This window comes from Rhizobium sp. BK251, assembly GCF_004345245.1.
In the GTDB taxonomy this organism is placed as follows: Bacteria; Pseudomonadota; Alphaproteobacteria; order Rhizobiales; family Rhizobiaceae; genus Rhizobium.
The window spans coordinates 1-57,671 of sequence record NZ_SLUQ01000004.1 but is presented as its reverse complement, the minus strand read 5'-3'; the positions used below and the strand labels follow the sequence as shown (position 1 = coordinate 57,671).

The window sequence follows — 57,671 nt, the reverse complement described above, 5'->3', positions numbered from 1 at the left end:
GAGCTTCCCGCGGTCCTTTTCCGCAATGACCGTCGAGAAGCGCGGGCCGGCTGCCGCCTTCACCGAGAAATTGACGAAATGGACGAGCGCCATCGTCTTCGCCGCCGCGAAATAGATCGCCACCTGTTCGGGCGCGAGGAAGATCCCCACCACAATGACATCGGAATTGGTGAGCAGGAAGCCGATGCCCTCGATGAGGAAGATCGGAAAGGCGACGCCGAGCCAGTGAAAGAAATCGACTGTCTGCGGGCCGCTGGAATAGTGCCGGCGCATGCGGAAGGTGACGGCAAGATAGGTTCCGGCCGTCGTCGTGAAGGTAGCGCCGATTGCCGCCTGCATCGCCGTCGTCGCCGTCGCCGGCGCGCCGAGCAGCACGGCGACGAGCATATAGGCGATGATGAGGAGCGGCCGTACCAGATAGGAGGGCGAGAGCGCCATGATCGGCCAGTGGCTGGCGCGCGAGGTGCCTTCAAGCACGTCGCCGAGCGCGATCATCGGCATGGCGAGCAGGCCGAGGAAGGCGGGGATGAGATAGTAGCTCTCGATCAGATGGCCGAAGAAATGCAGCCCGATCAGGCCGGTCACGAGCATGCCACCGGCCGAGGCGAGTGCGAAGATGCGCGCCGTGCCTGTCAGCCCACGGATCTCCTCGATGGCGCCGGCAGCGCGGTATTGGGGCAGGAAGCGGATGATGGCCGTCTGGAAGCCGAGGCAGGACAGGTCGCCGAAGAGGACCGCCAGCACCCAGACGAAGACGAAGACGCCATACTCGAATTCGCCCATGACGCGGGCAAGCAGGATCTGCGAGACGAAGGCGAAGGCGGCGCTGACGATGCGGATCGCGAAGGCGACAAGCGCCATGCGCTGCGCGGCGGCTTTCTCGCCGTTGTCCGTCAGCACCGACGCCAGGCGACGCAATACCGGCGACAACGCCGCGCGCAAGCCGGACGGCAGCATCCGCTCCGCTGTTTCAATGACCGCCATGACAGACACGCACAACTCGATAAACAGGCCTATTCCGCCTGCAGTCTTGACAGAGCACGGTTAAGAAACGGTTTGGGAAGGGCGCTTTCGCCGGGCCGATCAGGCCTTTCCACAGCCGATCGGCTGCGGCAAAAAAACAATCGCCGCGCTGGGGGCGCGGCGATTGGAATTCCTGGCGAAAGCAGATGGTCGTCGCCCGTTCAGTGCGGCGTGACCGGCGAAGCGTGCCTCAGACCTGCTCGAAGGCGCCGTGGCAGTGCTTGTATTTTTTGCCCGAACCGCAGGGGCAGGCCTCGTTGCGACCGACCTTGCCCCAGGAGAGCGGGTTGCGCGGATCGCGGTCTTCGGGCGCTACCGCCGGCAGATTGTCTGCGAACTCGTCTTCGCCAGTGGTGGCGTCCACGTGATGGGCCTGCATGATCAGGGGTTCAGGCTCGGGTGCCGGCTGCTGGTCGCGCACGAGTTCGACGCGCATCAGCTGTGCGGTCACCGTCTGGCGCAGGTTGGTCAGCAGCGACTGGAAGAGCTCGAAGGCTTCGGACTTGTATTCCTGCAGCGGATCACGCTGCGCGTAGCCGCGGAAGCCGATGACCGAGCGCAGGTGCTCGAGATTGACGATATGTTCGCGCCAGAGCGCATCGAGCGTCTGCAGGATGATCGAGCGCTGGACGTAATGCATGATTTCCGGCCCGAAGCGCTCTGCCTTGTCAGCTACGATCTTCTCGGAAGCCTCGTTGATGCGCTCGCGGATGTCGTCCTCGCCAATGCCTTCCTCCTTGACCCAGTCCTCGACCGGAAGCTCGAGGTTGAGGAAATTGGTAGTGTCTTCGCGCAGGCCCGCGGCATCCCACTTTTCGGCATAGGCGCGCTCGGGAATGTGCTTGGAAACCAGATCGTCGATGACCTCACGGCGCATGTCGGCCGCAGTCTCGGAAAGGTTCTCGGCCTCCATCAGTTCGACGCGCTGCTCGAAGACGACCTTGCGCTGGTCGTTGAGCACGTCGTCGTACTTCAGGAGGTTCTTGCGGATGTCGAAGTTGCGGGCCTCGACCTTCTTCTGGGCGCGTTCGAGCGCCTTGTTGATCCAGGGATGGACGATCGCTTCGCCTTCCTTGAGGCCGAGCTTCTGCAGCATGCCGTCCATGCGGTCGGAGCCGAAGATGCGCATCAGGTCGTCCTGGAGCGACAGGTAGAATTTGGAGCGACCGGGGTCGCCCTGACGGCCCGAGCGGCCGCGCAGCTGGTTGTCGATGCGGCGGCTCTCGTGGCGTTCCGTCGCGATGACGTAGAGCCCGCCCGCGTTGAGCGCCTGCTCCTTGAGCTGCTTGATCTCCTCGATGATCGCCTCGATCCTGGCGTCGCGCTCGGGGCCGGTCTCGACCTCGCCCAACTCACGCTCGATGCGCATTTCGAGGTTGCCGCCGAGCTGGATGTCGGTGCCGCGGCCTGCCATGTTGGTGGCGATCGTCACCGACCCCGGAACACCGGCCTGCGCGACGATATAGGCTTCCTGCTCGTGGTAGCGGGCGTTCAGAACCTGGAAGCTCGAGAAGCCTTGCTTGCGCATCATTTCTGCGAGCAGTTCCGACTTCTCGATCGAGGTCGTACCGACCAGCACCGGCTGGCCGCGCTTGTGGGCGTCGAGGATCTCGGCGATGATCGCCTTGTACTTCTCCTCGACGGTACGATAGACCTCGTCGTCCTCGTCGATACGCTTGATCGGCAGGTTGGTCGGTACTTCCACGACCTCGAGACCGTAGATGTTGCCGAATTCCTCGGCTTCCGTCTGCGCCGTACCGGTCATGCCGGCAAGCTTCCCGTACATGCGGAAGTAGTTCTGGAAGGTGATCTGCGCGAGCGTCTGGTTCTCGGGCTGGATCTGCACCTTTTCCTTGGCTTCAAGGGCCTGGTGCTGGCCATCCGAATAGCGCCGCCCCGGCATCATGCGGCCGGTGAACTCGTCGATGATGACGACTTCATCGTTGCGGACGATGTAGTCCTTGTCGCGCTGAAACAGCTTGTGGGCCTTCAGCGCATTGTTGATGTGGTGGACGATCGCGACGTTTTCGATGTCGTAGAGCGAGTGGCCCTTCAGGAGGCCCGCCTGCTTCAGCAGGTCCTCGAGCTTTTCCGTGCCTTCCTCGGAGAAGTTGGCAGAGCGCTGCTTCTCGTCGATCTCGTAGTCTTCCGGCGAAAGCTGCGGAATGAAGGCGTCGATCGCGTTATAGAGTTCCGAACGGTCGTCCAGCGGACCGGAAATGATCAGCGGCGTGCGCGCCTCGTCGACCAGGATCGAGTCCACTTCGTCGACGATCGCGAAATTGTGACCGCGCTGGACCATCTGCGCGCGCTCGTATTTCATATTGTCGCGCAGGTAATCGAAGCCGAGCTCGTTGTTCGTCGCATAGGTGATGTCGCAGCCATACGCATCGTGGCGCTGCTCGTCCGACAGTCCGTGGATGATGACGCCGGTCGTAAGCCCGAGGAAGCCATAGAGGCGGCCCATGGTGCCCGCGTCGCGTTGGGCCAGGTAGTCGTTGACGGTGACGACGTGCACGCCCTTGCTGGCAAGCGCGTTCAGGTAGACCGGCAGGGTCGCGACCAGCGTCTTGCCTTCACCGGTCTTCATTTCCGAGATGTCGCCCGAATGCAGGATCATGCCGCCGACGAGCTGTACGTCAAAAGGTCGCAGCCCCAGAACGCGTCGTGATGCTTCGCGAACCACGGCGAAAGCCGGCACGAGCAGATCGTCGAGCGTCTTGCCCTCCGCCAACTGCTGGCGGAATTCCGCCGTCTTGGCTGTCAGTGCTTCGTCGGACAAAGCCTTCATGCTGGGTTCGAGCGCATTGATGGCGTCGACCTTCGACTGGAAGGAACGGACGCGGCGATCGTTGGCCGAGCCAAACAACTTGCGGGCTATTCCGCCGATACTGACCATTGAATGGCCCTTTCGTAAATTTTCCCCGGCATTTACATGCGGTGTCCGTTGCCGAAATTCCGGCGGTTTGGCATGAAACGCCCGGAAACTGTTCTGGACGCGAGGTTGCGTGACAGATAAGAGGGGGGTCGAATGATGTCAACGGGATTGGCTGATACAGAAAGGCCACATTCTGATGTTGATGGCTGTTTTTGGCGGGATTCATCTGTGCCGAAGCCGGTGGTGTAGCTCCGAAAGGTTTTATTGAATGTCGAAGTACAACAGACTTGCTGCGGCTGTGTTTGCAGCCGCCGTCGCGTTCCAGGCCCCGGCCTTTGCCGAGGACAAGCCTGACGCGGTCATTGCCAAGGTCGGGGATCTGGAGATCCACCAGTCCGAACTCGATCTGGCCGTCGCCAATCTCGACCCGCAGCTTGCCCAGCTTTCGGATGAGCAGAAGAAGGTCGCAGCACTTTCCGCCGCAATCGACGTCAAGCTTCTGGCGCAGGGCGCGCTTACCGAAAAGCTGAACGACAGCGAAGACTACAAGAAGCGGATGCAGTATCTCGCCGACCGCGAGCTGCACAACGCCTATTTCAAGAAGCATGTCGTCGACACCGTGACCCCGGAAGAGGTCAAGGCGCGCTACGACAAGGAAATCGCCGCCCTGCCGAAGCAGGAGGAAGTTCACGCCCGCCATATCCTCGTAAAGACCGAGGACGAGGCGAAGGAAGTCATCAAGGAGCTTGATGCCGGCAAGAACTTCGCCGATCTCGCCAAGGAAAAGTCCACCGATCCGAACAAGTCGGAAGGTGGCGATCTCGGCTATTTCGGCCACGGCCGCATGGTCAAGGAATTCGAAGACGCTGCATTCGCGCTGGACAAGGGCACCTATTCGAAGACTCCGGTCAAGACGGACTTCGGCTATCATGTGATCCTCGTCGAGGACAAGCGCGTCGCCCCGCCCCCGCCCTTCGAGCAGGTCCAGGACCAGGTTCGCCAGCTTGTCATGCGCGACAAGTATCTTGAGTTGCTCGCCCAGGCGAAGCAGTCCTCCAAGGTCGACGTCATGGACGAGACCCTCCGCAAGGGGTATGAGGAGGCGAACAAGCAGCCGGCGCCGGGTGACCAGCCAGCAGCGCAGCCGCAGCAGTAACAATCTTTCCCAGGGCCCGGTTCTTCCGGGCCCTTCACTATCAGCCAGGTCCATCACGATGTCCGGTTCCGTTTCACCTCTCGCCCCGAAGACCTTCGCCGAAATCCCCGCGCTCGGCGGCGTGCGCATGGCGACCGCGTCGGCGGGCATCAAGTACAAGAACCGCACGGACGTGCTGCTGATGGTCTTCGACAAGCCGGCGGCCGTCGCAGGCGTCTTCACGCGCTCGAAATGCCCCTCGGCTCCCGTGGACTTCTGCCGGGGCAACCTGCCGCACGGGATGGCGCGCGCCGTTGTCGTCAACTCCGGCAACGCCAATGCCTTCACCGGCCTGAAGGGACGGCAGGCGACCGCGCTTACGGCAAAGTCGGCAGCGGCTGCCGTGGGCTGTGGTGAAAACGAAGTCTATCTCGCTTCGACCGGCGTGATCGGCGAGCCGCTCGATGCCACCAAGTTTGCCGGCGTGCTCGACAAGATGCGTGACGAGGCGGTCGGCGATTTCTGGTTCGAGGCCGCCAAGGCGATCATGACGACCGACACCTATCCGAAGGTCGCGACCCGTACGGCCGAGATCGGCGGCGCCACGGTTACGATCAACGGCATCGCCAAGGGTGCGGGCATGATCGCGCCCGACATGGCGACCATGCTCTCCTTCGTTGCCACCGATGCGGACATCGCACCGTCGGTGCTGCAGGCGCTTCTTTCTGCCGGCGTCGAGCCCACGTTCAATTCCATGACCGTCGACAGCGACACGTCGACTTCCGATACGCTACTTCTGTTTGCGACCGGCGCGGCCGCAGCCAGCGGACAGCCGCGCATCGACCGTGCTGACGATCCGCGCATCGCGGGCTTCCGCGCCGCGCTGAACGAGGTGCTGAAGGATCTTTCCCTGCAGGTGGTGCGTGATGGCGAAGGCGCAACCAAGATGCTGGAAATCACCGTCACCGGTGCCGAAAGCGATGCCGCCGCCAAGCGTATCGCGCTTTCGATCGCCAATTCCCCGCTGGTCAAGACGGCTGCCGCCGGCGAGGACGCCAATTGGGGCCGCATCGTCATGGCCGTCGGCAAGGCCGGCGAAATGGCGGACCGCGACCGGCTCGCCATCTGGTTCGGCGACGTGCGCGTGGCAGTCAACGGCGAGCGCGACCCGGGCTATTCCGAAGAAGCCGCCAGCAATGTCATGAAGCGCCAGGACATTCCGGTGAAGGTCGATATCGGCCTCGGCAGCGGAACCGCCACCGTGTGGACCTGCGACCTCACCAAGGAATATGTCGCAATCAATGGCGACTACCGGAGCTGATATCCTGTTGAAGCAAATGAAAATATCGACAAGCAACCTGCCGCTCGTGCGGCGGCTGGAGGCTGTGGGCTTCCGGGCCTGGCCGGCGGCATCCGTGCAGTATGACGGAAGCTGGCAGGTGCGGCTCACCGCCGGTCATCCTTCGAAGCGCCTGAACAGCGTCGTGCCGCTTGATCCTTCCGACCATCGCGACATCCGGATCCGGCTGGAGAAGGCGCGCAAGAAATTCGCGGCCTATGGCCGGCCGCTCGTCGTACGCGAGACGCCGCTTGCGCCGCAGGCGCTCGTCCAGGAACTCGAGCTCCACGGCTGGACGCGCTTCGACGAAACCGTCGTCATGACCTGCGATCTCGCGAACCTCGAACTGCCCGATACCCTCGACCATCTGCCGAGCCATGACGTCGGCCGTTTTGTCGATGCCAGCATCGCGATCGACAAGGCTGAATCGATCCTGAAGCCGGCGCTTGCCGAGATTGTCAGCGGCATCAAGCCGCCGTGCGGTCTCTTTGTCATCGAGAGGCCCGAGGAGGGGCCGGCCGCGACCGTGCTCTGCGTGCAGGACAATGATCTTGCCGGCGTCATGTCGCTTGCCGTGGCACAGGCCTACCGCCGCGAAGGGCTGGGAACCGAGATACTCGCTTCGGCATTGCGCTGGGCAAGAATGCGCAGCGCCCGCACCGCCTGGCTGCAGGTCGGCGTCGACAATGCCGCAGCCCTTTCGCTCTATGACCGATTCGGTTTCAGCGAAGCCTATCGCTACGCCTACTGGCGCCAGGATTTGGCGGAATGAGCGAGGCCGGCAAGAAGATCCTGCTCGTGGCTGCCTGCGCGCTGATCGATGCCGATGGACGTATCCTTCTGGCACAGCGGCCCGAGGGAAAGTCGCTTGCCGGGCTCTGGGAGTTTCCAGGCGGCAAGGTCGAGCCGGGCGAAACGCCGGAAGAGACGCTCGTGCGGGAACTGCAGGAGGAACTCGGCGTCACGACGCGCATTCCCTGCCTCGCGCCGCTGACTTTTGCCAGCCACAGCTACGAGAATTTCCACCTGCTGATGCCGCTTTATATCTGCCGCCGTTTCGAGGGCACTGCCCATGGGCGCGAGGGGCAGGTGGTCAAATGGGTGCGCCCGAAGGCGCTTCGTGATTATCCGATGCCTCCGGCCGACGAGCCGCTCATCCCATTCCTGCAGGATCTGCTGTAAAGCGCCCGTTTCGGCTGTGGATATTAAGGGATCGTTCAACACCTTCTGCCAAAGATCGCTTTCACTCTAACGACGGGTTCGTGTGAAGAGGCGCGGCATTATGGACGACGATTTCTGGAAGGCTGTTCGGGAGAAGGAACAGGTCTCGGCCGCCTCGCGCCGGACCGGTGTCTTGAACATCGCGCTGCTCTTCGGAACGGCCATCGTGGCACTGACCCTCATCCTCACGCCCATGCTCTCCGACAGGTCGAGAACGAGCGTTCTCGCCAGCGCCCCTGATGAGTTCGACACGATCACGACGGGCTCGATCCCGAAATCGGAGGGCGGCAAGCGCTATACGATCCGGCGGAGTATCCTGCAGGACTCACCGGGCCAGATCTGCGTCTTCCAGGGATATGGAACAGGCGCCGGTTGCTGAAAATGACCTCGTGAATGGGATTGTTCGCCAGGCTTGAGCCGGCACAAACCGAAGGGAGCATGCTGATGGGCCGGGCAAAATCGTTTCTCGCAGACACGGAAGGCGCCACCGCCGTCGAATACGGGCTCATCGCAGCCATCATTTCCGTTGCTCTCATCGGCGGTTTCGGCGCTCTCGCCAGCGCCCTGCGGGACGTGTTCAACACGATCGCGGGCTATTTCGGCGGCTGACGCCGTCCTACTGGCGCAGCTTGTGCTCGTCCACCTTCAGCGCATCCGCGAGCCTGGCCTTGGCCGAGCCGGGCTTTAGTGGTTTCTGCTGGCTCTCGTGCGGCGCCCAACCCGATGCATAGATGATCGAAAAGGTTGCTCTTATCCTGCCATCCGGATCGGAATAGCGCTCGGCATAGATTTCGGCTGCACGCAGGAAAAAGCGGCGGGTCAGCGGCTTGCGGCTTCGGGCGAGGAGCGGGTTCGCCATGCCCATGGACCGCAGGTCGCGCATCAGGGGAAAGATGGAGTCGTAGCGGACGGTGTAGTTTTCGGCATCGATCACCGGCAGCGCAAAGCCGGCGCGTTGCATCAGCCCGCCGACATCGCGGACATCGGGAAAGGGGATGACGCGCGGGCTCGCTCCGCCGCTCAGCTCGATCTCGGTCGCCAGCAGCACGTCACGCAGCTCCTGCAGCGTGCCGCTGCCGGGGATTGCGGCGAGGAAGAGCCCGTCGGGCTTCAGCGCTCGGCGGATCTGGATGAAGACGCCCGGCGTGTCGTTGGTCAGGTGCAGGCTGAGCGGGGCGAGGACGAGGTTCACCGAGCCCGGCGCAAGCGGCACCTCCTCGAACGGCGCCACGATGATCTCCTCGCCGGCGCCCGCGAAATCCTTCGAGCTTTCGATGCGGCTGATCTCGCCGATCTTTCCGGTCGCAAGGGCGCTTCGGGCGACGGCACCGGTCGCGCCGTGCAGTTCGGCCGCCGTATCGAAGCGGCGCTCAACGACTGCAAGCCTTTCGGCCAATTCGGTGGCGGCGATATCGAGCAGGAAGGCTGCGTTCTGGTCGGCTGCGGCGAGCGCCCGGCGGCGATGTGTGGCGATCAGATTCTGGTCGAAGAGAATATCCATGGGATTTCCGCGGTGTTCTCGGCGCTTCCGTGCCGTGGCAGGCAGCGCAGGTTTCCCTTCGCAATGGCGCCATGAACGCGGTAATGTCAACCGCATGGGGCTCACGAAATCGGGAAAGATGGCATCGGATTGGTGGCGCGGCCTGCTGGCGCCGCTGGCCGCTGTCGTCGATCTCGTCTATCCGCCCGCCTGCCCGAGCTGCGAGGTCTCGACCGGCACGCATCGCAGCCTCTGCCCCGCCTGCTGGTCGCGGATCCGCTTCATCGAGCGGCCCTATTGCGAAGTGCTGGGGCTTCCTTTTTCCCACGATCTCGGCCGCGGCATCCTGAGTGCGGATGCCATCGCCAATCCGCCGCCTTTCGATCGGCTGCGCTCAGTTGCCGTCCATGACGGCGTCGTGCGCGACCTCGTCCACGGACTGAAGTATCGCGACCGCACCGATCTCGCGCCGATGATGGCGGGGTGGATGCTGCGTGCCGACGACGGCTGCGTTACCGGGTGCGACGGCATCATTGCGGTGCCGCTCCATCGCATGCGCCTGCTGTCACGCAAGTACAACCAGGCGGCCGAGCTTGCCCGACATTTGAGCCACCTTTCCGGCAAGCCGCTCCTGCCGGCGACGCTCATGCGCGTGAAGAGAACGACGCGGCAGGTGGGTCTTGGCGCAAAGGCGCGCGAGGATAACGTGCGTGGCGCCTTTGCCATCCGCAAGGGCGGGGAGGGCGAAGTGTTCGGCAAGCGTCTCGTGCTGGTCGACGATGTCTACACGACCGGCGCGACGGTTGCAGCTGCGACACGCGCGCTCAAGAAGGCAGGTGCTGCCGAGGTCAGTGTTTTGACCTTTGCAAGGGCTTTGTCCACGCCTATATGACAAGAATGCTGTCATGTCCCTCCGGAGACGATAATGGTACCCGTTGTCATTTATACGCGTCAGTTTTGTGGCTACTGCGCCCGCGCCAAATCACTGCTGGAATCGAAGGGCGTGGAATATGTAGAGCATGACGCCACCTTCTCGCCCGAGTTGCGCAAGGAAATGGTGTCGAAGTCCAACGGCGGCTCGACATTCCCGCAGATCTTCATCAACGGCACGCATGTCGGCGGCTGCGACGACTTGTACGCGCTCGACCGGGCCGGCAAGCTCGACTCCATGCTGGCGAGCGAAGGGGTATAACGATGGCCTTCAGGGCTGCAGCAGTCCAGATGTGCTCCACCGTCGATCCCGTCAGGAACGCGGCCGATATGGCCCGCCTTGTCCGGCACGCTGCGTCTGAGGGCGCCGTCTACGTGCAGACGCCGGAGATGACCGGCGCGATACAGAAGAACCGCACCGGCATGCGCGCCGTCCTCAAGGACGAGGCAGGCGACATCATCGTCAAGACCGCCTCCGAACTCGCGTCCGAGCTTGGCATCCACTTGCATATCGGCTCGACGGCGATCGCGCTTGACGACGGCAAGATCGCAAACCGCGGTTTCCTCTTTGGTCCTGATGGCAAGATCGTCTCTCGCTATGACAAGATCCACATGTTCGATGTCGATCTCGACAATGGCGAAAGCTGGCGTGAAAGCGCCGTCTACCGCCCCGGCAACGAGGCGCGGGTCGTTTCGCTCCCCTTCGCCGAAATGGGCTTCACCATCTGCTACGATGTGCGTTTCCCGGCGCTCTTCCGTGCCCAGGCGATTGCCGGCGCCGAGGTGATGACCGTGCCGGCTGCCTTCACCCGGCAGACGGGCGAGGCCCACTGGGAAATCCTGCTGCGTGCCCGCGCAATCGAGAACGGCGTGTTCGTCATCGCCGCAGCGCAGGCCGGGCTGCACGAGGATGGCCGGGAGACGTTCGGTCACTCGATGATCGTCGATCCCTGGGGCCGTGTACTTGCATCTGCAGGCGGCACCGGCGAGGCCGTCATTCTCGCCGATATCGATGTCACGGCCGTCAAGGCCGCGCATGACAAGATTCCCAATCTGAAGAATGGCCGCGAGTTTTCGATCGAGAAGGTTTCCGATGCTGCGGCCGGAGGTGTCGCCCCTTGATCCGTTATTCGCTGAGTTGTGACAATACCCATGAGTTCGAGGGCTGGTTCTCGAGCAGCGAGGACTTTGATCGTCAGGTGGCAAGTGGCTTCCTGACCTGCCCCGTCTGCAATTCCCCTGCCGTCTCCAAGCTCCTGATGGCGCCATCCGTTTCCACGGCGCGCAAGAAGGAGGAGATCAAGACGCTCGCAATGAATGTCGTGCAGAAGGAAGCGATGGCGAAGCTGAGGGAAGCCGTCGCGGCCGTAAAGGCCAATGCCGAAGATGTCGGCACCCAGTTTCCCGAAGAAGCCCGCAAGATCCACTATGGCGAGGCGGATGCGCGCGGCATCATCGGCCAGGCAACGCCGAGCGAGGCGCAGGCGCTCGTCGAAGAGGGAATCGAGATCGCGGCGTTGCCTATCCTTCCGGACGACGTGAACTAGTTGTGCGACACGTCCGTCCGGCTCTCCTGAATGATCAGAGGCGGATGGCCGGCTAGGCCGGGCGCTTCGCGACGATCATGTAGTTTACGTCCATATCTTTCGACAGGTTCCACTCGTTGAAGAGCGGGTTGAAGAAGACGCCTGTCCGGTCTGTAACCTCAAGGCCTTCGGTGGAGAGCGGCTTTTCGATTTCCTCCGGGCGCACGAGTTTCTCATATTGGTGCGTGCCGCGCGGCAGCCAGCGCAGGATGTTCTCGGCCGCGAAGATCGCAAGAGCCGCGGCCTTCATGGTGCGATTGATTGTCGCAATGAAGATCAGGCCGCCCGGACGCACCATCTTGGCGCAGGTCGTCAGGAAGAGATCGACGTCGGCGACATGCTCCACCACCTCCATGTTGAGCACGATATCGAAGGTCTCCCCCGCCTCGGCCAGTTGCTCGGCGGTGACGGCCCGATAGTCGACGGGTACGCCGGTCTGGCGCGCATGGGTGGAGGCAATTCCAATATTCTTCTCGGAGGGGTCGGCGCCGACGACGGATGCGCCCATCCGTGCGACCGGCTCCGAAAGCAGGCCGCCGCCGCATCCGATATCGAGGACGCGCAAGCCCTCGAGCGGCCGCGAAGCCCTCGGATCGCGGCCGAAATTTTCTGCTGCCCGATCGCGGATAAAGGCAAGGCGAACCGGATTGAATTTGTGCAGCGGCTTGAACTTGCCTGTCGGGTTCCACCACTCCGCCGCCATGGCCGAAAAACGATCGACTTCACTCTGGTCGACCGTGCTCTTTGACGCTTCGCTCATGGGAAGTTCCCTCCTTTGCTTGCCCGCTGGAGTCGGACGATCGGTGGGCGAAGTCAAGCACTGTCTTCACCTCGCTCACTCTCCGCCAGCAGGAGCGCGTGTTGTACCCGGATCGCAGCCCCGCGAAATTACTTTTCGCCGCGGCCCCGCCGCCCGCATTTATCTTTTTGCCAGTGGCAAGGTTGCGGAAGGATTTGCGGGACATATAGATAAGAAAGAGTTAAATTAGATATCCGTATGATTGTGTGATTTTCCGGGGGCCGCTTGGAACGCAGACTGACTGCCATTCTTGCCGCCGATGTCGTCGGTTACAGCCGTCTCATGAGTGCCGACGAGGCCGGGACCTTGGCTGCGGTGAAGAAGCACCGCGCCGAATTCCTGGATCCGACGGTTCGCGACCATAAGGGTCGAATCGTCAAGTTGACCGGCGACGGCGTGCTGATCGAATTCTCCAGCGTCGTGAACGCCGTTGCCTGCGCGGCGGCGATCCAGCAGGGCATGCTCCAGCGCAACGTCGACGTCGCGCGCGAGAGGCGGGTCGAGTTGCGCATCGGCATCCACCTCGGCGACGTGATCGTTGAGGATGGCGATATCTTCGGCGATGGCGTGAACGTTGCCGCTCGCCTGGAAGGCATCGCCGAGACCGGGGGAATCGCGGTTTCCGCCTCGGTGCGCGACCATGTCGGCTCGCGGCTGGATCTCGTATTCGAGGACCGGGGCGAGCATTTCCTCAAGAACATCGAGCAGAGCATCCGGGTCTACGAGATCTCGTTCGGGCGTGGAAAGGACGACGCGGGTAAGACAATGACCGAGCGCCCGTCACGCCGCCAGTCGATCGCCGTGCTTCCCTTCACCAACATGAGCAACGATCCGGGACAGGAATACTTCTCCGACGGCATCACCGAGGACATCATCACCGACCTTTCGAAGATCTCCGGCCTGCACGTCGTCGCCCGCAACACGGTGTTCACCTACAAGGGCCACTCGGTCAAGGTGAAGCAGGTCGCTCAGGAACTCGGGGTCAACTTCATCCTCGAAGGCAGCGTGCGCAAGGTGGGCGAGCGTGTCCGTATCACGGGCCAGCTGATCGACGCGAAGAACGGCGGCCACCTCTGGGCCGACCGCTACGATCGCGACCTGACCGACATCTTTGCCATCCAGGACGAGATCACGCACGCAATCGTCAACCAGCTGAAGATCAAGCTCCTGCCGGAAGAGAAGAAGGCAATCGAGAGCGACCCGACCACGAATGTCGAAGCCTATACCTATTATCTTCGTGGCCGGCAGTTCCTGCATTCCTGGACCCGGCCCTACATGCTTCTTGCGAGGCGGATGTTTTCAAAGGCCGTGGAACTCGATCCCAGCTATGCGCGTGCCTATGCCGGCATTGCCGATTGCGAATCCGCCTTGCGCGACTGGCACCCTGACGAGTTTTCGGTCGAAAGCATCCTGGTCGCCAGCGCCAAGGCAATCGCACTCGATCCGAACCTCGCGGAGGCGCATGCCTCGCGGGGGCTCGCTTTGCACCAGGACGGACACGACGCGGAAGCGGCCATGGAGCTGGAGCAGGCGCTTGCGCTCGACCCCGACCTCTACGAGGCGAACTTCCACTATGGCCGGTTCCTCTTCATGCAGGGAAACTACGAGGGCGCTATCGTTTATTTCAAGCGCGCTGCCGAGCTCAGGCCGGACGACTATCTCTCGCCAATCCACATCATGAGTTCATCGCGTGCGCTCGGCAGGACGGCTGACCTCGAGCATTGGGCGCGCATCGGTATCGAACGGGCGGAGCGGGCACTCAACCTCAATCCCGAGAATTCCGGGCCGGCGCATCGTGGTGCGTTGGCACTCGCCCACCTCGGTGACGCCGACCGGGCGCGCAAATGGGCGGCGCGGGCGCTCGCGATCCAGCCGGACGACATCGTCGCCCGCTACAACACGGCCTGCGTCTATTCGTTGCTGGGCGATCACAACGAGGCACTGGACACTCTCGAGGCGCTGATGCCTTTCAGCTCCCGCTACCAGATCCTGTGGTTCCAGCACGATTCGGACCTCGATCCGATCCGCAACTACCCGCGTTTCAAGAAGATGGTCGAGGCGATTGCGGCCACCGCTGCGGCGGAAAAGGTCGCGGACGTCTAAACGCCCGCCCGTCCCTGGTCGCAGCCGCCAAGCCAGAGGCCTTCGGATCCGCATAATCACAACGGATAGTGTCCGGGCTTTCAGCCCGGCTTCGGCGCTTTGCGCCTGCCTTGGGCATCCTGCGAAAAGTGTATGCAGTAGCCTCAAATGATGATGGGACAGCCTTCCTTTTCATATGTTAGCATCCGTTAATTTATGAGGGGTCTGCGATGCATCGCCTGCGTATTGTCGCATTCGTCGCGCTCATTGCCGTTTTCTATAGTCAAGAACCTGTTCCGGCCGCCCAGGCGGTCGGTGAGGCTGTGCGTATCAAGACAGACGTCACGGGCCAGAGCGGGCCTATCGTCGTCAATGGCCCGGTTCATCGGGACGAGCAGATCCGGACATCGAAATCCGGGCTGGGGCAGTTCGTCTTTCGCGATGGCACGAAGCTCGCGGTGGGGTGGGGCTCCTCGGTCGTCATAGACAAGTTCGTCTACGACGATTCCAACCAGCTGAAGCAACTCACCGTCAAGGCCGCCAAGGGAACATTCCGCTGGGTCAGCGGCAACTCGAAATCCTCGGCCTACAAGATACTGACGCCTGCAGGCACGATCGGGGTGCGCGGCACGGCCTTCGACTTCTATGTCGGCGCCAACGGGACGACTGCGGTCGTGCTGCTCAACGGACAGGCGCAATTCTGCGGTCCGGGTGGCTGCCGTCAGCTGACACGGCGCTGCGACTGCGTGGTGGCAACGCCAGGTGGTGCAATGACCGATGCGAAGCGGGTGAATCGCGGCGTCTTGCGAACGCTCGGAGAACCCAGGGCGCTGCCCTTCCTCTCGGGAAGCCAGCCGCTCTCGCTTGGAATGGGTGTGGTCGGCGGTGGCGGCTGCGGCCTCGACACGGCGTTCCAGGACCGGCAGGACAACAACGGCGACCCAACCGAGCAGCCGCAAAGGGCAGCGCCGCAGCGAAGCGATCCGGCACCGAGCGCCCCGGCTCCCCGGGAGGCGCCGAGCGTACCTGACCGGCCGTCTCCGCCCAATCCGCCGGACGATCCTGATCCGCCGAGCGAGCCCGAAAAGCCGCATAAGCCCCACAAGCCCGGGAAGGACTGGGGCGGCTGGCATGGCCATCACCATAAGGGCGACCGCGACCGAGACCGGAACCGCGATGGCTGGTCCGGCAGAGACCGTCATCGCGACGGCGGATGGGACCGCACTAGAGATTAGCGTGGCAAAGAGGGCCATGCCCCGACTGCGGAGATCCTGGCGCATCAGCCGGCGACATCCTCGCTCTTCCCCGTCGCCTCCTCGCGGAAGTGGTGGGAGCGCCGCGAGATCCGCTCGTAGAATTCCAGCAGGCCGGCAGCAATCATCGGCGCGCGCAACCTTGCGGCATTGAGGAGCCGGCGCGTTGCGGGTGAACGGGAGCCGAGGGCTTCGACGAGCCGCCCGTGGATTTCCTGCAGCTCGGCGAATTCGGGCGAGGCCGCAACCTGCTCGTCACCGACGACCACAAAAAGGCGGGTGCGGGTGCTCTTGCCTTTGAGCGGAAGCATCCCTGCCTCAAGCAACGCAAATCCCGAAAGCAGCTGCGCCGTGTCCTCGGACACAAGAATGTCGAATCCGACGTCCTTGCACGAGGACTCGATCCGCGCGGCGACATTCACCGCATCTCCGATGGCCGAGTAGTTGAAGCGGGCCTCGGCGCCCATGTTGCCCACACAGGCAATGCCCGTATGGAAGCCGACGCCGATGCCGACCTTCTGCGCCTCGCCGAAGCCGAAGGCATTGTCGGCGTTGAGCTGCGTGAGCGTCTCGCGCATTGCAAGGGCGGTGCGGGCCGACTTCTTGGCGTGATCGGCCACATCAACGGGAGCGTTCCAGAACGCCATGATCGAATCGCCGATGAACTTGTCCAGCGTGCCCTCGTTGGAAAGGACGTGGCGGCTCAGCGCGTCGAGGAGCGTATTGAGGAAACCGACGACCTCGGTGGGCGTCAGCCGCTCGCTGATCTCGGTGAAGTTCCTGACGTCGACGAACATGACCGTCAGCTCGCGGTCGTCGCCCCCGAGCCTGAGGGCGTCGCGCGTGTGCTCGATGCGGTAGAGCAATGACGGCGAAAGATAGTGGCCGAAGGCGCGCCTGACCTCGCGGCGCTCGCGGTCCGTCACCAGGAAGCGGAAGGCGGTCACGACGAAGTGGGTGATCGATCCGCTGACGATGGGGGCCAGGGGATCGAAGAGCATGCCCGCCAGATAGAAGGCGAGCCAGGAAGCAACCAGCGCCAGCGCGGTGATCATGAGACCGAAGGCGAGGGCGACGGCCGGGCTGACGAAGGTCGTCACCAGGACGAGGAGGGTACCGGCAACGGCGATGGAGAGGATCTCAACGCCATCAGCCCAGTCCGGCCGGGAGAGGAAGCGGCCGGACAGGATCTGCTCGACGATCTGCGCATGCAGCGAGACGCCGGGGACATTCTGGCCAAGCGCGGTGACGCGGATGTCCTGGAGGCCGGCGGCGGAGGTGCCGACGAAGACGATGCTGCCCTCTATTGCTGCCGCCACCTCGGGAGAAGGGCCATCCGGCGCGAGGATCTTGCCGGCGGAAACGTATCGCGCAGCCATGTCTGGCGTCACGTAGAGCCAGAGTTCGCCGGTTGCGGTGACCGGTGCGACGAACTCGCCGTTCTTGACCAGGGTCATGATGTCGGGGGCATCGGGTGCTCCGGCGATGACATAGGTCGAGGCGCCCTGGGCGACGCGCAGGGCCTCCATGGCGAGATTGGGGTAGAGCTGCTCGCCGTCGGTCAGGAAAAGCGGAACGGCGCGCACGACCGCCGAGGAGCTGCCGGGATTGAGGCTGATATGGCCGAGCCCGGAGGCATTGGCCTCGAGCTGCGGGCGCAGCGGCGTGGCGGCGGCAATATGCGGCGGCGCGTTGACGGGGCTCTCCCCGGTAAAGGCGAAGCCGGCCATGACGGGTGGGCGATAATTTCCCTCGTTCGACAGTCCGAAGCCGAGGACGACGGGCTTTCCGGCAATCGCCTGCGCCAGGATCTCGTCATTGTCAGGCAGTTTTTCGATGAGGGCACTGTCGAAGCCCTCGATTTCCTTGACGACGTTGCGGGGCGAAAGCCGGTCAGGCTCGGCGAAGAGGATGTCGAAGGCGATGGCCGAGGCGCCCATGGCGGAAAGCCGCTCGACGAGTTCGGCGATGCGGTTGCGCGGCCATGGCCACTGGCCGAATTCCCTGAGCGAGGCCTCGTCGATATCGACGACCCGCACCGGCATGTTCTCGTAGGCCCTCGGCGCGATGCGCTGGTACTCGTCGAAGGTGACGTCGCGGGCCTGCCTCAGGAGCGGCGGGTCGCTGGCGCGCAGGAGGGTCAGCGCCGCGACGACCGCGAGACCGATGATGACGCCAACCTGCTGCGCGCGTGTCATGAGTGCGGTGCCGGTCCCTTCGTGACGAGAGGCTTGCGACGCATGGCCGCCTCGGATGCCGCGCAGGATATGCTGCTTTTTGTGCCGGGGCTATTCAATCGTGCGGATGATGCCGCGTGGTATCGTGCCGGATCCGATGTCACTCTGTATGACAAATGACACAGCTTCAGCTTCGGACCAAATCGCAGGTTAACACTGCGCCGGCATCAAGAGATCATGACCAAGAAAACATCCGCCATGACCTATGTGGAGCGCCTGAACAGCTCTCCCGCATTCCTGACCGAAGGGGCCGTCGTCACCAGGCTCGTCTACGACTACGGCCTGCCCACCCCCGAAAGTGCCGCCTTCGTGCATCTCTTCAGCGATGCCGGGCGCAAGGCGCTGTCGGCGATCTACCGCAGCTATCTCGAGGTCGCCGCCGCCTATGACCTGCCGATGCAGGTCGGCACGCCGACCTGGCGGGCGCACCGCGATTGCCTCTTCCGGCTCGGCTACACCGCGCCGAGCGACCTTCACCGGGCGAATGCCGAATCGGTGGCACTCCTGCAGGACCTGCGCCGCGAGCTCGGGCTCGAGGGCACCGTCTTCATCGCCGGCGTCGTCGGGCCCCGGGTCGACGGCTACAGCCCGGACGGCGCGCCGGACGCGGACGAGGCGGAAGACTATGTCCGCGACCAGGTCCATGCGCTCGCCGGCGCCGGTGCCGACCTCCTCTACGCGCCGACCTTCCCCGATGTCGAGGAACTCGTCGGCGTCTCCCGGGTGTTTGCCGAAACCGGGCTGCCCTATATCCTGGCGCCGGTCATCGATGCGGCCGGCCGTCTTCCTGACGGCACGGCGCTTGCGGATGCGGTGGCCCGCATCGACGCCGCGGCCGGCCGCCCGCCGCTCTACTACATGGGCGGCTGCGTCCATCCCTCGCATTTCGAGACGGCGGCATCGAAGGAGCCGTGGCCGGCGACGGACCGGATATTCGGCCTGCAGGCCAATGCCTCCAGCCTGACGCCGGAGGAGCTGGAAGGGCTCGACCACGCCGACGGCAGCGATCCCGGCGAATTCGCCGAGATGATGGTCGGCCTGCACCGGCGGGGCATGAAGATCCTCGGCGGCTGCTGCGGCACCAACGACATGCACATGCGCGCTCTGGCAGGCCGGCTGAAGGCCTCGCTGGTCGCCTCTTGAACCGAGGGCAAGACGCATGTTCGCCGCAGGTCAAGGCCCGGTCCTGTCCGCAAGTTCGGCCGGGCGCCGGCTGAGGCTGGCAAGCGCCGAGCGGAAGCGTTCGAAGAGGTCTTCCCAGCAGCTTGCCGCGCAGAGCGGCAGGTCGGCGACGGCGGCACCCGAAAGGCCGAGCGCCCGCTGGGCGGCGACGGCGCCCTTCTGCCGGGCCGACGCCACCATGGGACCGCTGCAGCGGCGCCTGCGCCGGCAGGCGCGGCGGCGGCAGGCAATGAGCGGCAAGAGGGCAAGGGTGGCGGCGCGGCGGCAGCTCGCCTCGTGCTGGACGGCGCGGCCCGCCTCGTAGGCCCGGCGATCGATCGCGTCGCGCGCCGGCGCGGTTGCCTCCTTCAGCGCGGCGCGAAGACGCGCCATCTCTTCGTCTCCCATCTCTTCGTCTCGGGGCATTTCGTCACGCTTTTTCTCGGGCATGGGTTCTCCTTCACGCGGCCCCATCCGGCCCGTGGCTTGAAGCTTTTCCTGGCGCATGTCGCGATTCCGAAGCCGGTTCCGGCCCGGGGGACATGCGGCCCGCTGCCTACTCGGACGGGGCGCTGGAAAATGCCTCGTGGGAGTAAGGGTATATGGCACCTTCCAGCGCCCCGTTCGGCGGTTTATGCCCGCAACTGCGGGTCCCTCTGCGCGGATGATCGGCACCTTTTCCAGGGCGACGCTCGACGGATTTTCCCGCGGCGCCGCGAAAGGCGAGAAGCCCGAAGGCCCTTGCCAGTCGCCGGTCCATTCATGTGTGCCGCACAGGCACGCCCCGCCATGTTGCAGGCGAGAGGGGGACCATTTTCTGCGAACCCCTTGGCGGCCGGTCTGCGTCAGGACCAACCGCAAGGCGCCGGCCCCGCCTCGCCGGTGACGCTCACCGGTGTATCCGAGGGCGGGGCGGGGAAAGTATAGGCATGGTTGTGAGGGGTGGGGAAAATAGGAGGGTGATTTTTTGTGGGGTCGAACCTAGGCCAGTGCTGCAATCGTGGTCCAAGCGGCCCCAAGGCCGTCGAGACATAGGGTCTCAGCTACCCAGTGGTTTCCCAAGCTCGACTTTTTCTAGCGTGATGCGCAGTATCGGGTCGTAATCGAAGCCCCGCCATCTCTCTGAATAGCCTAGATGTAGATAAAGGCCGAGCGCTCGCCTGTTCCCCGCAGATACGCGGATCGTAGCCTCGCTAAAACCCCGGTGACGGAATTGCTCTTCCAACGCGCTAAGCCAGACGATCCTCGACCTAGTCCCACACGAAGGCCGCCAGCGCCGCCCAGACCAGCAGAAATGCCACCCCGACGATCTTCAATCTTGAGATTGGAGGGATCGTCGCCCTGATTCCATGACGCTCGAACAGCGGCTGTAACGAAAGGACAAAGCGCGTCGACAGGTTTCCCCACTCTCCCAGGTCCCGCAGCGTGCCGCGACGCAACCGCAGCGGGCGCGGCACCCAGCCATCTTCGAACATCACCAGGCCTTTGACCGAACCGATGTTCTTTCCACGACAACTGACTTTGGCGCTCGGCTGACCCAGGTGATTCGCGATCACTTCCAGAAGCCCACGCAGCTCCTTGCGATTGTCGACGATGACCAGCAACTTCTCCGGCGACAACGTGGACAAGGCGCGGCCCACTTCCCAGTGGAAACCCGCGCTCGAACCCGTGCGCAGCACAACCAGCGCGGCACCCTCCATCAGTTCGATGATGCGCGCCTGCCAGGCGTCGTCCGTCAGGTAGACGCGCTGCGCACCCACCTGCGGCAATCTCTCGCCGGGGCGGCCCACCGCCACCATTGGGCCTATCCACGCCAACGCGCGTGCCAGATGTTCTTCCTCCGTGAGTGCGCCGTGACGCGTCCCCGCCTGGTCATCGTCCGTGAACGAACGTAGCTAGAGCACCGGCCCCATGACCTGATGCCGGGCCTGCGCCAAATCCGCCGCGTGCTGCGCTGCCATGTCCTTCTGCATCGACTCCGCTAAGGCCGTCTGCAGCGAGCCCCGCCAGTGATCGCGGACCACGATGAAGAGGGCGGCGCCGAGCCCGACGAGAAACGTCAGCAGGGTGACGTGGGTCGCTACGTCGAAAATCACGAGGATCAATGAACCGACGCCTATGGCAAGCGCCACCCCGCTGCCCCGCCGGTTGCGCCGATGTTGCGTCTTAAGGCGCGACGTTTCGGGTGAGTCCTTGGGGCGGGACTTATAAACGAGCGGCTCGACCGGCGCGACCGTCAGCCGGTCCGAACGTCGTTCCGAGGCGCGATCCCGGCGCTCGGCCAGCGCGAGGGCCCACTGGAAGCGAGCCAGGACGTGTTCGCGCATGACGATGAAGATGGCGGCGCCGAATCCCACGAGAAACGTCATCCCGGTGACCTGGGTCGCGAAGTCCAAAATCGCGAGGATCAATGAAACGACGCCTATGGCGAGTGCCACCCAGCCGCCGCGCACGTTGCGACGATGTTGCGCTTTAAGGCGCAACGTTTCGGGGGAGTCCTCGGGGCGGGGCTCACAAACGAGCGTCTCGACCGGCTCGACCGTCAGCTCGTCCAAACGTCCTTGCGAGGCGAGATCCCGGCGCTCGGCCAACGCGAGGGACCGCTTGAAGGGATGCAGGACGTAATAATTGAAGAGGAGCAGCGGACTCGCGGCCAGCAATATCCAGAGTATCTGGTAGCGCTGGATCAGGTCGTCGCGATCTAGCATGTTGAGCACGTTGCCCGCCAGCCCGGTCACGACGAAGACCGTGCCATTCGCCCAGACGATCCCTCTGGCCCACCGGTAGCGGGTCCTTCGCCGCGCGGTCTCCGGCGAGTCGACCGGCGCCGTGCTATCGGTGGTGGTCCGTTGTGAGTTCACCATCATGTCAGATTACGTCAAACAATGGGGATTTGAACGTCCGCTTCATAAGAACCGAGACCAAAAGCTGCCAGTCCGCTGACGGCCCCGAGCCTGTCATCTATCGCGGGCAAGTAGACGACCGCTCTTGGCGCGTTGTGGCCATGGTCAAGTGGCTGCTAGCGGTCGAAGGTGGTCGTTGCGACTCGCTGGCGACCGCCATTTCTCATGGCGCCGCTCCTTGCCCTGCGGCGGAACTGGCCCGGCGCCAGCATGTTCTGAGCTACATTAATAATACTATTTACTAATTAAGATTCTTGTATACCGTCAGGGAGCGATCGGAACCTATGCCATACGTCGCTTCGCGACGGCCCCGGGGAGGGGGCGTGCATCCGGCCGGCCGTAGAGTAGCGAACGGGCCCTCGCCAATGCGGCCCTCGGGAGGTGTGTTATGAAACAGCTGAAACGCAATGCAGCCTTGTTCCTGGCCGGGCTGATGCTGAGCGCGGCACCGATGGCTGCAGCCTATGCCGACGACAAGCCGACGCTCGCATTCGTCGTCAACGGGGCGTCCGACTTCTGGAAAGCCGCCGAGGCGGGGGTGAAGAAGGCGCAGGGCGAAATGCCTGATTACAACATGGAGCTGAAGTATCCTGAGCAGGCGGCTGTCGCCATTCAGCAGCGCCTCATGGAAGATCTCGTCACCGCCGGCGTCAAGGGGATCATGGTCTCGGCCGTCGACCCCAAGACCCAGACGGATGGCCTCAACAAGATCGGCTCGCAGACGGCTCTCTTCACGACTGACAGCGACGCGCCGAAGACCAACCGTGTCGCCTATATCGGTTCTTCGAACGTCGATGCCGGCAAGCAGGCCGCCGAAATCGCCAAGAAGGCGATGCCGGACGGCGGCAAGTGCCTCGGTTTCGTCGGTCTTCTCGGCGCTGATAATGCCCGCGAGCGCATCGAAGGCATGAAGGAGGGGCTCAAGGGCACCAAGATCGAGCTTATCGATGTTCGCGGTGACGACATCGACCAGACGCGTGCCAAGAAGAACGTCGAGGATGCGTTGGTGGCCAGCCCCGACGTGACCTGCATGGTCGGCTTCTACTCCTACAATACGCCGCGCATCTACGAGGCGCTCCGCGAGGCGGGCAAGCTCGGCCAGATCACCGTCGTCGGCTTTGACGACGATCCGATCACGCTCGGCGGTGTCAAGGAAGGCACGATCGCCGCGACTGTCGTGCAGCAGCCGTTCGAATGGGCCTACCAGGGCATGAAACTGATGGCCGCCTACCTCAAGGGCGACAAGTCCGGCGTTCCCGCCGACGGCCTGATCATCATCCCGACGGTGATCATCGGCAAGGATGATGTCGACAAGTATGCCGCCAACCTGAAGGCCATGGCTGGAAAATAACCTCCTTCGCGGCGGCGGCCTTCGCCGCCGCCGCGGAAAGGCATTTCATTCCGACAGCAGCCATGGACAGGCGATGAATCATACCTCCGACCTCCCGTCACCGGGCGCGCCCGCAACGCCGTTCCTTTCGCTTTCAGGCGTTGGCAAGACCTATCCGGGCGTCGTCGCGCTCGAGGGCCTGTCGATGGACGTCGTGCCTGGCGAGGTCATCGGCCTCGTCGGCGAAAACGGGGCCGGAAAATCGACGCTGATGAAGATTCTCGGCGGCGTGATCGCACCCGACCGGGGGACGATCCTGCTCGACGGGACGGAGCTTCGCTTCCTCACGGTGGAATCGAGCATCTCGTCCGGCATCGCCTTCGTGCACCAGGAACTCAATCTCTTCGAGAATCTCGACGTCGCCGCCAATATCTTCCTCGGCCGTGAACCGCTGAAGGCGGGACCTTTCAAGCTCGTCGATCGCGATCGCCTGAGAGACATGGTGAAGCCGCTCCTGAAGCGCGTGGGGGCGCATTTTTCCGCCGACACGCCCGTGGCGTCGCTTTCGCTTGCCGAGCAGCAGATGGTGGAAATCGCCAAGGCGCTGTCCATCAACGCAAGGCTCGTCATCTTCGACGAACCCACCTCCAGCCTTCCGCTGGCCGAAACCGAGCGGCTGCTCAGCATCATCAAACTGCTGAAGGCGGATGGCATCAGCGTCATTTTCATCTCCCACCGGCTCCACGAGGTCGAGCGCGTCGCCGACCGGGTCGTCGTGCTGCGCGACGGCGCGCTTGTCGGCACGCTCGCCAAGAAGGACATCGGCCACGACCAGATGGTCAAGCTGATGATCGGGCGGGTGCTTGCCGCCCGTACCGCAAAGCCGCAGCGCTCGCCCGGCTCGGTTGCGCTGAAGGCAAGCGGCGTACGCACCGAGGCCTATCCCCGCCGCCCGGTTGATCTCGAAATCAGGTATGGCGAAATCCTGGGGCTCGCCGGGCTCGTCGGGTCCGGCCGCACCGAGCTTGCAAGGGTGCTCTTCGGCATCGACCGGAGTTACGGCGGCGCCATCTTCCAGGACGGGCAGCAGATTGTGGTCGGTTCCGCGCGGGACGCGGTCGCCCGCGGCATTTTCCTGGTGCCGGAGGATCGCAAGCGCAACGGCATTCTGCTCGATTTCCCGATCGTCCAGAACATCACCCTTGCCGATCTTCCGAAGCTCGCCAGCCGCTTCATGCTGTCTGCCGAGCGGGAGACGGCGGCGGCCGAAAAGCAGCGCGTTCGCCTCGGCATCAAGGCGCCCTCGGTTTCGATCCGGACCAGCACGCTGTCGGGCGGCAACCAGCAGAAGGTGGTGCTTGCCAAATGGCTGTCGATGAGCCCGAAGGTGATGATCTTCGACGAGCCGACGCGCGGCATCGATATCGGCGCGAAGAACGAGATCTATGGCCTGATGCGGGCGCTTGCCGATGCCGGTGTCGCGATCCTGATGATCTCCAGCGACATGGAAGAGGTGATCGGCGTTTCCGACCGCATTGCCGTCATGCATGAGGGCCAGATCGCCGGCATTCTGGAAGAGGACGAATTCAGCCAGGAAAGCGTCCTTTTGCTTGCCGTCGGCAAAGGCGTAAAATAGCCGCTGCGGCAATCTCACTGGGTATCGGGGAATGGATCTCGAATGATCAAGAAAGATCTTGGACTGCTGCTTCTGATCGTCGTCGTCGGCATTGTCGTCGCCATCATCAATCCGCGCTTCCTGCTGCCGATCAACCTGGCGAACACGGCCAACCTGATCGGCCTGTTCGGCATCCTGTCGATTGGCCAGGCTTTCGTCATCATTACGGGCGGTATCGAGCTTTCCGTCGGCTCGCTGGTGGCGCTTCTCGGCGTGCTGTTCATCGATTTCGTTGCGGTCCAGGACATGTCCTGGATGCTGGCGCTGCCGCTCATTCTCGTGCTCGGCGCGGTCATCGGTGCGGTTCATGGCTGGCTGATCACCCGGCTGAACCTGCAACCCTTCGTCGTCACCCTCTGCGGCCTCCTGATTTATCGCGGGGCGGCGCGCTTTTACACGGCCGACGGAACGGCGGGTTTTGCCTTTGGCCAGAATTTCCCGGACCTCGAATTCCTGACCGCAGGACGGTTCTACGGTGTGCCCAACACCTTCATCGCGCTTGTCATCATCGGCGTGGTCACGTGGATCGTGCTGCACCGCTCCGTCTTCGGGCGCTATCTTTACGCGATCGGCAAGAACGAGGAGGCGGCCCGCTATTCCGGTATCCGCACCGGCCGCATGGTGATGTCGGCCTATGTCATCTGCGGGTTGCTGACCGCGCTTTCGGCGATCCTTTTCGCCATGTACACGCGCTCGATCTCGCCGGCGAGCCATGGCCAATTCTACGAACTCTACGCGATTGCCGCAGCCGTGCTCGGAGGCTTTTCGCTGCGCGGCGGCGAGGGATCGATCGTCGGCGTCGTGCTCGGCACGGTCCTGCTCCAGGAGTTGCAGAACCTCGTCAACCTGCTCGGCATCCCCTCGTCGCTGAATTTCGCCGTCATGGGCGGCGTTATCCTCATCGGCGTGCTGATCGACCAGCAATGGAATGCAATCCGCGCACAGCGCCGCGTCGTCGCTGCCGCCCGGCAGACCGAAGCCCGTGTTGCGGACGAAGCGACGGTGCCGGTGGTTGCCAGTCAGGACCAGGTCGGCAGATGAGGCCACGACGATCCGAATAGCGGATGCGTTAGCGGACCGCGATGTCAGTTCCTGAACTGGTAGACACTGCCGAAGCGATTGGGCATCTGGTATATATGTTCGGCATGGGCGAAACCGGCTTCACGGCCCATCGACTTCCATGTGTCGGCTGATTCCGGGAAGTCGGCCAGCCTCATGTGAGAGTCCATCGTTTCGAATTCTTCGTCGGTCAGTGCGGCCCATACGCTGCGATATGAGGTGAACCGATCAAGCCATTCGGTGCGGTTCTCTCCCTCGAGAAGGGTGGGTTCCCAGATCAGGAACAGGCCACCACGGCCTAATGCATCGTGCACATCTTTCATCAGCCGGACCTTTCCCTCCGGCTGCAGATGATGCAGCGACATTCCAATCCACACTAGGTCCACGGTCTCGGACCAGTCGGCCATCGCTTCGGCGAAGTCGCAACAGCGCAGGTCGATAGGACACCGCAGGTCCTTCAGCGATTGCCTTGCGAGTTCCAGGGACTGCGCGGAGAGGTCGATCCCGTAATAGTGGCCGATGGCGCTCCCCTTAAGCGCGGCCGCCGAGGCGGACGCATCCCCGCAAGCGATATCGAGAAACTTGAACGGCTTCGGCATCTCCTCGGAAAGCAGGCTATGAAGCAAGCAGTAGACCTCACGATGAAACATCAGGTTTTCGCCGACAACCTTCCGGTAGGTTGCCAGGTGCCTGTTGAACATGGCTTGCGCTTCGTCGGTGCCAGTCGACGACGTGCTCTCGGCCCAGTTTTCGGTCTCCACTCGTTTCCCTCCCCCCAGCGGCGCCGTCTTGAGTCAAGGTTCGGCGCCTTTTGCATATAGATGCAGCGCGCGATAGACCGCGGTATGTGCCGGCGTCGGCACGCCGAGTTCGTTGCCGAGCGCGTGCATGCGGCCTGACAGCCACGCAAGTTCCAGGCGCTTTCCCAGCAAGAGATCGTTGGCCATGGATGAGCGCGTATCGGGCGGCAGGTTTTGCCACCGCGATCGAGCGTCCGCCTCGTATCCGTCGCGCATCGGATGACCCGCTGCCTTCGCCACCGCCATGCCCTCGTCCCGCAACTGGCCGAGGAATATCCGGGCTTCAGGATCGGCCAGGACCGGTCCAATTCCAGAGCGCATCAAGCTGGTAGCACCCGCAAACGCGCAGAGCGTCACAAACTTGGTCCAGAGCACCTGATCGATATCTTCGACCGCCTCCAGGCCAATGTTCCCGGCCCGGGTGCAGGCAGTCTGCAGCGCGCCGATCACCGGGTCATTGTGCCCACCGACATAGAACTGCGTGGCACCACCCGCATGCACGATCACGCCGGGCTCCTTGATATATCCCGAAATATAGGCGACACCGCCGACGACCTGCGAAGGCGGCACCCATCGGGCAAGCGTCTCGACGCTGTCGATGCCGTTCTGCAGCGTCACCACCCGCGTTTCCGGGCCGACCATCGGCACGATTGCCGCAGCCGCCTCTTCGTTGTCATAGAGCTTGACGGCGAAGAACACGATGTCGACATGGCCGACATCGGAAGGCATCTCGGTGGCCGTTACCTGAGGCAGGCTGACATTGCCGCGCGGACTTTCCAGCTGCAATCCATGGCGTCGCATTGCTTCAAGGTGAGCGCCACGCGCGATGAAGGTGACATCCTGGCCGGCTCCGGCGAGCCGCGCACCAAGATAGCCGCCGATGGCGCCCGAACCCATGATCGCGATCCGCATGGCCGTCCCCCCGACGACAAACCCGTGGCTGCAAGAAATCAATATAGCAGTTCTGCCCGCACTGCCAATTCCCGCGCCCGAGCCACGGCGACCTGCTCCCGCCTGCAACCAGGAGTACCCGACTGCCTCTTCGCAGTTGTGGCGGATGCAATCACTCCTGCGAAATCCATACGCCGGTCGATCTGGACAAGCCGGTGCCCTTCGGGCGTATTGGAAGGCGGAAGCAGTGGCACAGGGGGTGGCAATGGAGATCGATCCGAAGCGGATGACAATCGGGTTCGTCGGGACGGGCACGATTACGGAGGCCGTCGTCACCGGGCTGGGCAAGACGGGGTTTCGCGACACCCAGATCGTGCTGTCGCCTCGCAACGAAAGCGTCGCCGCCCGCCTCGCAGCGGCGAACGGGAACGTGTCGATCGCTTCTGGCAACCAGGATGTGCTCGACCGGTCCGATCTCGTATTCGTGGCGGTGAGGCCGCAGATTGCCGAGGAGGTCGTCCGCGCGCTCCGGTTTCGGCCGGACCACCATGTCATCAGCTTTGTCGCCGCCACGCCGCTCGATCGGCTGCTCGAATGGATCGACCAGCCTGTCCGGCTGAGCCAGGCAATTCCGCTGCCGTTCGTCGCCGATCTCCAGGGTGCCACTGCAATCCATCCGCCGGACGAGGTCTCGCATGCCGTCTTCTCGGTGCTCGGAGCGGCGATCGAGGTCGAAAGCGAACGCGAGTTCGATCTTCTCGCGGCGGCGAGCTCGATGATGGGCACCTATTTCGGCATCCTCGACGCGGCGTCGGCCTGGCTGGAGAGCCAGGGTCTTGCGAGGGCCGCCGGCGACGCCTACCTCCGCCAGCTGTTTTCCGGCCTCGCCCATGCCGCCCGTTCAAGACCCGCCGCGAGCTTCGACGAACTCGTCGGCGAGCATTCGACCAAGGGCGGGCTGAACGAGCAGGTACTCGAGGACTTCCGCGATTTCGGAGGGACCGCGGCGCTGCAGAAGGCTCTCGCTCGGGTTCTTGCCCGCATTCGTCCCGGAGACGGCAAGCTCTCCTGAAGTCAGCTACGAGATAGATCGACCAGGTTCATCCGTTGCGCGACCCGCAGTTTCTCTTTGCAGCTTCGTCGGAGTGGCCAGCCTGGCATGCACTGGAGCAATGCCGAACTGTGCTTTGAAGGCCCTGCTGAACGCCGCGTCGGAATCGTAGCCCACCTGTCGCGCCACGTCGCTGACCCTTGAATCGGCCTGGCGCAACATACCGAACGCGAGGGTCAACCGCCACCGGCTCTGATAGGAAAGCGGCGCTTCCTTGACCAATGCGGAGAAGCGTTCGGCAAAGCTCGAGCGCGACATGCCCGCCACATGCGCAAGCTCGACCACGCTCCAACGTCGGAACGGCTCATCGTGAATGGCTTTCAGGGCGCGACTGATGCGCGGATCGGCCAGCGCCCCCAGCCAGCCGGAATTGCCGGCCTTTTCCGTCTGCGCCCAGGTACGCAGGATGCGGATGACCAGCACGTCGATGAGCCGCGAGATCATGATCGACGAGCCGGGATGGACCTCCTGCGCCTCGACCATCATGAAATGGGCAAGACCCTCCACCCACCTTGCCGTCTGGCCTCCCGCCTTTGGAATGTGGATCACGGCCGGCAGCGATGAGACGACCCAGGGCATAGACTCGTTCTCGAAATGAAAAGCTCCCGCGATAAGTCTGGTTCGTGTGCCTTCGCCGCCGTGCCGCAGGCTCAGCTGCTCGGTCGTGAACTGCTCGCTCATCAGTTGGCTCACCGCCGCCGCGGCTGAACCGCCGCCGTCGCTCAGGAGATGCCCCACGCCGCGCGGCAGCATGACCAGATCGCCGGTGACGGCGCGTACCGGCGGTCCATCGGCGGCCAGAACTGTCAGCTCGCCCTCGAGAACAACAAAAAAATAGGCCGATCCGGGCCCGAAGCGCAACGCCCAGGGTTGTGTCAGCTCCGCCGCGAACACCAGCTCGCCCTCAAGTCTGATTAGCGCCAGCATTTGCGACAGGAGATCGACCCGGGCCGCAAGCATGCCCGCATTTCCGGACGATGGAGCATGACTTACGGGGTTCGGGTCATGGCGTTTCATCGCCTTAAATCCTATGTTTTGGGTGTGTTCAGCGAATAAAATGCTGACTGTATAGATACTTATAAGAAATGGCCGGATGGTTTTGTCAAAGCGACCGATAGTGATTGATATTGCAGATTGTCCGAGCCGAAATCAACCCCGCAGCAATGCGACCCAATGGAGCCTCAGATGAAAGACCTCTTCTTCTCCGCCCTCATGCTGTCCACGGCCGCTTTCGGTGCCGCGCCCGCTTCCGCCCAGCCGACGCTTCCCGCCGGCGTCGTCAAGAACATCGTGCTGGTTCATGGCGCGTTCGTCGACGAGACCAGCTGGAACGGCGTCGCCGCCATTCTGACAGCCAAGGGCTATAAGGTGACCGCCGTCAAGAATCCGCTGACTTCGCTTGCCGACGATGTGGCCGCCACGAATGCCGCACTTGATGCGCAGGATGGACCGACCGTTCTGGTTGGTCATTCCTGGGGTGGCGTAGTGATCGGCGAAGCTGGCATCAATGCCAACGTGTCGTCGCTTGTTTATGTTTCGGCCTTCGCTCCTGACAAGGGTGAAACGGTTTCGGCTTTGGCGGCAAGCGGACCGGCGACCCCGGGCGTCAAGGCCATCCGGGCCGACGACAAGGGCTATCTAACCATCGACCCTGCAGCCTTCCCGGCAGCCGTGGCGGCCGACCTGCCCAAGGATGTCGGAGAGTATCTCGCAGCCCATCAAATGCCCCTCAATCACACCGCCTTCGACGAGGTCACCAAGATCGCCGCATGGCATGTCAAGCCGAGCTGGTACGTTCTCAGTGCACAGGACCAGCTTCTTGATCCGCACGCTCAGGCCTTCTTTGCCGAACGGATGAAAGCCAAGGTCACGACCGTCGATGGCAGCCATGCCTCGCTGGCGTCGCACGCCGAAGAGGTGGCTGCGGTCATCGAATCCGCTGCGGGCGCGAAATAGGCCAACCGTGCTGCGACGCTATCGGTTGCCGAATGGTGACCGATAGCGTCGTCTGCGTTCCGGCTAGCCACGACGAACCACCAAACTCTGTTTTTGTAGAAACATGGAGATTGCGTCGTTTGCCAGCCCAGGCTCAGTGGTCGGCCGGTAGACCAGACTCGCCATTGTGCTACGGTGCCGCCGGAATATTGATCGCGGAATCTCAAATGCAATACCGTGGAACGCTGTTTGAACCGCTGCAACTGCCTTGTGGGTTAGTCCTGAAGAATCGCATTGCGAAGTCAGCGATGTCCGATTCGTTGGGCGATGGAACCGGCCATCCTACCGCCGAACAGTTCAGGTTGTATCAGCGCTGGGCCGCGGGTGGGCTGGCGGTATCCATTATCGGCGAGGTGCAACTCACCTCCGGCTACGCCGAGAACCCCGGCAATCTGGTCCTCAACGAAGCCTCTGACCTCGACCGATTCCGGGAACTTGCCCGACATGGCGGCGAAAATGGCACCGCGCTCTGGCTGCAACTCGGTCACGCCGGGGCGCTCGCCTACGCGCCGACCAGTAACCCCAAGGGGCCGAGCGCTCTTGATCTGCCCGGTTTGCGCTGCGCGGAAATTCGATTGGACGAATTGCACCAACTGCCCTCGGAGTTTGCGAGAACAGCTCGATTGGCGCAGCAGGCCGGTTTTGGCGGGGTGCAGATTCACGCGGCGCACGGATTTTTGCTTAGCCAGTTCCTTTCACCACTCTTCAACAGGCGCAGCGACGAATACGGCGGGACAATCGCCAATCGCATGCGACCTCTGCTGCAAGCTATCGAAGCAACACGCACTGCTGTGGGTGCCGATTTCCCGATCGCTGTGAAACTCAATTCTTCGGACCAGCTTGAGGGCGGGTTCGACGCGGAAGACGCGCTGAGTGTGGTGGCGGCGCTGGACCGATCTTCGGTCGACCTTATCGACATCAGCGGCGGAACCTACTTCCCCGGAGCCAAATCCGCTTCCGACGGAGCAGGACACGGACCGTACTTCCTCGCATTTGCAAAGCGCGCTCGCGCTGTGACGACCAAGCCCCTTATGCTGACAGGCGGCTTCAAGACACGCGCGCAGGCCGAAGACGCCGTGGCAAGCGGCGCAGTTGATATTGTCGGTCTTGCGCGTGCGTTCGTACTCGAGCCATCACTTCCCGGCCTCTGGAAAGCTGATCGGAAAGCTGAGCCGCTTTTTCCCAGATTTTCCGATGCGCCGGAGGGCGGGATCACGGCGTGGTATACGATGCGGCTGACCGAGCTCGGCGCAGACAGGGAAACACCTGTTTTCGGCGACCTTGGGCAGGCAATCCAGGACTACGCGGCGCGCGACAAATCTCGAACAGGTGTCTGGTTACGTCATTTCGCAAATGATGCCGGATAGTGATCCGCCGCTATGTCCGCAGTTCGCGCGAAGCCGGCGTCTGTCGATGACCGCTTTCGGCCCAAAGGCGCCTGAGCACGTCCCGACCGGCCGGGAAGGCGGGCTCTGCGAGTGCTTCGATTGACAGGAGCAATTATCTGACTTAAGTCAGATAATATGGCTTATGATCCTGTCTCTCGCGTTCGTCGCTTCAACCGTGCCGTCACCTCCGCGGTCGGCGCTCTCGATACATCTTTCCTTGGGCGGGGGCGTCCGCTGGGCGCGGCGCGCGTTCTCAATTCGATCGGCCAGGGGCAATCGGATGTTGCGGTGATCCGCGACTATCTCGGTCTTGATTCCGGCTTGATGAGTCGTCTTCTGCGCAGCCTGGAAGAGGAGGGTCTTATCGAGACGACACCGAACCCGCAGGACGCGCGTCGCCGCGTTGCCAGATTGACCGAAGCGGGCCGTTCCGAGTTTCAGGCCTATGAAGGGCTTTCCAATGCGCAGGCGGAGGCATTCCTGGCCCGCCATAGCCGCCCGGAAGAACTCCTGCGTGCCATGGATATTGTCGCTTCAGCGCTTAAGCGCAATCAGATCCTGCTTGAGGAGAAGGATGCCCGGAGCGAGGACGCCAGATACTGTCTCGGCGAATACTATGCGGAACTCGCACGCCGCTTCGAGAAGGGTTTCGATGTGTCTCTGTCTCGGGATCCCGACGCCGAGGATATGATCCGTCCGCGCGGCGCGTTCCTGGTGGCCATGTCGGATGGCCTGCCGATAGGCTGTGTCGGGTTGAAGGGCAGCGGCGGCGACGTCGCGGAGATCAAAAGGCTCTGGGTCGCGCCATCTGCGCGTGGCCTTGGGCTTGCAAAACGCCTGATGACGGCCGCCGAGGACATCGCCCGCGAACTATCCGTCAAGGTCCTCCGCCTTGACACGAATAGCGCGCTGCCCGAGGCAACGCAGCTTTATCGAGGAACCGGATGGAACGAGATCGCCCGTTTCAACGACGACCCATACCCGGACACGTTCTTCGAAAAACGCCTTTAGGCGAGAAGGGCGCTGGAGAGGCGTCGTGCCGATGCCACCGCCACTCTCGACAATGTTTTGAGGAGCGACGTGAATGACGGGTCGCGCGGATCGTCTGCCTTCATCAGCACGATGCGCTTTGGCCACGAAGCCTAGGGCACATGTTCCATGATGATTTGCGTGTGCAGCATCGGTGCTTCGGCTCCGAAATAGGTCTCGAGCAGCGGCAGAAAATCGTCTGACAGATAGAAATCCGTCAGCGCACGATCCGCGAGAAGGCGGAAGTCGGCGTCGTCACGGCGCAGGGCGATCGCATAGGGTTCGTGCGTGAACAGGCGATCGCCGACCTCGAGCGAGGACGGATCGCGCGCCCGCGTGGCCAGGTTGAAGAGCAGCACCTGGTCGGCGATATAGGCATCGATCTCATGATTCTCCAGCGCCTTCAGCCCATCCTCGTGCGTTTCGAAATCGGCGATCCGCGTCTTCGACACCTGGGTTGCCAGTGCCTCGCGCAGCGTCGCTGCCGTTGTCGTGCTCGCACGCGCACCGATCACGTTCGTGGATGTGACGCGCTGGCTGACCGGGCGAATAGCGGGTTCGTCGAGAAAGAGGGTCTGGAGATAGTTGGGCGAATCCTTGCGGAGCAGCGCGCTCGCACCGGTTAGGAAGATCGGCTGTGAGAAGTCGACGATTTCCCGCCTCACCAGATTGACGGTGATGGCGCCGCAAAGCAGGTCGACCTTCTCATCCTTCACCGCGTCGAAGCCGTTGGCGAGCGTCATCTCGACGTATTCGCGCTTCAGTTGCGGAAGCTGATGCTCGATCTCGTCGGCGATCTTGCCACACAGGTCGATGGCATATCCCGCGGGATCGGCGCCCGGCTTGCTGGAGGAGAAGGGCGCCTCGTCGGCGATGTAGCCGATGCGCAGGCTTCCGCGCTCCGTGAGCGTGTCGAGAGTTCCGGCGTCGGCCGCAAAGGCCGAAAGGCAAAGGGCAAGATTCGCCAGCAGAAACCGTCTCATGCACTTGGCCATAACGTATCTGCGGGGCACCTGCATGATCCTCATCTCCGAAAGAACGGTGGCGATCTCAAATGCGTGCACGCAGATTATGGGCTGTCCGCCATTTGTCAACCGAGGACGCCCGGGCGATGCCGCGCGGACAATCACCGCTGCTGCGGCTCTTGCCGTAAATTTCAGGGCTTCTGCATCCGCTGCGCCGGCAAAGCTTTGCTGAAACGCATCTTGAGCTGGCCGGCGCCGCCTTCGCGTTCATAGAAGCGTATCGCATCGGCGTTCCATGCCGGGGTCTGCCATTCAATCCGTTGAGCGCCCGCCTCATCCGCCATTTGACAGGCATGGTCAAAGAGGAGCCTGCCAATGCCTCGACCGCGCGCGCCTGCGCGGACGAACAGGCAGTCGAGGTAGGCAAAGCGGCTGGCAGTCCAAAGCGCAAAGTCAAAGGTGAGGGCGGCATAGCCAACCAGCTTGCCGCCCTCTTCGGCCACGATCAGGTGGACAGGAGGTTGCCGCGAATCCAGAACCAACTTGAGATCGTTCTCGTTCAAATGCGCGGTCGTCTGCTCGAACGACGCATGCCTCCGGATCAAATCCAGCAACGATGCAGCGTCCGCCGAGCGCGCGCTCCTGACCACCCGGTCTGTCACGCGACGTCGTCCGAGATCAGGCTGAAGCCTTCGTCCAGCCAGCCCGTGACACCGCCGGCCATGATCTTGACCGGCCGTCCCAACTCGGCAAGCCGCAGCGCACCCCGCGCCGCACCATTGCAGTGAGGGCCGGCGCAGTAGGTCACGAAGATCGTCTCTTCCGGCCAGTCGGCCATTTTCGATCGCACGATCTTGCCATGCGGCAGATTGATGGCCCCGGCGATGTGGCCCTTGGCAAACAGGGCAGGCCCGCGCACGTCCAGCAGGACGAAATCCGGCATCTTGCCAAGTGCGTCGTGAACGTCCCAGCAGTCGGTCTCGAATGCGAATTCGGCTGCGAAGTGTTGGCGGGCTTCCGCACTCGGGGCGGGTGATATGGCGGTAACAGATGTTGGCATGATTGGTCTCCTTTCGTCGCCTATTTCTCCACACTGCCCCCGACTTGCAATTGGCGCGAATGACAATATACGTAAAGATCATGCCAAACCTCACCGGCCCCCTCGTCGTCGTTCTGCTGTATGACGGCCTTTGCACCTTCGAGTTCGGAATCGCCGCAGAGGTGTTCGGCCTTGCGCGCCCGGAAATGGGGCCGGCGTGGTATCGCTTCGCCAGTTGCGCCGTGGATGAAGGACCGATGCGCGCCCATGGCGGCTTGGTCGTCGTGGCGGACAGCGGCCCGGAATTGATTGAGCAGGCCGATATCGTGATCGTTCCTGGCTGGAAGGGTGCGGACGTTCCCGTCCCCGATACGCTTTGCCGACAGCTCCGTGCCGCCCATGAAAGGGGAGCCCGGCTTGCATCCATCTGCTCGGGAGCCTTCGTCCTGGCGGCTACGGGGCTGCTGTCTGGTGGCGCGGCGACGACACACTGGAGATATGCCGACAGGCTACGCGCCCGCTATCCCGACATCGCGGTGGACGACGCCTCGCTCTATCGCTCGCACAATCGCATCTACACGTCTGCCGGCAGTGCTGCCGGCATCGATCTCATGATCGATATTGTTCGGCAGGACTTTGGCGCAAGTGCCGCCAACTCCGTGGCCAGGCGCTTGGTGATGCCGGCGCATCGATCGGGAGGTCAAGCGCAGTTCCTCGAACGCCCGGTTCCTCATCGGGAAGGTCTGGCGATCGCCCCGCTTCTCGAGAATGTCCGTGCGAATCTGGCGGCGAACTGGAGCGTGGAGCGTATGGCCGGGGAGTGCCGCATGAGTGTCCGAACCTTCCTGCGCCGATTTTCCGAAGCAACCGGGCAGACACCGGGGGACTGGCTGCTGTCCGAACGCGTCAGCGATGCCCAACGGCTGCTGTGTCTGGGGCAGAGCAACATGGAGGTCGTGGCGCTGGCATCGGGTTTCGGCAGCGCCCACACGCTCCGCCACCATTTTCGCAAAAGGATCGGCATCAGCCCGAGTGAATATCGAGCCCGCTTCATCAGCGAGCAACCCTGAGCCAATCGAGTGTCCGCCTGAAATCCAGGCCCTCGTTGGCGACGCGGCGGCGCAGGTCCGCCGCGTCGCTGTTTCGGCTAGTGCGTTGCCGGCTCGAGATAGTGGCGCAGATTGTCGTTGATCTGTTCGATCGCTGCTTCCGTGGAAGGCACGTTGCGGATGGCGTTCAACAGCACGAAGTCGTGGATCGTGCCGTTGTAGCGCGCCGCGGCGACCGTCACGCCGGCTTCCTTCAGCTTCCTTGCGTAAGCCTCGCCCTCGTCGCGCAGCGGATCGTTCTCGGCGGTGATGATCAGTGCCGGCGGCAGGTCCTTGAGTTCGTCGAGATTGGCGCGCAACGGCGACACATAAGGGTTGTCGCGAGTCTTGGCGTCGGGGGCGTAGAGATCCCAGCCGTACTTCATGAAGTCACGTGCCAGGAAGCGGCCGATGCCGTATTCGCGATAGGAACCGGTATCGACGCTTGCATCGGTCGCCGGAATGAGGAGCGCCTGGAAGCTGATCTTGGGGCCGTTGCGGTCCTTGGCCATGAGCGTCAGCGCTGCGGCCATGTTGCCGCCCACCGAATTGCCGGCGACCGCGATCCGGCTGCCGTCGGCGCCGAACTCATCAGCATGCGCCGCCACCCATTTCAGCGTGGCATAGGACTGATCGAGCTGCGTGGGGAAGCGCGCCTCGGGCAGGGAGGTATATTCGACGAACACGCCGACCTGGCCGGAGCCGACCACCAGATCGCGGAGAAGACGCTGGTGGTTCTGGAAGTTGCCGACAATCCAGACGCCGCCGTGAATGAACAGCAGCACGCCAGGCTTGCCGGTGACGTGCTCGGGTTTCATGATGTAGATCTTCACCGTCTGGCCATCCTGGGTGATGGTCTGCTCGGTCGTGGTCACTCCCGACATGTCGACCGGGGTCATGTTCTGAAGACCGGTCAGGATCTCCTGGGGCTTTGGCTGCGGCAGTTCCCAGAACGGGCTTGGATCCGTGTTGATCTTGGCAAGGAACGCGCGAACCTGCGGGTCGATCCGGGGGTCGGTGGCGGCGTCCGGAGCCGCATGAGCGGGTTGAATCATAAGGCTTACTCCGAGGCTGAGGGTTGCGAGTGAAGGCAAGCGTTTCACGTCATTCTCTCCGAGAAAGTTGCATGCAACCGCACTGGTAGCCCGCAGGAGGGAACCTGCGCTTCTGTCAAATGACCGGTCCGATGACCGGTCGGCAGTCAAGTTTGGGGATTGCCGGCATCCGTGAGGAGGGGACGCAGCGCAGAGCGCGACGTGACGCCGGTCTTCGAAAAGATGCGGTGGAGGTGGTAGCCGACGGTCCTGTGCGACAAGTAGAGCCTGGCGCCGATTTCCTTGTTCGAGAGACCCTCGGCCGCGAGTTGCGCGATGTGAAGCTGCTGCGGCGTGAGCATTTCCCAGACGTACTCGGTTCGGCGGCGGCTGGCTTCTCCCGAAGCACGCAGTTCCTCCCTTGCCCTGTCGCTCCAAGGCAGAGCGCTCAAGGCATCGAAGATATCGCGGGCCTCACGCAACGGCGCCCTCGCGTCCACGGACCTGCGCTGGCGGCGCAGCCATCCGCCATAAGCCAGGAGAAGACGTCCTCTCAAAAACGGCCACTTCTTCGCGACCGGGCCCAGGCCTTTCAGGAAGAACTGCTCGGCATCTTCAGGCGCCGCAAGCAGCGCCTTGCCATAATACAGCATCGTCTCCACCCACGGCACCGGCGTCGGAGCAGCGACGCGCTCGATCTCCTCGATGACATGACGGGCCGCCTCGGCATTGCCGGAGAAAACGGCAGCCTCCACGAAATCCGCGAGCCCGAAGAATTGGAGACCGGAATTGAAGGCCGGATCGGCAGGCGTAAAAAGACGCCGCAGATGCTCGTAGGCTTCCCAATGCCGGCCCGCGCCGATTGCCGAGATGCCTCGGGCGATCTGCAGCATGGCCAGCAGGAAACTCGCTCCTGCCGACAGGACCAGGCGTTCCGCCTGCGCCGCAAATGCCTGCGATTGCTCGAGATTGCCCATCATTCCGGCGAGCTTGGCTTTCACGATCGTAGCCGCGGCGTGCCATAGGGTTCCGCCCGTATCTTCGGCAAAGCGAACGGATTCTTCGGCCTCTCTCATTGCGCGGGTCCAATCGCCCACCTCCATTTCGGCCCAGGCCTGAGCAAAAAGCACGCGCGCAAGGTCGCTCAGTCGCCCTTGTTCACGCAGCGCGGCGGCGGAATCGGTCAGGAAACTAACGCCGAGGTCGAAGGCACCAATGACATTGGCAGTGCTACCGAGGATTCGCGCAGCCGCAGGAGTGCCGCCGCTTGCTCCGGCAAGCCGCTGGAGCCTGTTGTATATTTCACCCCCGAGTTGGAGCGGCTCGGCGTATGCGGATATTGCGATCAGGCATGGGTCCGTCTCAGGCAGTTTGAGGCTGTTTGCAGCGGCGAGGATGCTTTTGCGAAGGTGCCTGTCCGCATTGCTCCACCAGCAGCGTTGGGCTGCACGCCACAGCAGATGGCTCGCCAGATCCGTGGCGCCGGCAGCATTGGCCTGAGCGGCCAGGCCAATCAAAGTCGGGATTTTCGCCGGATCATTGACCATCGGAGGCTGGACGATCTCGCGGCACCAGCCGATCCGCGCCGTGGCGAGATGATCCGATTCACTCACGCCGGCTTCAAGCAGCAAGCGGTCGAGGAGTTCCGGCTGCCCGAGATCGGCGGCGAGCTCGGCGGCGCGCAAGAGCCGCTCGCTTTTGCCTCTCGCGGTGCTGCTCAGCCGAGCCGCCTTTTCGAGGACCTCGATCGCCATGGCGACGGCGCCTTTCCTCAGTGCCCGCGCCGCCATGCGATCGTATTCGCCCGCCAGTTCGTCATCCGGTCCGATCGTCGCCGCCGCACGGTGCCATAGCTGGCGATCCAGTTGGTCATGAACAATGGCCGCAAGCGCGGCATGGATCCTTTGCCGCGTTGCCAGATCTGCGGCCTGATGCATCGCCGAACGCACAAGCGGGTGCCGGAACCGCACGTCCGTTCCATCGATGTCGATCAGCTTGACGGCGACCGCCGGCATCAAGGCACTGACATCCAGCCGCTCACCCGACACCGCTTCCGCGGCACGCAGGATTTCATCGAGCGACGTCCCGTCGTTCTCGGCTGCCACGAACAGCAGGGTTCGGGCCGAAGCCGGAAGATCGGCCAAACGGGCTGAAAAGGCACGCTCCAGGCGCTCCGTCAGTGGAAGCCACGTTGCATCGCGCTGCTCGGCTGCCTTCTTGTCGCGAGGCAGTTCCAAGAGGGCGAGCGGATTGCCGGAGGCCTCCTTGAGGAAGCGACTGCGCAATTCGTCGGGAATGCCGGGCGCATGCGCATCCAGCAGACGTTCGGCATCGGCATCGTCAAGTCCCGAAAGCCGCAGCCGAAGGGTGTTGGCGCCGTCGAATGAACGGTTGAAGCCATCGCGCATCGCCACCATGAGAACGATAGGGTCCGAACTCAGCCTGCGTGAGATGAAGGCCAGCACCTCATGGGTTGCCTCGTCCAGCCATTGAGCGTCGTCGGCAATGAGCAGGATGGGCCTGCGCGTCGCGCTGTCGGTCAGAAGCGACAGCGTCGCAAGCGCGACCAGAAAGATATCGGGAGCCCCCATCTCGTCATGTATGCCGAAAGCGGCCTGCAACGCAGACCGCTGCCGAGGGACCAGGTCCGCTGCCTGCTTCATCAGCGGGCGCAGCGCCTGCTCGAGTGCTGCGAACGGCAAGTGGACCTCGGCCAGAACGCCTATCATGCTCAGGACCGTGATGTCGCGTTCGAGGGCTCTATGCCTGGCGAGCTCGAGGAGCGCGGATTTCCCGATCCCGGGCTCACCGCTGATGACGAGCGACGCTCCACCATGATCGACCCGCTCTATCAGGTGCTGAATCAGGGCAATGTCCTGCTCTCGTCCCTGCAAGGGCTGGAGTGGCGGGAGCACGGTCCCCTTGCGCGGCTTCCGCCGCGACGATTGCATCTCTTTCGTCTGCTTGGCCATCAGGTAACCATTGATCCCTCTGCGCCCTGTCGAGGTCGACGGCGCCACAGGCATGGGAAGAGATCGAAGCTTGCCGGCTGTGATTCAACAAATTGTCGCGGCGCTGCGCCGTCGTGGCAGCGTGCCATTCACAGATATATCCGTAAAGCCGCTTTCACTCGTGAAGCCGTTTGCAAGTCCTGACAAGGCGCATGATTGCTGCGCCTGCCGGCCCCAAGCAATGTCGGCTTTTGGGAAATCAAAAAGGAACGCGGTGGCGCGCGAAAAGCGTACACGTCAAGGCACACGCGATCCATTCGCCTCGTTACCTCGCCACGCCGTTGGTAAGAGTAGTGGCAAGTCCCGCTCTTGGTGCAGAACGGCCTTGGTCAAATGGCTGCGACCGGCCCAATGCGGACATAGAAGACTCGTTTGCCGTAGACGGCTTCGCGACCCCAAAAACCGCCATTCCGTTCCATACTGGTGATCAGATTACGAATTCCTCCTCGTACGTCTGTGTCTCGGGAACGACCGTAACCTCCACCGGAATGATCCAATTGGCCGCGTAGCTCTCGCAGTCGGAACGCTGCTGGTCGGGCTGTACGCACCCCGCCCCATCGATCGCTCGGCATCGCAGTATATGTGGCCCCACTTCTTCAGGGGTCCACATGTACTCCCACAAGCGCCATGCAAAGGGACGTTCTGTTTCGAGGAGCCTTCCCTCGCGCCAGCCCCTGCCATCTCCGGTGCAGACCTGCACCTGCCGGATACCAACCTCTCCGCTCCAGGCGGCTCCGAAAATCCGGTACGGTTGGCCGACGATGAGACGCGCCCCCTGTACGGGGCGCGCGATCTGCGCCTTGACCTCCATCTCCGCAAGCGGGACCAGCCTGGGTTCTCCGAGGTTGCGCTCCCAACGGAAATAGTCGCGCGCCTGCCAGTAGCCAAGGAACGGTTGCTCTACAACCGTGATATGCGTGATCCACTTAACCCAAGCCATGCCGAACCAGCCGCCCACGACCGCGCGCAGCGGGTAACCATGATCGCGCGTCAACGGCTCCTCGTTCATCGAATAGGCAAGGATCGTGCTGTGAGCGATGGCCTTCTCAAGCGGCAAACTGCGCGCAAAAGCGATGGGGCCAGGAGAAGCCGTTTTCTTGTTCGCGTCGACGACGCCACTGTCGGCGCCCGCGAGCAGAACCTCACGGGCGGTTCGCTTGACGCCCGCCATTTCCAAAATCTCGCGGAGAAGAACACCTGTCCACGCGGCATTGCCGACGGCTCCATTCTGCCACTGCAACCCCTCCTTCGGCGGCTCATAGTAGACGCGCCCGTTCCCTGCGCACTCGACGACGGCGGTCAAAGTCGTGCTCCGCATCGCCATGATGCTGTCGAGGTCAAGTTCGATCGGCCGCTCCACCGCCCCGTCAACCCGCAATCTCCAGTCTCGCGCATCGAGGTCCGGCGACGGGAAATGGTTTCGCACGAAGAACAGCTCGGTTGGGATCAGCCAATCGGACAGCGACGCAAACGGAAACTCGATGTTCGGTGGGGATTTCTGTCGAACGATCAGACTGGGTTGCTGTGGTGTCGGCATCGTCCTCGTCTCCCCTTCCAAGAGCACAACGTCGGCTGCCCTCGCAGTGCGTATGTCGCATTGCGCCTTTGGGCTGCATTCTAACACATACCGCAGGTTCCTCGGATCGACCTCGATCGGCAGCAAAGGGCCAACCGCGCGGTCATTTCACGACCTTAGCTATGGTTCCGTCAGCTTGGCACTTCGATCCAGACCGCCGCTCTCGCACAGCGCATATCCGTTGATCACGTCCTCGAACGCGTCGGGATTGTCCGCACCCGCCGTCACATCTCCGGCAGGCCGGCCTTTCGGAAGCCGTCGACAAAGTGGTCTCGTACAGATGCATCGCGCAGCGGCTGGGAGCTGAGCCAATGGCCGATCGTGAAATGAGGGTGGGCGATCAGGAACAATTCTGCTTCTCGCCGCGCCTCCTCACTGTGGCCCAACTGAGCAAGTGTCGCAGCCAGGAATTTGCGCGAGTTGGTACGATACGTGTCTTCCCTGCGAAGCGTAGCTTTCGCCGCCGCATAGTCACGGGCGGCATATTGCGCCTGCCCAAGATGACAAAGATACCAGCAGGTCGGATAGGGATTGAGCCGCAGAGCTTTTTCGATCTGCGCTAGTCCGTCGGCAACCCTGCCGTCCAGCACGGACACGTCCGACATGGCGGCCCAGGTATCGGCGTGGTTGGGGTCCAGCTCCAGGGCCTTGGCGAAGGCAGCCTCCGATTCCTCCCATCGCCGCTCATAAGCCAAAATGGTCCCCAGAACATAACGGCAGCCGGCATCGTTGGGGTCGAGGTCGACCGCCTTCTGCGCGAACGTCACCGCCATCCGACGGTTAGGATCTTCGGGCTCGCCGAAATGAGTCCAGGCAAGCCAACGGTTGTAGGCGAGCAGACCGAGCGCTTCGGCATATGATGGCTCGAGCTTGACCGCGCGTTGGAGCAGCATATAGGCCTCGCGCTCAGTTTGCGGCGACTCTTCCGTTAGGAGACGGGCGCGTACACACAGATCGTACGCCTCAAAGTTCTTCGGCCGCTTGCGCTGCGTCTGGTTGGTCAGCCGGCCGACGAGGGCTTCAACAATCTTGGCGTTAACTTCATCCTGTAATTCGAAAACATCTTCCACCGTCCTGTCAAACCGGTCGGCCCACAAGTGCTGGCCGCCAAGTGCGTCGATCAATTGGGCACTGATGCGGACACGGCCCATTGCGCGTCTGGCGCTCCCCTCGAGGACGTAGCGGACGCCGAGCTCCTGGGCGACCAGCCGTACGTCGACCGGCTTGCCCTTGTAGGCGTACACCGAATTGCGCGCGATGACGAACAGGCCAGCCGTGCGGGAAAGGTCGGTGATCAGGTCTTCGGTCAAGCCGTCGACGAAAGGCGCGTCCGCTTCATCCCCACTCATATTCGTGAACGGCAATACAGCGATCGAGGGACACTCGGGCAGCGGCAAGATGCTCTGCAGCGCATCCGGCCAATGCCACACGTGGACCGGGCGAGTCAGGTTCTTCAGGTAGCGTTCGCCTGCATCAAAGAACCGGTCGCCGATCTTGCCGACGATCTCGTCGTGAACTCTGGCTGAAATGCAGATACCTCCCGGTGCGGCCTGCGTCTCGAGGCGCGCCGCGACATTGACGTCGTCGCCGAGGACGTCTGAACCATCGTCAATGACATCTCCCAGATTGACACCTACACGCAAAATCAGGCGTCGGTCTCCGGAAGCCTCAACAGCAGTGGTGGCCCGTTGCATTTCCAACGCTGCTGCGACCGCGCCCACCGCGCTGCCGAATTCGATTAAGAATGCGTCGCCCATGACCTTGAAGATGCGACCGTTGTGGCGCATTACAGCCGGCTCGATAACGCCAGAACGGAGTTCCCTGAGGTTCGCCAGCGTTGCGACTTCATCAGCCTCCATCAGGCGTGAATATCCCACCACATCGGCAACGACGATGGCGGCAAGGCGACGCTGAAGAGATTGATCCGCCATGTGAGGACAAGCCCAACGACCGAGTTCGCAAGTTATTGTTCACCCGCGGGTGAGTCAACAAGTGGTAAGAGGTAACGTCCAGGCGATCTCCACCTCCATCGAGCCGTCATCCTTGTTTGTGACCGACGGCGTCGAGGTGGACGACACGGAAATGAGTATCCACGAAAAGCGGACGGCTCTTGAACATCTGGTGATGGGCGGCGAGCGGGGCTTCAGCGGAAGTGCCCAGTTTTGTTCGCGAAATGGCGTTTCGGAGGAGACCTGAACAGCAACTGCGCTAGGTCTGCATTTCTGGCTAGCATCTCCAGATGCGGTCAGTCTCCTTCCGGCCGCAATGCGGTCACTCATCCTAGTCAAAGCAGATGTCTTCTTCTGGCGCAGAGTGGTCGAAGGCGGTTGACTGCTCTTGGCCCCAAGGCGGACGCTAGGCCCACGTTTGGTGAACCGCGCCGGCTCATCGGCAGGGTCTAGCGCCAGGTCGGCGGTGATATCCTCGCGATGGTTCTTCCGGAAATCCAGATCGAGCCCGCCCCGGACGCCAGCCCGTCGCCAAACCCAGTGCCGGCGTATATCTGCGATTGGTTTGTCTTGGGATTAATCTGCACTAGGGGCAATCCGTCGTAATAAGACGCCCAGACATATCCGCCGCCCGCGATGATATCGCCACCCCTATGTCCACCAGTCGCGATGGTAGCAATAACTGCATTCGTCTCCGGATCGATACGCTGCACGACGCCGTCGCGGAGTTCGACCACCCAGATCGAGCCGAAGCCCGCCGTGATGAAGACTGGCCCGGCGCCGAGATTGATTGTTGCAACAAGTTCATTAGTAGCGGCATCGATGCGATAAAGTTGATCCTTGGCCGCACCGGTTACCCACACAGACCCGAACGCAACTGTCACGCCATGCCCCAGCGGCATGCTTATGCGCGCCTGCTCCGCGCCCGTCGCGGAGTCATACCGCAAGAGCAATGATTTCCCGACGCCGACCGTCGCAACCCACAGGGAGCCTTCACCGAGCCCAACGCTACCTTCGGAGCCGAGCATCTCGACGGGGATGGTAAGTGCAATGCTGTTTGTGGCTGGATCGATCTTGGTGATCGTATCAGTGCCGATGTCCGGTACCCAGGCGCCCCTTCACCCACGGCCATGCCGCGATACGGCCCCCGCGCTCCCGGAATCTTGATGTCGATGACGCTATTGTCAGTGGGATCAACGCGTACCAGCGTGCCTTCCTGCATCATCCAAACGGACTCGAAACCAAATCCGATGAAGTCACCCCGACGCTCAATGCGCGCCTCCACCGCCAGATCCGCTGCGCTGAACTCGGTGCCTGTGGCCGGCGAGGCAAAAGCGACCGCCGCAATGACGATCGATCTGATCATGGGTCGGTTCCCTTCGTCTTGAATGATTGTACTCTTCGTCCGACTTGATCGCTATGTCTTGAACACCCACCGCCGAACCAATGGGCGAGCTGGGTTGTTTACCCGATCCAGGGACTGGTCCTGGCGCAAAGCGGCCTTCCCGGCGCCGCCGCGTGTTGGCCTCTCCATCCACCCTTGCCACCCCCTTGCAAACTCGATAAGAGACGCCAACTTTCGTCCCCGGCGGGCTGGGTTTCGGAAGGGGCCGGGCGTGCAGGCGTTGCCGGGCTCTTCGGGGAGCCTTTTGTCGGGTTTCGTGGTGCCGGGTCCGGCTTTTCCTCTCCCGGCGGTCTGTGAATGGCGCCTGGTGGTGCGGAAGCCTTTCGTTTCCGGCATCCCGCGCGGGTCTTGGTAGAGATATATGGCACGCATCGTGATGAAATTCGGCGGGACTTCCGTCGCTGACCTGGACCGCATCAAGAACGTCGCCCGCCATGTCAAACGCGAAGTCGATGCCGGCCATGAGGTTGCGGTCGTCGTTTCCGCCATGTCGGGCAAGACCAACGAGCTGGTCGGCTGGGTGCAGAACACGCCCAAGGTCGTCGGCGCGAACTCGCCTTTCTACGATGCGCGCGAATATGACGCAGTCGTCGCTTCCGGCGAGCAGGTGACCTCCGGGCTGCTGGCGATCGCGCTGCAGGCGATGGACATCAATGCGCGCTCCTGGCAGGGCTGGCAGATCCCGATCCGCACCGACAACGCCCATGGCGCAGCGCGAATCCTGGAGATCGACGGCTCCGACATCATCAAGCGCATGGGCGAGGGGCAGGTTGCCGTCATCTCCGGCTTCCAGGGGCTCGGTCCCGACAACCGCATCGCGACGCTCGGGCGCGGCGGCTCGGACACGTCGGCGGTGGCAATCGCCGCGGCGGTGAAGGCCGACCGCTGCGATATCTACACCGATGTCGACGGCGTCTACACGACCGACCCGCGCATCGTGCCGCAGGCGCGTCGTCTGAAGAAGATCGCCTTCGAAGAAATGCTGGAAATGGCGTCGCTGGGCGCCAAGGTGCTGCAGGTGCGCTCCGTTGAGCTTGCCATGGTGCACAAGGTGCGCACCTTTGTGCGTTCCTCCTTCGAGGATCCCGATGCGCCGGGCATGGGCGACCTCTTGAACCCGCCCGGAACGCTGATTTGTGACGAGGAAGAGATCGTGGAACAGGAAGTCGTAACCGGCATCGCCTATGCCAAGGATGAGGCACAAATCTCGCTGAGGCGTCTTTCAGACCGGCCCGGCGTTTCGGCCGCCATCTTCGGGCCGCTCGCCGAAAGCCACATCAATGTCGACATGATCGTCCAGAACATTTCCGAGGACGGGTCGAAGACCGACATGACCTTCACCGTGCCCTCGGGCGATGTCGAAAAGGCGATCAAGGTTCTCGGCGAGAACAAGCAGAAGATCGGCTACGACGTCATCCAGAACGAATCAGGTCTCGTGAAGGTGTCTGTCATCGGTATCGGAATGCGCTCGCACGCGGGCGTTGCAGCGACCGCTTTCCGCGCACTTGCCGAAAAAGGCATCAACATCAAGGCGATCACCACCTCGGAAATCAAGATTTCCATTCTTATCGACGGTCCATACGCGGAACTTGCGGTTCGGACTTTGCATTCCTGCTACGGTCTGGATAAGAGTTGATCGACATCCGGTCTGCCGGAACGGTGCATGGGAACACACCGGCTGGCGGCTCGCGCGCATGACATCGTCTTTTCGGGAGCTTGATACGCAATGAGAGACCTTTCTGGCGGTCCGCGTGTTCTGCTCAAGCGGTTACGCGAACTCATGGCGGAACCGCTGGAGCCCCAGGAGAGGCTTGACCGGATCGTGCGCCAGATCGCGTCCAACATGGTCGCGGAAGTCTGCTCGGTCTACGTGCTGCGCGCCGACGGCGTGCTCGAACTCTACGCCACCGAGGGCCTCAAGAAAGAGGCCGTCCATCTCTCGCAACTGAAGATGGGGCAGGGCCTCGTCGGCACGATCGCGGCATCCGCACAGCCGCTGAACCTCTCGGACGCGCAATCGCACCCGGCCTTCCGCTACCTGCCGGAAACCGGCGAAGAGATCTACCATTCCTTCCTCGGCGTGCCGATCCTGCGCGCGGGGCGTTCGCTCGGCGTTCTCGTCGTGCAGAACAAGGCGAGCCGCAACTATCGCGAGGAAGAGCTCGAGGCGCTCGAGACGACGGCGATGGTGCTGGCCGAAATGGTCGCGACCGGCGAGCTCAAGAAGATCACCAAGCCGGGCCTCGAACTCGACCTGACGCGCTCCGTCACCATCGACGGCGACACTTATAACGAAGGCATCGGCCTCGGCTATGTCGTGCTGCACGAGCCGCGCATCGTTGTGACCAACCTGCTCAACGAAGATACGGAGAAGGAGATCGGGCGGCTGGCCGATGCGCTGGGCTCCCTCCGCATCTCCATCGACGACATGCTGTCGCGCCGCGACGTCTCCATGGAGGGCGAGCACCGCGAGGTGCTGGAAACCTACCGCATGTTCGCCCACGACCAGGGATGGGTGCGCAAGCTGGAAGAGGCGATCCGCAACGGCCTGACCGCGGAAGCGGCGGTGGAAAAGGTGCAGAGCGACACCAAGGCGCGGATGATACGCCTCACCGATCCCTATCTGCGCGAGCGGATGCACGATTTCGAGGATCTCGCCAACCGCCTGCTGCGCCAGCTGATCGGTCACACCGGCCGCTCGACCGCCGAAGGCTTTCCGAGCGACGCGATCGTCCTTGCCCGGGCGATGGGTGCGGCAGAGCTTCTCGACTATCCGAGGACAAACGTGCGCGGCCTCGTGCTGGAAGAGGGCGCGGTCACGAGCCATGTCGTCATCGTGGCGCGCGCCATGGGCATTCCCGTTATCGGCCAGGCGGCCGGTGTCGTGGCGCTTGCCGAAAACGGAGACGCGGTGATCATCGATGGCGACGAGGGCCATGTGCATCTGCGTCCGATGCCGGAGCACCAGCGTTCCTACGAGGAGAAAGTCCGTTTCCGGGCGCGCAGGCAGGAACAGTTCCGGGCGCTGCGGGCCGTGGAGCCGGTCACCAAGGACGGCAAGCGCATCACGCTGCTGATGAATGCGGGCCTGCTGGTCGACCTGCCGCAGCTTGCCGAATCGGGTGCCGAGGGCATTGGCCTCTTCCGCACCGAGCTGCAGTTCATGATCGCCTCCACCATGCCGAAAGCGGAGGAACAGGAAGCCTTCTACCGCAGCGTCATGAAGCAGGCCGGTGGGCGCAGCGTCACCTTCCGTACGCTCGACATCGGCGGCGACAAGGTCGTGCCTTATTTCCGCGGGCACGAGGAGGAGAACCCGGCCCTCGGCTGGCGTGCGATCCGCCTCTCGCTCGACCGTCCCGGCCTGCTGCGCACCCAGCTTCGGGCGATGCTGAAGGCGGCCGCCGGCACCGAGCTGAAGATGATGGTGCCCATGGTCACCGAGGTTTCGGAGATCAGGGCCGTGCGCGAACTGCTGCAGAAGGAAGTGCAGCATCTTTCGCGCTTCGGCCATGGCCTGCCGCGCAAGCTGCAGTTCGGCGCGATGCTGGAAGTGCCGTCGCTGCTCTGGCAGCTCGACGAGCTGATGGATGCGGTGGACTTCGTTTCGGTCGGCTCGAACGACCTCTTCCAGTTCACGATGGCCGTCGACCGCGGCAACGCCCGCGTCTCCGACCGGTTCGACGTGCTGGGAAGGCCGTTCCTGAGGGTGCTGCGCGACATCGTAAGGGCCGGCGAACGCAACGATACACCGGTGACGCTCTGCGGCGAGATGGCGGGCAAGACGATCTCGGCGCTCGCCCTGTTCGGCATCGGCTTCCGCTCGGTATCGATGTCGCCGGCGTCGATCGGTCCGGTCAAGGCAATGCTGCTTGGGCTCGATATCGATGCGCTCGGAGCGGTGCTCCACGAGGCGCTGGACGACACGAAGCCGCAACATTCGGTCCGCGAAATCCTTGCCCGCTTCGCCGAGAGCAACAATATTCCGCTGTAAGAGAACAATAAGAAGAACTGGAGCGAAGGGTGGCCAAGCTTCCCGTTGAAAAGATGCGCGAGCTGGAGCGCCGCTTCGGCGAGATCGAGGCCCGCATGTCCGCGGGTCCGTCCGCGGACGTCTATGTGAAGCTTGCTTCGGAATATTCCGAACTGCAGCCGGTGGTGACGAAGATCCGCGCCTATGAAAAGGCAGTCGCCGAGCTCGCCGACATCGAGGCGATGCTTGCCGATAGGACCGTCGATCGCGAGATGCGCGAGCTTGCGGAGATGGAACTGCCCGACGTGAAGGAGCGTATCGAGACGCTGGAGCAGGAGATACAGATCCTGCTCCTGCCGAAGGATGCGGCCGACGAGAAGAGCGCGATCCTCGAAATCCGCGCCGGAACCGGCGGTTCGGAGGCGGCCCTCTTCGCCGGCGACCTGTTCCGCATGTACGAGCGTTTCGCCGCCGCCAACGGCTGGAAGGTGGAGATCCTTTCGGCGAGCGAAGGCGAGGCCGGCGGCTTCAAGGAAATCATCGCGACGATCACCGGCAAGGGCGTCTTCGCCAAGCTCAAGTTCGAGTCCGGCGTGCACCGGGTGCAGCGCGTGCCGGAGACGGAGGCGAGCGGGCGCATCCACACCTCGGCGGCAACGGTCGCAGTTCTCCCTGAGGCCGAGGAGATCGACATCGCGATCCGGCCGGAGGATATCCGCATCGACACGATGCGCTCTTCGGGCGCGGGCGGACAGCATGTCAACACCACCGACTCGGCCGTACGCATCACCCATCTGCCGACCGGGATCGTGGTGACGAGCTCGGAGAAGTCCCAGCACCAGAACCGCGCCAAGGCGATGCAGGTCCTGCGCTCGCGGCTTTTCGACATGGAACGCCAGCGCGCCGACAGCGAGCGGTCCGCCGATCGCAAGAGCCAGGTGGGCTCCGGCGACCGCTCGGAGCGCATTCGCACTTATAATTTCCCCCAGGGCCGCGTCACCGACCACCGCATCAACCTGACGCTCTACAAGCTCGACCGGATGATGGAAGGCGAAATCAGCGAGGTGGTCGACGCGCTTCTGGCCGACTATCAGGCGAGCCAGCTCGCGAGCCTCGGCGAACAGCAATGAGCCTGCCGGGCCCGACGATCGGCGAGCTCCTTAACCGGGCGCGAACCCGGTTTGCGGCGGCGGGGCTTGAGAACGCGGCCGCCGATGCCCACATCCTGATTGGCGGCCTGCTCGGACTTTCGAGGGTCGAGCTGCTGAGCCGGGAGAAGGAACAGGTCGAGGCGACCTCGGCCCAGCGGATCGAGGATGCGATCCGGCGGCGGCTGGACCGCGAACCGGTGTACCGGATCCTCGGCAGACGCGAATTTTACGGGCTGGCGCTCGAGCTTTCGCCCGATACGCTGGAACCAAGGCCGGACACGGAAATCCTCGTGGACACGATGCTCCCGCATGTGAGGCGCCTGGCGGCGACGCATGGCGAAGTGAGAATCCTTGATCTCGGCACCGGCACGGGCGCCATATGCCTGGCCCTTTTGAAGGAGTGCCCGGAGGCGATCGGAACAGGTGTCGACATTGCCGCGGGCGCGGTGCTTGCGGCGCAGAAAAATGCGCGCGAGAACGGCCTGGATGGCCGCTTCGAGGCGATAGAAGGAAGCTGGTTCGGAAAAATTTCGGGCGAATTTCACGCCATTGTCTCAAATCCGCCCTATATTCCATCCAGTGTCATTTCCACTCTCGCTCCCGAAGTGAAGGAACACGATCCGGCGGCAGCGCTGGACGGCGGCAACGATGGGCTTGATGCCTATCGGGCGATTGCCAAGGATGCGGCAAGGTTCCTCTGCCAGGATGGCATCGTCGGACTGGAGATTGGCTACGATCAGCGCATGGAAGTGACCGCGATTTTTACTGCGGAAAATTTCCGCCTGCTTGAATCGGTCCGCGATTATGGCAAAAATGATCGTGTAGTGGTGTTCGCGTACAAGAGTTAAGCGACGATTTGTTGCAATAGATGGAACATCATTGCAATTGCGAAGAAAAGGCTTGGATTTCCCAAGGAAGCAATATAGGTTGCCCCTACGCGTCGGGCTACTAGGCATGGACGAAGTATCGTTCGAGTCCTGTTCGACCTCGGGGGTTCCCTCTTTGACGAGAGTTTCAAAGGTTGAGCACAACCTGATGCGTGAATCAGTCAATCTGACTTAGGAACGAGCGGCAGGCCGGCGCATGGGCGCAGTCTGCCTTGCGGGCACATGAAAGCCCGGGGCCGGATTTTTCCCGCCCACGGCGGCATGTGCCATTAATCATCAAAACAAGAGAATGCAGGTGAGTGGATCGATGAGGCCAGGACAGCAGAACAAGCGCGGTCGAGGGCGTGGCAATAACAACAATAATAACAACAACAACGGCAACAACAACAACTTCAACCGCAAGGGCTCGAACCCGCTGACGCGGACCTACGACAGCTCGGGTCCGGACGTGAAGATTCGTGGTACGGCCCAGCACATTGCCGAGAAATATGCCACACTTGCCCGCGACGCCCAGAGTGCCGGCGACCGGGTCATTGCCGAGAACTATCTTCAGCACGCAGAGCACTACAACCGCATCATTGCTGCCGCGCAGGCGCAGATGCAGGACCGCTTCAGCCGCGAGGATCGCGCCGACTTCGGCGACCGCGAGTCTGTCGAGCGCGACATGGACGACCTCGATTCAGTCGAGATGGAAGAGCGTGCCCCGGCGCCGGTTGCCGCTGCTCCGCAGCCCGTGAGGGAAGTCATCGACGGCACCGGCCCGCAGCCGGTGATCGAAGGCATTCCGGCCGAGGTTGCCATCGAAGAGGAAACGCCGGCTTCCGGCGAACCGCGCGAACGGACGCCGCGCCGCCGCAACGCCGGCAACCGGCCGCGCCGGCAGCCGCGCCGTGCCAATGGCGAGGCAGCCCCGGAAGGGTCCACCGATTCGCCGGAGCTGGCAGACGCTTCGACCGAATAGGTGCATGGACGGGCACGAAACGCCCACCGACCAGAACCCCGGCAACTGCCGGGGTTTTTTCGTTTGTGCTGCTCTTTAAACTCCCCGCTGGCTGTCCCATATTCTGCTCGAACGACCCGGCCGCAAATCCCAGATGCGGCAGGCAAGAGCTCGCCTTTTGAGGGAGCTCAATCTCAATCATCGGTCCGTGCCTTATGAAAGGGCGGGACGATACATGGAGGTAAAGCATGAATATCGAGAAGTATTCGGAACGCGTGCGCGGTTTTCTTCAGTCCGCGCAGACTTATGCCCTTGCCGAGGGGCACCAGCAATTTACTCCGGAGCATGTGCTGAAGGTACTGCTCGACGACGACCAGGGTATGGCCGCGTCGCTGATCGAGCGCGCCGGCGGTGACGCCAAGGCCGCCCGGCTTGCCAACGACGCCGCGCTTGCCAGGCTTCCCAAGGTTTCCGGCGGCAACGGCCAGGTCTATCTTTCGCAGCCGCTCGCCAAGGTGTTTTCGACCGCGGAAGAGGCTTCCAAGAAGGCCGGCGATAGTTTCGTGACCGTCGAGCGCTTGCTGCAGGCACTGGCGATGGAGCCCAGTGCCTCGACATCCGCGACGCTCAAGAACGCCGGCGTCACGCCCGTTACGCTCAACCAGGTCATCAACGACATCCGCAAGGGCAGGACCGCCGACAGTTCCAATGCCGAACAGGGCTTCGATTCCCTGAAGAAATATGCGCGTGACCTGACCGCCGAGGCCCGCGAGGGCAAGCTCGACCCTGTCATCGGCCGCGACGATGAAATCCGTCGCACGATCCAGGTGCTTTCACGCCGCACGAAGAACAATCCGGTTCTGATCGGCGAGCCCGGCGTCGGCAAGACGGCAATCGTCGAGGGCCTGGCGCTACGTATCGTCAACGGCGACGTACCCGAGTCCCTCAAGGACAAGAAGCTGATGGCGCTCGACCTGGGCGCGCTGGTTGCCGGTGCGAAATATCGCGGCGAATTCGAGGAGCGGCTGAAAGCCGTGCTCAACGAGGTGCAGTCGGAAAACGGCGAGATCATCCTGTTCATCGACGAGATGCACACGCTGGTCGGCGCCGGCAAGGCGGACGGGGCGATGGACGCCTCCAACCTGCTGAAGCCCGCACTTGCCCGCGGCGAACTGCACTGCGTCGGCGCGACCACGCTCGACGAATACCGCAAGCATGTCGAGAAGGATCCGGCACTTGCCCGCCGCTTCCAGCCGGTCATGGTCGAAGAGCCGACGGTCGAGGACACGATCTCGATCCTGCGCGGCTTGAAGGAAAAATACGAGCAGCACCACAAGGTTCGGATCTCGGATTCCGCGCTGGTCGCGGCTGCGACGCTTTCCAACCGCTACATCACTGACCGCTTCCTGCCCGACAAGGCGATCGACCTGATGGACGAGGCGGCTGCGCGGCTGCGCATGCAGGTGGATTCCAAGCCAGAAGAGCTGGACGAACTCGATCGCCGCATCATGCAGCTGAAGATCGAGCGCGAGGCGCTGAAGAAGGAAACCGACGCCGCTTCTGCCGACCGCCTGAAGAGGCTGGAGACCGAGCTGACGGACCAGGAAGAGCAGGCCGATGCATTGACGGCCCGCTGGCAGGCCGAAAAGCAGAAGCTTGGTCTTGCTGCGGATCTGAAGAAGCGGCTCGACGAGGCCCGCAACGAATTGGCGAGCGCCCAGCGCAAGGCTGAGTTCCAGCGCGCCGGCGAACTGACCTACGGCGTCATTCCCGAGCTCGAAAAGCAATTGGCCGAGGCCGAAAAGCAGGACGGCGATCGCAGCGCCATGGTGCAAGAGGTCGTGACCCCCGACAACATCGCGCACGTCGTCTCGCGCTGGACCGGTATTCCGGTCGACAAGATGCTGGAAGGCGAGCGCGACAAGCTGCTTCGGATGGAAGACGAGCTTGCGAAGTCGGTCGTCGGCCAGGGCGATGCCGTTCAGGCCGTCTCCCGCGCCGTTCGCCGCTCGCGCGCCGGGCTGCAGGATCCGAACCGGCCGATCGGTTCGTTCATCTTCCTCGGCCCGACGGGTGTCGGAAAGACCGAACTTACCAAGGCGCTCGCCCGCTTCCTCTTCGACGACGAGACGGCGATGGTGCGCATGGACATGTCGGAATACATGGAGAAGCACTCCGTGGCCCGGCTGATCGGCGCGCCGCCCGGCTATGTCGGCTATGAGGAGGGCGGTGCGCTGACGGAAGCGGTTCGCCGGCGGCCCTATCAGGTGGTCCTGTTCGACGAGATTGAAAAGGCGCATCCGGACGTCTTCAACATCCTGCTCCAGGTTCTGGACGACGGGCGGTTGACGGACGGGCAGGGCCGAACGGTCGACTTCAAGAACACGATGATCATCATGACGTCGAACCTCGGCGCCGAATACCTGACCCAGCTCAGGGAGAAGGAAGACAGCGAGGCGGTCCGCGAACAGGTGATGGAGGTCGTGCGTGCGCACTTCCGTCCGGAATTCCTGAACCGCGTCGACGAGATCATCCTCTTCCACCGCCTGAAGCGCGAGGAGATGGGTGCGATCGTCGAGATCCAGCTGAAGCGCCTGGTGGCACTGCTGTCGGATCGCAAGATCACGCTCGAACTCGACGAGGATGCGCGCAGCTGGCTCGGCGACAAGGGCTACGACCCGGTCTACGGCGCCCGCCCGCTGAAGCGCGTGATCCAGAAATATGTCCAGGATCCGCTGGCCGAGCAGATCCTCTCCGGCCAGGTGCCGGATGGGTCGACCGTCAAGGTGACGAGCGGTTCGGACAGGTTGCTGTTCCGCACCCGCGAACCGGTCGGCGAAGCAGCGTAAGCCTTGTCAGCAGGAAAAGACGGATGGCGGCCCTCGGGCCGCCATTTTCGTTTGCGGAGTCGAACGATGCCCGTTCCCGGGGCCGATCCTATCGGCTTGCGACCTGGTCGCTCGGCTTGATGTTGAGAAGCGTATCGATGCGCTTGCGCTCGTCTTCGAACCTCGCAAGCGCTTCGCCTTCCAGCGACTTGCCGCCCGGCAGGCGGATGCGCAGCGGATCCACCTTGGTGCCGTTGACGATCAGCTCGTAATGCAGGTGCGGGCCGGTGGATTCGCCTGTGGTGCCGACCCAGCCGATGACCTGGCCCTGGCGAACCTTGGTGCCGGGGACGATGCCCTTGGCGATCGCGCTCTGGTGGTTGTAGGAGGATTCATAGCCGTTGGCATGGCGGACGATCGTCTGGTTGCCGTAGCCACCGGAATCCCAGCCCGCCTTTTCGACGACGCCGTTGCCGGCGGCGATGATCGCAGTGCCGCGGGGAGCGGCCCAGTCGACGCCGGTGTGCATGCGGGCAAAACCGAGGATCGGATGCCGACGCATACCGAAGCCCGATTTGAAGATGCCGTTCGGAACCGGGTTGCGCAGCAGGAACTGGCGGATGCTCTTTCCGGTCTCGTCGAAGTAATCGATGCTGCCGTCTTCCGGATCCTGGAAGCGGTAGAAGCGCGTCTCGTTGTCGCCGAACCTGGCGTCGACATAGAGGAGCTCGGAATCCTCCGTTGCCCGGCCGCTGTCGTCGGTCACCGAGAAGAAGGCTTCTAGCGTGTCGCTGGGCTTCAGCTGCGCCTGGAAGTCGACATTGCTGGCAAGCAGCTTGATGATGAGCGCCGTCATCTCCTTGGTCATGCCGTAGGAGAGGGCGGCACGATAGATGCCGTCATAGACGCGGGGCAGGTCACGGCCGGCGGCGACCGGTGCGGCGTTGCCGTCGAAAGCGGTCGCGAGCGCCTCGAGCGCCGGCGGCTCGACGCCGGGGACGAACTGCCCCTTGTCGTTCAGCGCCATGGTGATCGCATGGCTGGTGCCGTGATAGACGCTGGCGCGGATGACCTTGGCCTGCTCGCCCTTCTGGATGATGCCGACGCGCAGGACGTCACCCTTGGAAAGCTCGGTCGTGCCGAGCTGCGGTCCGAGGAAGGCCGCGATGCCGTCGGCCTGGGGCTTGGGATAGCCGGAGCTCTGGAGTGCTGCGGTGATCTCGGCGTCTTGCCTGATCGGGATGATGTCGTCGGCATACTCAGGCGTCTGGGGCGTCACCTGCTCGGAGGCGGCGACCGACATGTTCTGCTCGAGGACGCGTGCCGCAAGGCCCGCTGTCAGATCGACGTCGCCGTCGTCGGCCACGAAGCGCCTGGGGTCGACATAATAGAGCGCCGAAAGCTGCGTGTTGCCGTCGGTCAGCACGGAGCCGTTGGAGCGGACGTTCTCCTCCACCTCGTCGAGGGTCATCGAATTGGCGGTGTCGAAGGAGGAATCCTTGACCGGAAAGGCAATGGTCTTGAGGCTGACCTCGGATTCGACTTCCGATCCGTAAATGGCGCCGGTGCGGTTGGCGGGCACGGAATTGCCCTCGTCGCTCGAAAAGATCGCCAGCGGATCGAAATCCGGATAGTCCTCGGTCGCGACGTGGTTGGCGGCGAGCGTCATCTTCACATGCGCGAAGGGCTGGCGGCGCACGACCTCCTTCTCGCCGTCATGCACGACGGTCGAGACCTCCATGATGGCACGATCGGAGGGCTTGGCGGCAATGCCGGTGACAATCAGCCTGCCACCACGCGTGACGTTGGTCTCGGCATGGGCATCGTGCGAAAGGTCGGTGGTGGCGTAGGCCTCGGCGGGGATTGCAAGCTGCTGGCGCCCGTCGAGAGCGGCAAAAAGAGCGACCCCCATCAGTACGCTGGAGGTGATGCCGGTGAGGAACGTGCCCGAAAGCCAGCGCAGGGAAATTTCGCGACGGTCAGGCGCCCGGCGTCCATCAGCCAGAATTGGCGGCTCGCTGCCCAGCGATCGGATCACCACCTTGTCCGTCATCATGCCAATCGGATTCCGCTTTCTTTTCCCCAGGGCCCCCGCAGGCGCGCGGCGGAAGAAGTGCACATTTGTCGCGCAGGAGTCAAATTTCGCAGCTTCCAACACCATAGAGTGCGGAGCCTGCGTGAATCATGCGTCTCCGGAAGAGCATTCGATTGTGAATTTGTGAGGGCAGGCGCGTATATAAGTGTCGCGCGAGGCCTGTTTCCTCCGAGATTTCGAGGCGAACACGGTTGCATGCGCCGCACACGCCCATCTCCGGTAGAATAGACCGTCCTCGCAGGTGCCCTTGCCATCGCCTTTCGGGCCGAAATTGAAATATCGATGCAAATTCAATCGCTTCGAAGATTTTTCTTTTTTTTGGAAAGATGCAGTTGACTTAGAAAAGGGGTAGGGTCTATAAGCCGCGTCACTGAACGAGGGCGGCGGCGCTGCTGGCGACGATGACCTTCGCTCTAGAGTTTCCG

The 57,671-nt window shown here is 62.9% G+C and carries 48 protein-coding genes (1 of these 48 running past the window's edge); 28 read left to right on the top strand and 20 right to left on the bottom strand.

The features are described 5' to 3' along the window. Together EV286_RS10290 and secA are read right to left on the bottom strand one after the other, a co-directional pair. Positions 1–984 carry the 5' portion of a lipopolysaccharide biosynthesis protein gene (locus tag EV286_RS10290; protein ID WP_132956952.1) on the bottom strand. Its footprint begins 438 nt before the window's first position, so 984 of the gene's 1,422 nt are visible here — the first part of the coding sequence; its start codon is at positions 982–984; the stop codon falls past the left edge of the window. A gap of 229 nt (positions 985–1,213) precedes the next feature. Beyond that, the gene (secA, locus tag EV286_RS10285; RefSeq protein ID WP_132956951.1) at positions 1,214–3,922 is read right to left on the bottom strand and encodes a preprotein translocase subunit SecA; all 2,709 of its coding nucleotides are present in this window, start codon (positions 3,920–3,922) and stop codon (positions 1,214–1,216) included. A gap of 247 nt (positions 3,923–4,169) precedes the next feature. On the opposite strand from secA, the gene EV286_RS10280 reads away from it, so the two are divergent. From EV286_RS10280 to EV286_RS10255, 6 genes are all read left to right on the top strand, one after another. Continuing rightward, positions 4,170–5,057 carry a peptidylprolyl isomerase gene (locus EV286_RS10280; RefSeq protein WP_132956950.1) on the top strand — a complete coding sequence of 296 codons (888 nt, stop codon included), beginning with the start codon at positions 4,170–4,172 and terminating at the stop codon, positions 5,055–5,057. 58 nt (positions 5,058–5,115) lie between these two features. Continuing rightward, positions 5,116–6,357, top strand: coding sequence for a bifunctional glutamate N-acetyltransferase/amino-acid acetyltransferase ArgJ (argJ, locus tag EV286_RS10275; RefSeq protein WP_132956949.1), 1,242 nt, complete (start codon positions 5,116–5,118; stop codon positions 6,355–6,357). Beyond that, on the top strand, positions 6,338–7,147 hold the full coding sequence (locus EV286_RS10270) for a GNAT family N-acetyltransferase (protein WP_132956948.1): 810 nt from the start codon (positions 6,338–6,340) through the stop codon (positions 7,145–7,147). The genes argJ and EV286_RS10270 overlap by 20 nt, the downstream gene beginning before the upstream one ends. Further along, positions 7,144–7,557, top strand: a complete 414-nt coding sequence (gene mutT / locus EV286_RS10265) for an 8-oxo-dGTP diphosphatase MutT (RefSeq protein ID WP_132956947.1) — start codon at positions 7,144–7,146, stop codon at positions 7,555–7,557. Before EV286_RS10270 ends, mutT begins: the two co-directional genes overlap by 4 nt. Before the next feature lie 100 nt (positions 7,558–7,657). After that, complete coding sequence (locus EV286_RS10260) at positions 7,658–7,975, top strand: hypothetical protein (RefSeq protein WP_132956946.1); 318 nt, start codon at positions 7,658–7,660, stop codon at positions 7,973–7,975. 65 nt (positions 7,976–8,040) lie between these two features. After that, positions 8,041–8,205, top strand: a complete 165-nt coding sequence (locus EV286_RS10255) for a Flp family type IVb pilin (RefSeq protein ID WP_132956945.1) — start codon at positions 8,041–8,043, stop codon at positions 8,203–8,205. A 7-nt stretch (positions 8,206–8,212) separates the two neighbouring features. Here the strand turns inward: EV286_RS10255 and EV286_RS10250 are convergent, their stop codons facing one another. Beyond that, the gene (locus tag EV286_RS10250) at positions 8,213–9,097 is read right to left on the bottom strand and encodes a methyltransferase domain-containing protein (protein WP_132956944.1); all 885 of its coding nucleotides are present in this window, start codon (positions 9,095–9,097) and stop codon (positions 8,213–8,215) included. A gap of 118 nt (positions 9,098–9,215) precedes the next feature. Between EV286_RS10250 and EV286_RS10245 the strand changes: the two genes are divergently transcribed. Genes EV286_RS10245 through EV286_RS10230 form a run of 4 tightly spaced genes read left to right on the top strand, consistent with a single transcriptional unit; the run spans position 9,216 to position 11,553 of the window. After that, positions 9,216–9,968, top strand: coding sequence for a ComF family protein (locus EV286_RS10245; protein ID WP_245500673.1), 753 nt, complete (start codon positions 9,216–9,218; stop codon positions 9,966–9,968). 33 nt (positions 9,969–10,001) lie between these two features. Further along, entirely contained in the window at positions 10,002–10,268 is a 267-nt protein-coding gene (gene grxC, locus EV286_RS10240; protein WP_132956942.1) for a glutaredoxin 3, read from the top strand. Positions 10,269–10,270: 2 nt separating this feature from the next. Further along, complete coding sequence (locus EV286_RS10235) at positions 10,271–11,128, top strand: carbon-nitrogen hydrolase family protein (protein ID WP_132956941.1); 858 nt, start codon at positions 10,271–10,273, stop codon at positions 11,126–11,128. Further along, positions 11,125–11,553: a DUF1178 family protein gene (locus EV286_RS10230; RefSeq protein ID WP_132956940.1), complete on the top strand. Its 429-nt coding sequence runs from the start codon at positions 11,125–11,127 to the stop codon at positions 11,551–11,553. The genes EV286_RS10235 and EV286_RS10230 overlap by 4 nt, the downstream gene beginning before the upstream one ends. A gap of 52 nt (positions 11,554–11,605) precedes the next feature. On the opposite strand, the gene ubiG is transcribed toward EV286_RS10230, so the two are convergent. After that, entirely contained in the window at positions 11,606–12,352 is a 747-nt protein-coding gene (gene ubiG / locus EV286_RS10225) for a bifunctional 2-polyprenyl-6-hydroxyphenol methylase/3-demethylubiquinol 3-O-methyltransferase UbiG (RefSeq protein WP_132956939.1), read from the bottom strand. Positions 12,353–12,616: 264 nt separating this feature from the next. On the opposite strand from ubiG, the gene EV286_RS10220 reads away from it, so the two are divergent. Together EV286_RS10220 and EV286_RS10215 are read left to right on the top strand one after the other, a co-directional pair. Beyond that, positions 12,617–14,494 (top strand): tetratricopeptide repeat protein, encoded by a 1,878-nt coding sequence (locus EV286_RS10220; protein WP_132956938.1) that lies wholly within the window; start codon positions 12,617–12,619, stop codon positions 14,492–14,494. A 209-nt stretch (positions 14,495–14,703) separates the two neighbouring features. Further along, positions 14,704–15,708: a FecR domain-containing protein gene (locus EV286_RS10215; RefSeq protein WP_132956937.1), complete on the top strand. Its 1,005-nt coding sequence runs from the start codon at positions 14,704–14,706 to the stop codon at positions 15,706–15,708. Between the two features lie 44 nt (positions 15,709–15,752). Here the strand turns inward: EV286_RS10215 and EV286_RS10210 are convergent, their stop codons facing one another. Continuing rightward, a complete protein-coding gene (locus EV286_RS10210; protein WP_132956936.1) occupies positions 15,753–17,924 on the bottom strand; it encodes an adenylate/guanylate cyclase domain-containing protein in 2,172 nt (723 codons plus the stop codon). A 216-nt stretch (positions 17,925–18,140) separates the two neighbouring features. On the opposite strand from EV286_RS10210, the gene EV286_RS10205 reads away from it, so the two are divergent. Then, the gene (locus tag EV286_RS10205; RefSeq protein WP_132956935.1) at positions 18,141–19,106 is read left to right on the top strand and encodes a homocysteine S-methyltransferase family protein; all 966 of its coding nucleotides are present in this window, start codon (positions 18,141–18,143) and stop codon (positions 19,104–19,106) included. A gap of 30 nt (positions 19,107–19,136) precedes the next feature. Here EV286_RS10205 and EV286_RS10200 read toward each other — a convergent pair whose 3' ends face one another. From EV286_RS10200 to EV286_RS10190, 3 genes are all read right to left on the bottom strand, one after another. Next, on the bottom strand, positions 19,137–19,574 hold the full coding sequence (locus EV286_RS10200; protein ID WP_132956934.1) for a hypothetical protein: 438 nt from the start codon (positions 19,572–19,574) through the stop codon (positions 19,137–19,139). Between the two features lie 800 nt (positions 19,575–20,374). Then, on the bottom strand, positions 20,375–20,923 hold the full coding sequence (locus tag EV286_RS10195; protein ID WP_132956933.1) for a hypothetical protein: 549 nt from the start codon (positions 20,921–20,923) through the stop codon (positions 20,375–20,377). Between the two features lie 96 nt (positions 20,924–21,019). Then, entirely contained in the window at positions 21,020–21,991 is a 972-nt protein-coding gene (locus tag EV286_RS10190; protein WP_132956932.1) for a hypothetical protein, read from the bottom strand. 424 nt (positions 21,992–22,415) lie between these two features. Between EV286_RS10190 and EV286_RS10185 the strand changes: the two genes are divergently transcribed. From EV286_RS10185 to EV286_RS10175, 3 genes are all read left to right on the top strand, one after another. After that, complete coding sequence (locus tag EV286_RS10185; protein ID WP_132956931.1) at positions 22,416–23,378, top strand: sugar-binding protein; 963 nt, start codon at positions 22,416–22,418, stop codon at positions 23,376–23,378. Between the two features lie 73 nt (positions 23,379–23,451). Continuing rightward, complete coding sequence (locus tag EV286_RS10180; RefSeq protein WP_132956930.1) at positions 23,452–24,993, top strand: sugar ABC transporter ATP-binding protein; 1,542 nt, start codon at positions 23,452–23,454, stop codon at positions 24,991–24,993. 42 nt (positions 24,994–25,035) lie between these two features. After that, the gene (locus EV286_RS10175; RefSeq protein WP_132956929.1) at positions 25,036–26,073 is read left to right on the top strand and encodes an ABC transporter permease; all 1,038 of its coding nucleotides are present in this window, start codon (positions 25,036–25,038) and stop codon (positions 26,071–26,073) included. Between the two features lie 44 nt (positions 26,074–26,117). Here EV286_RS10175 and EV286_RS10170 read toward each other — a convergent pair whose 3' ends face one another. After that, positions 26,118–26,852, bottom strand: coding sequence for a class I SAM-dependent methyltransferase (locus EV286_RS10170; protein ID WP_132956928.1), 735 nt, complete (start codon positions 26,850–26,852; stop codon positions 26,118–26,120). 33 nt (positions 26,853–26,885) lie between these two features. Beyond that, the gene (locus tag EV286_RS10165; RefSeq protein ID WP_132956927.1) at positions 26,886–27,803 is read right to left on the bottom strand and encodes a 2-dehydropantoate 2-reductase; all 918 of its coding nucleotides are present in this window, start codon (positions 27,801–27,803) and stop codon (positions 26,886–26,888) included. 244 nt (positions 27,804–28,047) lie between these two features. Here EV286_RS10165 and EV286_RS10160 point away from each other — a divergent pair, with 244 nt between their 5' ends. Then, on the top strand, positions 28,048–28,854 hold the full coding sequence (locus EV286_RS10160) for a pyrroline-5-carboxylate reductase (RefSeq protein ID WP_132956926.1): 807 nt from the start codon (positions 28,048–28,050) through the stop codon (positions 28,852–28,854). A 6-nt stretch (positions 28,855–28,860) separates the two neighbouring features. Here the strand turns inward: EV286_RS10160 and EV286_RS10155 are convergent, their stop codons facing one another. Next, positions 28,861–29,853: an AraC family transcriptional regulator gene (locus EV286_RS10155; protein ID WP_245500672.1), complete on the bottom strand. Its 993-nt coding sequence runs from the start codon at positions 29,851–29,853 to the stop codon at positions 28,861–28,863. A 225-nt stretch (positions 29,854–30,078) separates the two neighbouring features. Between EV286_RS10155 and EV286_RS10150 the strand changes: the two genes are divergently transcribed. The 3 genes from EV286_RS10150 to EV286_RS10140 all read left to right on the top strand — a co-directional run bounded on the left by EV286_RS10150 (position 30,079) and on the right by EV286_RS10140 (position 33,287). Beyond that, positions 30,079–30,849, top strand: a complete 771-nt coding sequence (locus tag EV286_RS10150) for an alpha/beta hydrolase (RefSeq protein ID WP_132956924.1) — start codon at positions 30,079–30,081, stop codon at positions 30,847–30,849. 206 nt (positions 30,850–31,055) lie between these two features. Continuing rightward, complete coding sequence (locus tag EV286_RS10145) at positions 31,056–32,255, top strand: NADH:flavin oxidoreductase/NADH oxidase family protein (protein WP_132956923.1); 1,200 nt, start codon at positions 31,056–31,058, stop codon at positions 32,253–32,255. A 156-nt stretch (positions 32,256–32,411) separates the two neighbouring features. Next, a complete protein-coding gene (locus tag EV286_RS10140) occupies positions 32,412–33,287 on the top strand; it encodes a helix-turn-helix domain-containing GNAT family N-acetyltransferase (protein ID WP_132956922.1) in 876 nt (291 codons plus the stop codon). A 131-nt stretch (positions 33,288–33,418) separates the two neighbouring features. Here EV286_RS10140 and EV286_RS10135 read toward each other — a convergent pair whose 3' ends face one another. From EV286_RS10135 to EV286_RS10125, 3 genes are all read right to left on the bottom strand, one after another. After that, positions 33,419–34,288: an amino acid ABC transporter substrate-binding protein gene (locus EV286_RS10135; RefSeq protein WP_245500671.1), complete on the bottom strand. Its 870-nt coding sequence runs from the start codon at positions 34,286–34,288 to the stop codon at positions 33,419–33,421. Positions 34,289–34,461: 173 nt separating this feature from the next. Continuing rightward, positions 34,462–34,932: a GNAT family N-acetyltransferase gene (locus tag EV286_RS10130; protein ID WP_245500670.1), complete on the bottom strand. Its 471-nt coding sequence runs from the start codon at positions 34,930–34,932 to the stop codon at positions 34,462–34,464. Further along, positions 34,929–35,330, bottom strand: a complete 402-nt coding sequence (locus EV286_RS10125) for a rhodanese-like domain-containing protein (RefSeq protein WP_132956920.1) — start codon at positions 35,328–35,330, stop codon at positions 34,929–34,931. Before EV286_RS10125 ends, EV286_RS10130 begins: the two co-directional genes overlap by 4 nt. A gap of 59 nt (positions 35,331–35,389) precedes the next feature. Here EV286_RS10125 and ftrA point away from each other — a divergent pair, with 59 nt between their 5' ends. After that, a complete protein-coding gene (gene ftrA / locus EV286_RS10120) occupies positions 35,390–36,379 on the top strand; it encodes a transcriptional regulator FtrA (RefSeq protein WP_132956919.1) in 990 nt (329 codons plus the stop codon). 77 nt (positions 36,380–36,456) lie between these two features. On the opposite strand, the gene EV286_RS10115 is transcribed toward ftrA, so the two are convergent. The 4 genes from EV286_RS10115 to EV286_RS10100 form a co-directional block, all read right to left on the bottom strand. Next, a complete protein-coding gene (locus EV286_RS10115) occupies positions 36,457–37,452 on the bottom strand; it encodes an alpha/beta hydrolase (RefSeq protein ID WP_132956918.1) in 996 nt (331 codons plus the stop codon). 146 nt (positions 37,453–37,598) lie between these two features. Further along, the gene (locus EV286_RS10110) at positions 37,599–40,403 is read right to left on the bottom strand and encodes a LuxR family transcriptional regulator (RefSeq protein WP_132956917.1); all 2,805 of its coding nucleotides are present in this window, start codon (positions 40,401–40,403) and stop codon (positions 37,599–37,601) included. A gap of 466 nt (positions 40,404–40,869) precedes the next feature. Then, on the bottom strand, positions 40,870–41,979 hold the full coding sequence (locus tag EV286_RS10105; protein WP_132956916.1) for a sulfite oxidase: 1,110 nt from the start codon (positions 41,977–41,979) through the stop codon (positions 40,870–40,872). 263 nt (positions 41,980–42,242) lie between these two features. After that, a complete protein-coding gene (locus tag EV286_RS10100) occupies positions 42,243–43,949 on the bottom strand; it encodes an adenylate/guanylate cyclase domain-containing protein (protein ID WP_132956915.1) in 1,707 nt (568 codons plus the stop codon). A gap of 61 nt (positions 43,950–44,010) precedes the next feature. On the opposite strand from EV286_RS10100, the gene EV286_RS10095 reads away from it, so the two are divergent. Beyond that, a complete protein-coding gene (locus EV286_RS10095; RefSeq protein ID WP_245500669.1) occupies positions 44,011–44,214 on the top strand; it encodes a hypothetical protein in 204 nt (67 codons plus the stop codon). Between the two features lie 202 nt (positions 44,215–44,416). Here EV286_RS10095 and EV286_RS10090 read toward each other — a convergent pair whose 3' ends face one another. Beyond that, on the bottom strand, positions 44,417–44,869 hold the full coding sequence (locus EV286_RS10090) for a hypothetical protein (protein WP_132956914.1): 453 nt from the start codon (positions 44,867–44,869) through the stop codon (positions 44,417–44,419). Between the two features lie 864 nt (positions 44,870–45,733). Between EV286_RS10090 and EV286_RS10085 the strand changes: the two genes are divergently transcribed. From EV286_RS10085 to clpB, 6 genes are all read left to right on the top strand, one after another. Next, the gene (locus tag EV286_RS10085; protein WP_132956913.1) at positions 45,734–47,008 is read left to right on the top strand and encodes an aspartate kinase; all 1,275 of its coding nucleotides are present in this window, start codon (positions 45,734–45,736) and stop codon (positions 47,006–47,008) included. A 90-nt stretch (positions 47,009–47,098) separates the two neighbouring features. Then, complete coding sequence (gene ptsP, locus EV286_RS10080) at positions 47,099–49,366, top strand: phosphoenolpyruvate--protein phosphotransferase (protein ID WP_132956912.1); 2,268 nt, start codon at positions 47,099–47,101, stop codon at positions 49,364–49,366. A 29-nt stretch (positions 49,367–49,395) separates the two neighbouring features. Further along, entirely contained in the window at positions 49,396–50,475 is a 1,080-nt protein-coding gene (gene prfA / locus EV286_RS10075; RefSeq protein ID WP_132956911.1) for a peptide chain release factor 1, read from the top strand. Beyond that, positions 50,472–51,344: a peptide chain release factor N(5)-glutamine methyltransferase gene (gene prmC, locus EV286_RS10070; protein WP_132956910.1), complete on the top strand. Its 873-nt coding sequence runs from the start codon at positions 50,472–50,474 to the stop codon at positions 51,342–51,344. The genes prfA and prmC overlap by 4 nt, the downstream gene beginning before the upstream one ends. 346 nt (positions 51,345–51,690) lie before the next feature. Then, complete coding sequence (locus EV286_RS10065; RefSeq protein WP_132956909.1) at positions 51,691–52,344, top strand: DUF4167 domain-containing protein; 654 nt, start codon at positions 51,691–51,693, stop codon at positions 52,342–52,344. A 227-nt stretch (positions 52,345–52,571) separates the two neighbouring features. Next, positions 52,572–55,172 (top strand): ATP-dependent chaperone ClpB, encoded by a 2,601-nt coding sequence (clpB, locus tag EV286_RS10060; protein ID WP_132956908.1) that lies wholly within the window; start codon positions 52,572–52,574, stop codon positions 55,170–55,172. Between the two features lie 88 nt (positions 55,173–55,260). Here clpB and EV286_RS10055 read toward each other — a convergent pair whose 3' ends face one another. Continuing rightward, complete coding sequence (locus tag EV286_RS10055) at positions 55,261–57,207, bottom strand: M23 family metallopeptidase (RefSeq protein WP_132956907.1); 1,947 nt, start codon at positions 57,205–57,207, stop codon at positions 55,261–55,263. Between the last annotated feature and the right edge of the window lie 464 nt (positions 57,208–57,671).

What these genes read in the sequence shown, in the direction of transcription:
- prmC (WP_132956910.1), top strand. Translation starts at nt 50,472, where the DNA reads ATGAGCCTGCCGGGCCCGACGATCGGCGAGCTCCTTAACCGGGCGCGA.
- EV286_RS10260 (WP_132956946.1), top strand. Translation starts at nt 7,658, where the DNA reads ATGGACGACGATTTCTGGAAGGCTGTTCGGGAGAAGGAACAGGTCTCG.
- ptsP (WP_132956912.1), top strand. Translation starts at nt 47,099, where the DNA reads ATGAGAGACCTTTCTGGCGGTCCGCGTGTTCTGCTCAAGCGGTTACGC.
- EV286_RS10145 (WP_132956923.1), top strand. Translation starts at nt 31,056, where the DNA reads ATGCAATACCGTGGAACGCTGTTTGAACCGCTGCAACTGCCTTGTGGG.
- EV286_RS10250 (WP_132956944.1), bottom strand. Translation starts at nt 9,097, where the DNA reads ATGGATATTCTCTTCGACCAGAATCTGATCGCCACACATCGCCGCCGG.
- EV286_RS10205 (WP_132956935.1), top strand. Translation starts at nt 18,141, where the DNA reads ATGACCAAGAAAACATCCGCCATGACCTATGTGGAGCGCCTGAACAGC.
- EV286_RS10175 (WP_132956929.1), top strand. Translation starts at nt 25,036, where the DNA reads ATGATCAAGAAAGATCTTGGACTGCTGCTTCTGATCGTCGTCGTCGGC.
- EV286_RS10155 (WP_245500672.1), bottom strand. Translation starts at nt 29,853, where the DNA reads ATGCTTGCGGCCCGGGTCGATCTCCTGTCGCAAATGCTGGCGCTAATC.
- EV286_RS10190 (WP_132956932.1), bottom strand. Translation starts at nt 21,991, where the DNA reads ATGATGGTGAACTCACAACGGACCACCACCGATAGCACGGCGCCGGTC.
- EV286_RS10105 (WP_132956916.1), bottom strand. Translation starts at nt 41,979, where the DNA reads ATGCCGACACCACAGCAACCCAGTCTGATCGTTCGACAGAAATCCCCA.
- clpB (WP_132956908.1), top strand. Translation starts at nt 52,572, where the DNA reads ATGAATATCGAGAAGTATTCGGAACGCGTGCGCGGTTTTCTTCAGTCC.
- EV286_RS10210 (WP_132956936.1), bottom strand. Translation starts at nt 17,924, where the DNA reads ATGACACGCGCGCAGCAGGTTGGCGTCATCATCGGTCTCGCGGTCGTC.
- EV286_RS10065 (WP_132956909.1), top strand. Translation starts at nt 51,691, where the DNA reads ATGAGGCCAGGACAGCAGAACAAGCGCGGTCGAGGGCGTGGCAATAAC.
- EV286_RS10200 (WP_132956934.1), bottom strand. Translation starts at nt 19,574, where the DNA reads ATGCCCGAGAAAAAGCGTGACGAAATGCCCCGAGACGAAGAGATGGGA.
- EV286_RS10215 (WP_132956937.1), top strand. Translation starts at nt 14,704, where the DNA reads ATGCATCGCCTGCGTATTGTCGCATTCGTCGCGCTCATTGCCGTTTTC.
- EV286_RS10165 (WP_132956927.1), bottom strand. Translation starts at nt 27,803, where the DNA reads ATGCGGATCGCGATCATGGGTTCGGGCGCCATCGGCGGCTATCTTGGT.
- EV286_RS10195 (WP_132956933.1), bottom strand. Translation starts at nt 20,923, where the DNA reads ATGGTGGCGGTGGGCCGCCCCGGCGAGAGATTGCCGCAGGTGGGTGCG.
- EV286_RS10185 (WP_132956931.1), top strand. Translation starts at nt 22,416, where the DNA reads ATGAAACAGCTGAAACGCAATGCAGCCTTGTTCCTGGCCGGGCTGATG.
- EV286_RS10135 (WP_245500671.1), bottom strand. Translation starts at nt 34,288, where the DNA reads ATGAGACGGTTTCTGCTGGCGAATCTTGCCCTTTGCCTTTCGGCCTTT.
- EV286_RS10090 (WP_132956914.1), bottom strand. Translation starts at nt 44,869, where the DNA reads ATGCCGCTGGGGCATGGCGTGACAGTTGCGTTCGGGTCTGTGTGGGTA.
- grxC (WP_132956942.1), top strand. Translation starts at nt 10,002, where the DNA reads ATGGTACCCGTTGTCATTTATACGCGTCAGTTTTGTGGCTACTGCGCC.
- EV286_RS10140 (WP_132956922.1), top strand. Translation starts at nt 32,412, where the DNA reads ATGGCTTATGATCCTGTCTCTCGCGTTCGTCGCTTCAACCGTGCCGTC.
- EV286_RS10150 (WP_132956924.1), top strand. Translation starts at nt 30,079, where the DNA reads ATGAAAGACCTCTTCTTCTCCGCCCTCATGCTGTCCACGGCCGCTTTC.
- secA (WP_132956951.1), bottom strand. Translation starts at nt 3,922, where the DNA reads ATGGTCAGTATCGGCGGAATAGCCCGCAAGTTGTTTGGCTCGGCCAAC.
- EV286_RS10085 (WP_132956913.1), top strand. Translation starts at nt 45,734, where the DNA reads ATGGCACGCATCGTGATGAAATTCGGCGGGACTTCCGTCGCTGACCTG.
- mutT (WP_132956947.1), top strand. Translation starts at nt 7,144, where the DNA reads ATGAGCGAGGCCGGCAAGAAGATCCTGCTCGTGGCTGCCTGCGCGCTG.
- ubiG (WP_132956939.1), bottom strand. Translation starts at nt 12,352, where the DNA reads ATGAGCGAAGCGTCAAAGAGCACGGTCGACCAGAGTGAAGTCGATCGT.
- EV286_RS10125 (WP_132956920.1), bottom strand. Translation starts at nt 35,330, where the DNA reads ATGCCAACATCTGTTACCGCCATATCACCCGCCCCGAGTGCGGAAGCC.
- EV286_RS10115 (WP_132956918.1), bottom strand. Translation starts at nt 37,452, where the DNA reads ATGATTCAACCCGCTCATGCGGCTCCGGACGCCGCCACCGACCCCCGG.
- EV286_RS10280 (WP_132956950.1), top strand. Translation starts at nt 4,170, where the DNA reads ATGTCGAAGTACAACAGACTTGCTGCGGCTGTGTTTGCAGCCGCCGTC.
- EV286_RS10235 (WP_132956941.1), top strand. Translation starts at nt 10,271, where the DNA reads ATGGCCTTCAGGGCTGCAGCAGTCCAGATGTGCTCCACCGTCGATCCC.
- EV286_RS10245 (WP_245500673.1), top strand. Translation starts at nt 9,216, where the DNA reads ATGGCATCGGATTGGTGGCGCGGCCTGCTGGCGCCGCTGGCCGCTGTC.
- ftrA (WP_132956919.1), top strand. Translation starts at nt 35,390, where the DNA reads ATGACAATATACGTAAAGATCATGCCAAACCTCACCGGCCCCCTCGTC.
- EV286_RS10270 (WP_132956948.1), top strand. Translation starts at nt 6,338, where the DNA reads ATGGCGACTACCGGAGCTGATATCCTGTTGAAGCAAATGAAAATATCG.
- EV286_RS10055 (WP_132956907.1), bottom strand. Translation starts at nt 57,207, where the DNA reads ATGATGACGGACAAGGTGGTGATCCGATCGCTGGGCAGCGAGCCGCCA.
- EV286_RS10180 (WP_132956930.1), top strand. Translation starts at nt 23,452, where the DNA reads ATGAATCATACCTCCGACCTCCCGTCACCGGGCGCGCCCGCAACGCCG.
- EV286_RS10255 (WP_132956945.1), top strand. Translation starts at nt 8,041, where the DNA reads ATGGGCCGGGCAAAATCGTTTCTCGCAGACACGGAAGGCGCCACCGCC.
- EV286_RS10160 (WP_132956926.1), top strand. Translation starts at nt 28,048, where the DNA reads ATGGAGATCGATCCGAAGCGGATGACAATCGGGTTCGTCGGGACGGGC.
- EV286_RS10110 (WP_132956917.1), bottom strand. Translation starts at nt 40,403, where the DNA reads ATGGCCAAGCAGACGAAAGAGATGCAATCGTCGCGGCGGAAGCCGCGC.
- argJ (WP_132956949.1), top strand. Translation starts at nt 5,116, where the DNA reads ATGTCCGGTTCCGTTTCACCTCTCGCCCCGAAGACCTTCGCCGAAATC.
- EV286_RS10100 (WP_132956915.1), bottom strand. Translation starts at nt 43,949, where the DNA reads ATGGCGGATCAATCTCTTCAGCGTCGCCTTGCCGCCATCGTCGTTGCC.